Origin of the sequence: Chitinophaga costaii, assembly GCF_900094705.1 — a bacterium.
GTDB classification, from domain to species: Bacteria; Bacteroidota; Bacteroidia; order Chitinophagales; family Chitinophagaceae; genus Chitinophaga; species Chitinophaga costaii.
Window position 1 is genome coordinate 1 of record NZ_FMAR01000004.1, and the last position, 57,671, is coordinate 57,671.

Consider the following 57,671-nt stretch of genomic DNA (forward strand, 5'->3'; position numbering starts at 1 on the left):
AATTCATAATTCATAATTCATAATTCATAATTCATAATTCATAATTCATAATTCATAATTCATAATTCATAATTCATAATTCATAATTCATAATTAGATAAGCCCACGTTATGCAACTACATCGTTCCACAATAGCTGATCATAATGAATCATTGCTGAAAGATCATCAGCGCCGTATACAATATCTGCGCAGTGAAGTACCGCGCGTAGACGAAGTACTGCCCTTACTCACAGATTTGCAGGTAGCTATTCCCAGTTGGGCGCTGGGTACAGGAGGCACCAGGTTTGGCCGCTTTTCGGGTGGCGGAGAACCCCGCAGCCTGGAAGAAAAAATAGAGGACGTAGGACTCCTACATGCGCTGAACCAAAGCAGTGGCAGCATTTCCCTGCACATCCCCTGGGACGTGCCGCAGCACCATGCGGCCATCCGTACCCTGGCGGCTCAACACGGACTGCTGTTTGATGCCATGAATTCCAACACCTTCCAGGATCATCCCGGACAGGCCTATAGCTATAAATTTGGTTCCCTGCACCATGTAGACAAAGCCGTGCGTAAACAGGCGGTGGAGCACAACATCGAAGTAATTCGACAGGGGGTGGAGCTAGGCTCCAAGGCCCTGTCTATATGGCTTTCCGACGGGTCTAACTTCCCGGGCCAGCTCAATTTTCGTAAGGCCTTCCAAAATACACTGGAAAGCTTGCAGGAAATATATGCCGCACTGCCCGCTGATTGGAAACTGTGGTTGGAGTACAAGGCATTTGAACCCAACTTTTATTCCGGCACGGTGGCCGATTGGGGACAATCCTTATTGTTCGTAAACAAGCTTGGCCCCAAAGCCTTTACCCTGGTAGATTTGGGTCATCATCTGCCGAATGCCAATATTGAGCAAATAGTGTCCCTCCTGCTCATGGAAGGCCGGTTGGGTGGCTTTCATTTCAACGATTCCAAATATGGCGACGACGACCTCACCACCGGTAGCATACGGCCCTACCAGCTGTTCCTGATCTTCAACGAACTGGTGGAAGGAATGGACGCCCGGCATATGTCGCATAGCCGCGATATGGGTTGGATGATCGATGCTTCGCACAATGTGAAAGACCCGCTGGAAGACCTGTTGCAAAGCGTGGAAGCCATTAAGCTGGCCTACGCTCAGGCCCTCCTGGTAGACCGCAAAGCATTGCAGGAAGCCCAGGCACAGAACGATGTGGCCCGCGCCCAGGAAATCCTGCAAGCCTCCTTCCGTACCGACCTGCGTCCACTGCTGGCAGAAGCCCGCTTGCAGGCTGGCGCTGCGCTGGATCCGCTGCAATTGTTCCGCCAGCTTCACGTAAGAAACTCCCTCATTAAAGAACGCGGTAACACTGCCGTAGCAACCGGACTATAAACCATGCAACGTACACCCGTAATCGCGATCTTTGATATCGGGAAGACGAATAAAAAATGTTTTCTTTTCGATGCACACTACCGGCTACTGAAAGAGCAGTCGGTAAAATTTACCGAACTGCCCGACGAAGACGGCCACGGTGCGGAAGACCTGGGGGCGCTAAGCGCCTGGGTAACAAATACCTTCCACGTGTTGCAGCAGCTGGGCGAGTATGACATCCGTGCCGTTAATTTCTCCGGCTATGGGGCCAGCTTCGTATGGCTGGATCAAAATGGCCAGCCAATAGCCCCGTTATACAGCTACCTGAAACCTTACCCGGCTGCCTTGCAACAGCAGTTTTACGACCAATACGGCCCTGCACACCAGGTAGCCAGGGATACGGCATCGCCGGCACTGGGCAGCCTTAATTCCGGCATGCAATTGTACCGCCTCAAGTATGAGCAACCTGCTACGTTTGCCCGTACCCGTTATTGCCTGCACTTGCCGCAGTACCTGAGCTTTTTGCTGACCGGGCAGGCATATGCCGACATTACCAGCATTGGTTGTCATACACAGTTGTGGGATTTTACTAAAAATGCCTACCACGATTGGGTAGCGGCAGAAGGCATCCTGCCAAAGCTGCCGCCCTTGCACCCGGCGGAAAACGCTGTTGCAGCCGTGGTGAATGGCCGGCCATTACAAGCCGGCATTGGCCTGCACGACAGCTCTGCGGCCCTCATTCCTTATCTCTCCGGTTTTCAGGAGCCTTTTGTATTACTCAGTACCGGCACCTGGTGTATTAGCCTTAATCCTTTTAATCACAGCCCGCTTACCAACGAAGAGTTGCAAAACGATTGCCTTTGTTACCTCGACTACAAAGGCCGGCCCGTGAAGGCCAGTCGTGTGTTTGCAGGTTATGCGCATGAACAGTTGGTGAAAAAGTTGGCATCCCATTTTAACAAGCCCCTGCATTATTACCGGGAAGTATGGTACGATCCCGCAATGGCCGCCACTTTAAGACCCGAGCCTTTGCAAGACCTGGGCTTGCCCTCCTTAGATCCATTTTCCGGGTATGAATCAGCCTATCACCAGTGGATGGTATCTATCCTGGAAGTGCAGCGCAAGGCATTGGAAAGAGTGCTGCATGGTACGCCGGTAAAACGCATTTTTGTAGATGGCGGTTTTAGCGGCAACCCAGTATTTATGCACCTGCTGGCTGCCGCCTTCCCGCAGGTAGAAGTGTACGCCGCTGCCATGGCTCAGGCATCGGCCCTGGGCGCCGCCCTGGCTATTCATCATGCCTGGAATGCCGCACCCATGCCCACAGACCTCATTGATCTGAAATACTATGCCGCTCCGCAAACCGTGTAAGCCCTGCCGGAAAAGCCGTAACTTAAATTTATGAAAGCTTCCAAGTTGTTCGATATGATACAGGTAGATGAGTTTTCCTCTACACCTAAATACCTGCAATTAACGAACGCCATCCTCAATGCCATCAGCGCCGGGAAATTACAGAAAGACGATCCCCTGCCAAGTATTAATGAGCTGAGCTACCAGTTGGAAATATCCCGGGATACCGCCGAAAAAGGATATCGCTACCTGAAGAAAATAGGCGTGCTGGCTTCTGTGCCCGGCAAAGGATATTTTATCCGCAACACCGCTTTCCGGCAAACCCTGAAAATATGCCTGCTATTCAACAAACTCAGCGCACACAAAAAAATTATATACGACGCCTTTGTTGAGGCGCTGGGAGAACAGGTGGCCATCGATTTTTATATCTATAACAACGACTTCTCTTTGTTCAAAAAAATACTGCTCAACAAAAAAGGAGAATACTCTCATTATGTGATCATCCCGCATTTCCTGGAAGGTGGGGAGCATGCTTTTGAGATCATCAACACCATCCCACCGGAGAAATTATTGCTGCTGGACAAAATACTGCCCGATGTAAAAGGGGAGTACGCGGCCGTATACGAAAACTTTGCGGACGATATTTACAACGCCCTCGAAAAAGCACTGGAGCCACTCAGCAAGTACCGTACGATCAAGATTATTTTTCCCCGCAACAGTTATTACCCCGTAGAAATACAACGGGGCGTAAACCGCTTTTGCCAGGACTATGCCTTTAATTATAAAGTAGTACACCGCCTGGCAGACGAATCCATAGAGGAAGGAGAGGTGTACATTATCCTCATGGAAGACGACCTGGTAATGCTGATTGAGCGGCTCATTTCCCTGCAACTAAAGGTAGGTGAACAGGTAGGTGTAATCTCTTACAACGAAACGCCGCTTAAAAAAATTATTCTCAACGGCATTACCACCGTAAGCACAGATTTTCGTCAAATGGGTGCCAGCGCAGCCCGCATGATACTGGATAACGAGCGCCGCCACCTGGAAATACCTTTTCATCTCACGCTGCGGTCTTCCTTGTGAAAATAGATTAGATCATAACTGAATGCCTGCTATACAATAGGAAATACCATCCTTTTCCCCAAAAAGCCCCGAAAAAAGAAATACCCTATTTTGCAAATAGCTTTACAATATTTGCAAAATTGATTCGTCAATATACCCATAGCAGGTAAGCATCCGCTTTACTTGGTCCTGGTTAAATTTACCATATAACCTGTAAAAGACGTATTAGAACTGTATAATGTGAAGGGCTGGCGGGTATTTTTGTACCTTCGCGCGGCATATCTCCTGAATAATTAATTCATATGGCCAAAGAAAAGAAAGTAAGCAAACCGCAAGGCCCCAGCGTGTTTGGTTTATTGAAACCCTACCGTAACATGGTAATACTGCTATTGGTATTTTCTACCGCTACCAACGGACTTACCCTGTCGCTGCCTATGCTTATCCGCAAAAGTGTAAACCAATTTCAAACCCGGCCGGAGGCCATGAGCACCCTGTATTGGACATTTTTGGGCGTAAGTATATTGGTGTGCCTGTTTGCCTTCGCACAAGGATACCTCCAAACCTACACCTCTGAAATAGTGGCGCGCAACCTGCGTACCCAGCTTTCCAACAAAATATCACGGCAAAGTTATGCCTACATTCAGCAGGCTAATCCTTCCCGCCTGCTCACCAACCTCACTTCCGACATTGACTCCATAAAAATGTTTGTTGCGCAGGCGGTGTCTTCTATTGTGGCATCGCTGGTTACCATCATTGGCGCTAGTGTTTTGCTGATTACGATCAATTGGCAGCTGGGCCTGTGTGTGATTGGAATTATTCCCATTATTGCCATTACTTTTTTCATAATACTGGGCAAGGTAAAAGCCTTGTTCCGTAAGAGCCGTGAGATCATCGATTGGTTAAATAAAGTGATCAATGAAAGCATACTCGGCGCAGCCCTGGTGCGGGTATTGAACTCCTGGCAACTAGAGTACGATAAATTTACGACGCCCAATATCAAGGCCCGCGACCTGGGCCTGGCCATCCTGCGACTGTTTTCCTTACTCATTCCCATCGTAACCCTTACGGCCAACCTGGCCGTACTTACCATCCTGCTGGAAGGCGGGCGTTCCGTTATCCTAGGTAGCATGGACCTGGGTACATTCGTAGCCTTCAATAGTTACCTGGCCATGCTCATTTTCCCCATTTTCGTGATTGGTATCATGAGTAACATCATCTCCCAGTCTACCGTCGCCTACGCCCGGGTAAGCGGGGTGCTGGGGGCGCCGGAAACAGCGCCCACCGGTACTTACACAGCTACCCTGCAAGGTAACATGGCCCTGGAAAATGTAACCGTGCATTACGGGGAAAAGCGGGTGCTGAAAAATGTATCCATGCAAATCAAAGGCGGCAGCCGTACGGCGGTGATAGGGCCTACGGCGGCAGGTAAAACACAGTTGCTACACGTACTCACCGCCCTGGTAAAAGCCGATGAGGGACAGGTGTTCTACGATGGAAAAGATATCAACGAATATGCGCAGGACGAGCTGCTGCGGCAGATAGGCCTGGTGTTTCAGGATAGCATTATCTTCAACATGAGCCTGCGGGAAAACATAGCCTTCAGCGATACCGTGACCGATGAATCGCTGGAAAAAGCTATCCGTACCGCCGAGCTGTATGATTATATCCAGGAACTGCCGGATGGTCTCAGCACCATTGTGTCCGAACGGGGCAACAGTCTTTCCGGTGGGCAGAAGCAGCGCATTATGCTAGCCAGGGCGTTAGCAATAAATCCTACAATACTTTTGCTCGACGACTTCACCGCACGCGTAGACACCCAGACGGAGCAAAAGATATTACAAAATGTGCGTACCTATTACCCCGGCATTACTTTACTGTCTGTTACCCAGAAAATAGCTTCCGTGGCAGATTACGACCAGATCATCCTACTCATGGAAGGAGAGGTGCTGGCCACCGGCACCCATGAAACGCTTTTGCAAACCAGCCATGAATACGTACAGATATTCAATTCACAACGCAGCACCAGTAACTATGAATTACAATCTTAACGAGCTTTTGGCCAACCGCGATCGGCCATCCAGCGGCAAAACGGCGTTGCGTGATTTCATGCGGCTCATGGGTGGGGAAAAACGCAACCTGCTGGAAGCGCAAATATACATCCTGCTCAATACAGGCCTGAACCTTACCGGCCCGCTGCTGGTGGGCTATTCCATAGACCAGTACGTTCAGCACAAACGGCTGGATGGCTTGCTTCATATGGGCGGTATTTTGATCGGTGTATACCTGCTGGCGTTTGTAATGGCCTACCTGCAAACCAACAAAATGGGCGGTGTAGGACAGCGCATGTTGTTTACGCTGCGCAATGCAGTGTTTATTAAACTACAGGAATTGCCCGTGGCGTTCTTTAACCAGAACAAGGCCGGCGACCTGATATCGCGGATCAACAACGATACTGATAAGGTAAACCAGTTCTTCTCCCAATCCCTCATGCAATTTGTGGGCAGCGTTTTTACCATGTTGGGTGCCGGCATTTTCCTGTTGTCTATCAACTGGAAACTGGGTGTGGCCAGCCTGGCGCCTGCCGCCTTCCTGCTGCTCTTCACCCGGGTAATTTCCCCCTGGGTGCGGCAGCGTAATGCCCGCAACCTGAAAAGTGCAGGTAGCTTGAGCGGGGAAATTCAGGAAAGCCTCCAGAACTTTAAGGTAATCATCGCCTTTAACCGCCGCGATTATTTCCGCAAGCGTTTCCAGGAAGCCAATGACGATAATTATAAAACTTCTATACAGGCCGGGGTGGCCAATAACCTGTTTTTGCCGGTATCTACCTTCCTCTCTGCCATAGCCCAGCTACTAGTGGTAGCTTATGGCATTTATATGATCATGCACCACGCGTTTACCATTGGGCTGTTAGTGAGTTACCTGGCTTATGTGATGAACTTTTACAACCCGGTGCGGCAAATGGCGGCGCTGTGGGCCAATTTACAGGTGGCACAGGCAGGGTGGGACCGCATTGCACAGATACTGAGCTTGCATTCCGACCTGGAGATCAGGGAAGAGGATGTAACTAACGCAAATGGATATACGAAAAGTGCCTTGCTGGAATTTAAAGACGTGTCCTTCCGATATCCAGACGGTAAGCTCGTGTTGCATAGCATCAGTTTCCGGCTGGAGCCAGGTAAAACTTATGCGCTGGTAGGCCCTACCGGTGGTGGGAAAACCACTATGGCCAGCCTCATTGCCCGCCTTTACGATCCTACGCAGGGCGAGGTATGGCTGGATGGCAGGGACATCCGCACGTATACCCCGGCGGTGCGTTCCCAAAAGGTGGGATTCATCTTGCAGGAGCCTTTCCTGTTTAGTGGCACCGTGCGCGACAACCTGCTGTATGGTAATGAACAATACAGCCACTACACGCCGGAAGAACTGGATGCAAGTATACGGGAAGCCAACCTGGAAAGCCTGCTGGGCCGTTTCGAAAATGGCATTGAAACGGAGATACTGCCCAATGGCGAAGGCGTGAGCCTGGGGCAAAAACAGCTCATTGCTTTTATGCGCGCAGTGCTGAGAAACCCCGCCCTGCTCATTCTGGACGAGGCTACGGCCAATATTGATACGGTAACCGAACAATTGCTGGACGATATTTTACGCAAACTGCCCGCCACTACCACCCGCGTGATCATTGCACACCGGCTCAATACGATTGAGAGCGCCGATGAAATATTCTTTGTGAACAGTGGTTCCGTAACCCGTGCCGGTTCTATGCAAGACGCAGTAAACATGCTGCTGCACGATAAGCGCAGCAGCTAATGCACAACCCTTGCCACCACCGCCCTAAAGGTAGCGGGGAGGGGGGCAGGCTGTAAATACAACTGCATAATCCACTGTTATTATAGCAAGCAGAAGGCAGTGCAGGCTACCCATAAAATTGCTACATTTGACGGGAAGGCACAAATCATATGGCATTCAATAGCAGCGTTTATTCCACGGTATTGCATGCGATCTGCATGTATAAAAGAGGTGTTTGATTAATTTTTAATTTCCACGTTATGTCGATTACCAATGAAGATGAATTTTCCGGCATTCAAGCCGTGAGCGAACTGGTAGGCCTGGTGCTTCGGGAGATGCGCGCCTACGCCCGCCCCGGCATGTCTGCCCAAACGCTCGATGAATATGGGGGCAGCATTTTATCTGATTACGGTGCCCGCTCTGCACCCCGTGCAGCGTATAACTTTCCCGGCTGGACCTGCATTAGTGTCAACAACGAAGTGGCCCACGGCATTCCTTCCGCCCACAAGATATTCCGGGACGGAGACCTGATTAATGTAGACGTATCTGCGGAACTGAACGGCTTTTGGTCAGACAATGGCGGCTCGTTCGTAATGGGGGAGGATAAGTACCATCACCAGCAGTTGGTAGATGCGTCTAAAGCTATTTTATGGCAGGCCATTGCCGCTATACACACCGGTGTGAAGATTGCAGAAGTAGGCCGCATCGTAGAATCGGAGGCACGCTACCGGGGGTACAGGGTCATTAAAAACCTAACCGGTCATGGTGTGGGACGCAGCCTGCACGAAGAGCCACACGACATTGCTAATTGCTACAATCGCTTCAACGGAAGACGCTTTTCCAGCAATGCCGTTGTGGCCATTGAAACGTTCATTGCCACCAGTTCTACCATGGCCTACACCACCAAAGACGGCTGGACACTGGTGGGCAATAAAGGTGGTTATGTAGCCCAGCATGAGCATACCATCATGGTAACCGACCAAATGCCGGTGATCCTTACGGAAAACAATGGCATTTGGGAAAGTTGATTTTCATGGGCCATTGCAGGCATATCTTACAATAAAGAACAGCCGGTACGCATGCGCACCGGCTGTTCTATTCCTGTTAAAAACATATTTAGTTATTTACCTAACAGCGCCTTTGCTTTCTTGATCACATTATCTACCGTAAATCCAAATTCGGCAAATACCTGCTCTGCCGGGGCAGATTCTCCAAAGCGGTTGATAGTAATAGTATCGCCTTCATCGGTTACCCATTTGTGCCAGCCTTGTGCAATGCCGGCTTCTACAGCCAGACGTTTGCGTACGGTCTTAGGTAATACCGATTCCTGGTAAGCGGCATCCTGTTTTTCGAACAGCTCCCAGGAAGGGAAACTTACTACGCGGGCGGCTATGCCCTGTGCCTGCAATTGCTCTTGTGCTTTCACGATCAGCTCTACCTCAGAGCCGGTGGCCAGGAGGATGATGTCGGGAGTTTTACCGGTGTCGGAGAGGATGTAAGCGCCTTTTTCGAGGTTGCTGGCTTTTGCATATTTATTTTGATCCAGGACCAGCAAATTCTGACGGGTGAATACCAATACCACCGGGCCATCCTTATGTTCCAGTCCTACCCGCCATGCCTGTGCAGTTTCATTAGCATCTGCCGGACGGATAACGGTAAGATTGGGAATGGCGCGCAGCGCGGCCAGTTGTTCAATGGGCTGATGGGTGGTGCCATCTTCTCCCAATCCTATACTGTCGTGCGTATACACAAACAGGGGGCGTATTTTCATAATGGCCGCCAAACGGATGGGGGGGCGCATATATTCAGAAAACATGAGGAAGGTAGCGCCATAAGGTAAAATGCCCTTGGTCAGTGCCATTCCATTCAAAATTGCTCCCATGGCGTGTTCGCGAATGCCGAAGTGGAAGTTGCGGCCGCCGTGGTTATCGAAATTGAAGGAAGGATATTTTTTCAGATTGGTATCGGTAGAAGGTGCCAGATCTGCGGAGCCGCCGATCAGGGTGGGAAGTGCATCGGCAATGGCATTCAGCGTATCGCCGGAGGCTTTACGGGTAGCTACGCCTTTGGGATTATCTTCCGTTTTGTATACCGGCAGTTTTTCCTGCCAGCCACCCGGCAATTGTCCGCTGGATAGAGTTTCATATTCTGCGGCCAGTTCCGGATATTTTTCCTTGTAATTTTTGTAAAGGGTATTCCAGGCTTCTTCTTCCTTGGCACCACGGGAGCCTGCGGCGTGGTAATAACTCAGCACCTCGTCAGGCACATAGAAAGATACTTCCGGATCAAAGCCGAAGCCTTTTTTTACCAGCTTCACTTCTTCCACGCCCAGGGGGGCGCCATGTGCGCCGGCGGTATCCACTTTATTAGGACTACCGTAGGCAATGTGGGTACGTACTTTAATGAGGGAAGGGCGTTGGGTTTCGGCCTTCGCGCGTTCTATAGCGGCCTGTATGGCAGCTACATCGTTGCCGTCTGGCAGTACTTGTACATGCCAGTCATAAGCCTCAAAACGTTTGGCCACATCTTCATTAAAAGCAATCGCAGTGTCGCCTTCAATGGAAATGTGGTTGTCGTCGTAGAGATAAATAATATTGCCCAGCTTCAAGTGACCGGCCAGGGAGGCAGCTTCTGCGCTCACACCTTCCATCAGGTCGCCGTCGCTGCAAATAGCGTAGATGTGGTAGTTAAAAAGATCGAAGCCCGGCTTGTTGTAGCGGGAGGCCAGGTATTGCTGACCAATGGCCATGCCTATGCCGTGTGCAAAGCCCTGGCCCAGCGGGCCGGTAGTAACTTCAATCCCGGCCAGCAATCCGTATTCCGGGTGGCCGGCGGTTTTACTGTGCAGTTGGCGAAATTGCTTCAGGTCTTCCAGGGAAATGTCTTCATAACCGGTAAGGTATAGGTAAGCATATTGTAACATACAGGCGTGGCCTGCAGAGAGAATAAAACGGTCGCGGTTCGCCCAATGTGGGGATTTGGCATTGTAGCGCAAGGCGGAGGTCCACAAAACATGTCCCATCGGCGCAAGGCTCATGGGGGTGCCGGGATGCCCTGAATTAGCTTTCTGTACTGCATCGGCGGCTAATACCCGCACGGTATTAATGCCCGCCTGAACGATTCCCTGAGTCATAATGTCCATGATAAAAAAGATTGGATTTTTAATGCGGAGCATCGCCCAATAAATGTGCCGGGAAACCAGCTTATCCCTCGGGCTGCCTGCCATTGAAACGATTCCTTATTGCACGTATTCCGTTGGTGGAAATTAAGCTAATAATCCAAGTACGCCAAAAGCCATTCCAAGGGCCATCGTTGTACATAGGATAGTGCCGGCTCACCATTTATGCAACCCATCCTGTAAGGCTTGCTGGTACTGCTTTTCATCAAAGCTATAAAGGTAAGGCGACTTATGGGCCACGCCCGTACGCCGCACTTCCCGCCGCTTTAAAATATGATATCCCAGTATTTTCCGCTGAAAATTACGACGGTCCAGCGTTACACCCAGTATGGTCTCATATAATTTCTGTAGTTCCGGCATGGTAAACTGCTCCGGCATGAGCGACATGCCAATGGGCTGGTAGTTCAGTTGAATGCGCAGCGTTTCCAGTGCTTTGTCCAGGATATGCCGGTGGTCCATCATCAGCGGAGGTATATTTTCGAGATCGTACCACTGGCAAGTGTCCGTTAGTTCATCGGCCTGGGGCGTTACCCGGGTAAAATCCACCAGGGCGTAAAAACCCACGGAAATAAAACGCTGGGCCAGCCAATGGGATGAATCGATGGATAGATCGGCAAAAGAAAAATGGTGGATAGCCTTCGAGGTATCGGAACGGGTCGGGTCGCTGAAGATGTGGAACTGCTGGAGAAAAATGTTGTCCAGGCCAGTCCGTTCCTTCAATATTCGGCTGGCGGCTACCTCCAAAGCCTCCTGCCGGTATATAAAACCGCCCGGCAATGCCCATTCTTGCAGGTTACGCATTTTTAAAAGCAACACCTTGAGCTGTCCTTCATGGAATCCAAATATCACACAGTCCAGCGAAAGCTGTGGCATATACAGCGTCGCGCCTTGCAGTACCAGTTGCTTAAATTTTTCGTAATCCTTCATGCAGCATAAAAAAGTGGAGGCTAAAACTAAGAATTCATTTCGTTGTTCGGGATAAAAATAATACATTGTGTCATACAAACACATTGAACCGTTATGAACATTATTCCACGTTGGGCCTGGCAGCCCGTGGCCATAGGTGTGGCCATCATCGCTATTTGTGGTGCTACGCGCCTATCTCCATCCTTGCCTGTTACGCTACTACGCCACAGCCATGTATTAAAAAACAGTAACGGCACAGGTTTCCGCGATCTAAACAAGAATCAGCGACTGGATGTATATGAAGACGTACACCAGCCCATAGAAAAACGCATTCAAGACCTGTTGCGGCAAATGACGCTGGAAGAAAAGGCTGGTATGCTGTTTATTAACGGAGCCCGCATTAATGAAGACGGATCTATTGAAGATAAGCCCGGCAAGGGCATCTTCGCCTTTGCCCCCAATGCGGCCAAGCTACTCACGGAAAAGAAGATGAACCACTTTAATCTTTGGGCTATCCCAGCCAACCCGCATACACTGGCGGTGTGGTACAATAAGATGCAACAACTGGCAGAAGCCAGCCGCCTGGGTATTCCCATCACCATTGCTTCTGATCCGCGCAGTCATTTTTCCAATAACATTTTTGCCATGCAGGCCAGCGGGTTTTCACAATGGTGCGAACCGCTGGGGCTGGCCGCCATTGGCGATCCCCAACTTACGCGGCAGTTTGCCGATATGGTACGCCAGGAATACCTTGCAGTAGGCATCCGCGAAGCGTTGCATCCGCAGGTAGATCTGGCCACGGAGCCGCGCTGGCCCCGCATTAGCGGTACTTTTGGAGAAGACGCCCAATTGTCTGCCAGGATGGCCACAGCCTACATCCTGGGCTTCCAGGGCGCTACGCTCAATGCCCAGGGCGTAGCCACCATGACCAAACATTTCTCCGGCGGCGGCCCGCAACGCGAAGGCCTGGACCCACACTTTCCTTTCCAGCGGGGGCAGATATATCCCGGTCATAATTTTAAATATCACCTTATTCCCTTTGAAGCCGCCTTTGCTGCCCATACGGCAGGAATTATGCCTTATTACGGCGTACCCATGGGGCAAACGAAGGAAGACGTAGGCTTTTCCTATAACAAAGCCATCATCACTGATCTGCTGCGGCATCATTACCGTTACGATGGGGTAGTATGTACCGATTGGGGTTTGGTAACAGATGCCCACTTAGACACCATTGTATGGCCGGCCCGTGCATGGGGTGTGGAAAAGCTGAGCATTCCTGAACGTATGCAGAAGATTATCGATGCCGGGGTAGATCAGTTCGGGGGAGAGAATAACCCTGAGGTGGTTATTCAATTGGTGCGGGAAGGTAAGGTAAGCGAACGCCGCATAGATAGTTCCGTGGTGCGGCTGCTGCGGCAGAAATTCCAACTGGGCCTGTTCGACAATCCTTATGTAGCCGAAGATAAGGCCGCGACCACCGTGGGCCGTGCAGACTTTGTAGCGGCTGGTGAGGCCTCGCAGCGTCGAGCCATTACGCTCCTGAAAAATGATCAAAAGATATTGCCGCTTAAACAATCCCTGAAACTTTATCTTCAAAATATTGACCCGGCAGTAGCCGCCCGGTATGGTACGGTGGTAAACCGTCCCGAAGATGCTGACCTGGCCATTATACGGCTGCAAACACCTTTCTATCCCGTTGAGTCCAATATTCCACTGGCAAAGATGTTCCACCACGGCGACCTCGATTTTAAAGGCACACAGTTAGACAGCATTTTGCAATTGCTACATAAAGTGCCCACGATCGTAGACATTTACCTGGATCGCCCTGCGGTTATTCCGGAGATCAGCCAGGCGGCCAAGGGACTGCTGGCAGATTTTGGCGCCAGCGATGCTGCCGTGCTGGATGTGATCTTCGGTAAGTTTAAACCCGGCGGGCATTTACCCATAGAACTACCTTCTTCCATGGATGCCGTGCGCGCCCAAAAAGAAGATGTACCCTACGATTCTAAAGACCCCTTGTACAAATTTGGTTTCGGGCTGCGTTACGAATAACAATTGTGTGTATTATAAATGGGGCGCCTTATCATGAAAATGGTAAGGCGCTTTTTTTATGAGATCAGGTGGAGTAGGGCTGTGGGTTTGGTATTACAAAACAGCCGTCTTCATGCAGTGAAAACGGCTGTTGAATTTGATTGCAGGAATAAAAATAGTATTAGAATGAGGTAGGCCGGCTGGAGGCTGCCTGGCCAAAAGTTTGGTTGGGCGTGCCACCCATCTTAATTTTCAGCAAGCCCCCCTTCAGCAGATCCTGGTGACGGATGAAACTCTTGTTGTAAGGTTGTCCGTTCAGGGTAATGCTTTGGATGTAAATATTAGATGGGCTGTTGTTTTCTGTTTGTACGGTAAATGTTTTGCCGTTGCCTACACTTACGGTGGCTTTATCGAAGAGGGGACTGCCCAATACATAAACGCCGTTGGCAGGGTTCACCGGGTAAAAGCCCAGGGCAGACCACACATACCAGCTACTCATGGCGCCGCAGTCTTCATTGCCTGCCAGGCCATCTATTTTGTTGGTATAAAATTCATGGACCACCTGGCGTACTTTTTCGGCCGTTTTCCAAGGCTTGCCTGCAAAAGCATAGAGGTAGGTTACATGGTGGCTGGGTTCATTGCCATGGGCATACATGCCGATCAGGCCGGAAATGTCGTTGGAAGCCTGGGCGCCCATATCGCCCTTGGCGTGGAAAAGGCTGTCTAGTTTTGAACTAAATGCTTCGTCGCCCCCCATCAGGTCAATCATACCTGCCGGATCCTGGGGTATCAGCCAGGTGTATTGCCAGCCATTGCCTTCGGTGAAGTCACCTTTTTCATGGATAGAATTAAAGGGGTCGTAAGGCGATTTAAACTGGCCGTTGTCCAGTTTGGGCCGTACAAAGCGGATGCTGGGATCGAAATAGTTTTTGTAATAAGTAGCACGTTTGGCATAATAAGCGGCATCGTCGGTTTTGCCTAGTTGCCGGGCCAGTTGTGCAATACACCAATCGTCGATGGCATATTCCATTCCCTTGGATACAGATTCGTATTCTTTATCGGCAGGGATATAACCTTTTGAAACTACATAATTCAATCCAAATTCTCCATTGTTGGCCGTTTTTTTCATGGCCTCCAAAGCTTCCTCTCCGCTGAAACCCCGGAACCCTTTTGCATAGGCATCGGCCAGCAGGGGTACGGCATGATAGCCTACCATACAATTGGTTTCATTGCCCATCAGGTGCCATACGGGCAGCTTGCCCTGCTGCTCGTAGATGGCCAGCAGGCTGCGGGCAAAATCGTTCACCTTTTCGGGGTGAAGCAGGGTGGCCAGGGGGGCGCAGGAGCGGTAAATGTCCCACAGGGAGAATACAGAGTAGTTATTGAACCCCGGGTTATGATATACTTTTTTATCGGTGCCACGGTAGTCGCCATTGTGGTCATTAAACAGGGCGGGGTCTATCATGGTATGGTACAAGGCGGTGTAGAACACGCTGCGCTGAACGGTGTCTTTGGTCGTAATGTTGATCCTGGACAGTTCTTTATTCCATTTGGCATTGGCGGCAGCCACCGTCTTTTCAAAATTCCAGTCCGGTATTTCCGCATTGATATTGGCCAGTGCATTTTCGCTGCTTACCGGCGATATGCCGATCTTCAATAGCACGTTGCCGGCGTTGGCAAAAGACAATATGCCTTTTACAGCGATGGCTTTAAGCGATTTGCCGCTGGCAATGGTGCGGTCATTATACAATGCCAGTTGCTGTACAGGTACTGAGCTTTTAATGGCAAACCACAGGCGCTGATCGGGAGCCCAGCCTTTAGAAAAGCGGTAGCCTACGAGCGTGTAAGCATCTTTTTGTTCCAGATAGGTTTCAGTAGGAGCATCCCAGCCTATACCCTGTTGAAGATCGATCAGTACATGAGCAGGCTGGCCTTGAGGGAATTTATAACGGTGCAAGGCCACGCGCTCACTGGCGGTAATCTCTACTTTGGTATTATAATCGAGCAGTTGTACACTGTAATAACCGGGTCGGGCGGTTTCTTGTTCATGGGAGTAGCGAGAACCAGTATGCAATGCGCCATGATCGTCGGCATCGTTATTGCCATAAGTCTTGGGAGTGCCGGTGTAAGGCATGATCATTACATCGCCCAGGTCGCCAATGCCGGTACCGCTCAGGTGGGTTTGCGGGAAGCCTATTACCACACTGTCTGAATAATGATAGCCGGAACACCAGTCCCAGCCTTTTACGATATTAGTAGGTCCTGCCTGTACCGCACCATAGGGCACACTGGCACCTACAAATACATGTCCATGGCCGCCGGAGCCAATGTAGGGATCTACAAACAACAAGGGAGCGGGTTCCTTCATTGGTGCATGTTGCTGCGCCTGCGCGGGCAGTGTGATGCCACCCGCTAATGTACCCGCCAGCAGCAGGGTACGGGACTTAAATCCTATAATCATGGTTCAAAAGTATACATAGTTGAAGTTGCAAGGTAGAGTAACCCGGCATTATTTACAAGCCATGCGGCTTCAGTTTACCGGGTAGCCCATCCGGGCCATTTCCTTACGCTCTCTTTTATTAAACAGGTGAGGGGGGTGTTTTTCTTTGGGCAAGCCTTTGTCGAACTTCGTTTCCGCGCCCATGGCGGGGGCATGATATACTTTAGGGGCGCAGCCGGCATTCATGCACCAGCAGGTTATGCAGCCTATTACAAAAAGCAGATTGGCTCTCATACACAAATACTTTTAAAACACCCGAATATAACGGGCTAGTAGTACAGATATTGTACCAGTAATCGGGGCATAATATCTGATAAATAGGATCGTAAACATCCGGCCCCTTGTGCCGGAGTGCTGCGCATATCCCGCTGAAGGGTCATGCGAATAGAAATTTTTTACTAAGCGTGAAAATATTATGGCAATGGTTTGGCGGGCAACCCCGCGCAGCAAAAGTATCCTGATGGCGGGCTATGACGCCCGGCGGCGGGTAATGACAGTGGTGTACACTGGTGGCACTGCTTACGATTATCAGGATGTACCCTCTTCGCTGTGGGAGCAATATGAAAACGAGATCGATAACGGGGGATCTGCGGGAGCATTTATTAATAATGAGGTGAAACCCTATTTCCGGTTTGATAAAGAAGAATAGTTAATATCACCAGATAAATACACAACAGGCGGCCACATCGGGATCCATGTTAATTATCAATGCATGCTTTGTTTTACTTGTTGCTCTGTAATGCGCAAAAAGAGATGTACCGGATTTGCAATTCTTAACTTTAAGCGTATATTGTACCTTTAAATAAATCCACGAAATAATGTATATGAACAGATGTTATATTCCACTATTATGCGCCTTACTGATCGCAGGCGTTTCTATTTCCCATGCACAAAATAAAGCTGCCGCCGTTTGGCCGGCAGCAAAGGCTAATTCCTGGTATAAATCTCATCCATGGCTTACCGGGGCAGACTATATTCCCCACACGGCCATTAACCAGTTGGAAATGTGGCAGGCAGATACTTTTGATCCAAAGACCATAGACCAGGAATTTGGCTATGCCGAAGGTATTGGCTTTAATACCATGCGCGTGTTCCTGCACAGTGTGGCCTGGAGCCAGGACCCTAAAGGATTTAAAAGCCGGTTAAACCAGTTCCTGGACATTGCCGCCAAGCATCACATCACCCCGATGCTTGTATTTTTCGATGACTGCTGGAACAAAACGCCCAAGCAAGGCTTGCAACCCGCACCCAAACCCGGCGTTCACAACTCCGGCTGGATGCAGGATCCCGGGCAGCCGGCTTCGGAAGACGCGGCCATTTTTCCTGCGCTCGAAAAATATGTGAAAGATATACTTACTTCGTTTGCCCACGATAAACGTATTCTGCTCTGGGACCTGTATAACGAACCAGGCAACGGTGGTAAGAAAGATAAATCCTTGCCCTTACTCACGAAAATATTCCAATGGGCAAAGGAAGTAGATCCCGATCAGCCTATCAGCGCAGGTCTCTGGTCCTGGGAGCTGGAAACCCTCAACACTTTCCAGGTTACGCATTCCGACGTAATCACCTATCATGATTATGAAGAATTGCCCTGGCACCTCCGCGTAGTGCAAATACTGAAAAGCTATGGCCGCCCGCTGATCTGCACGGAGTACATGGCCCGCCCCCGCAACAGTCTTTTTTCAACTATCCTGCCCATGCTGAAAAAAGAAAATGTAGGCGCCATCAACTGGGGCTTTGTATCAGGCAAAACCAATACCATCTATGCCTGGGATACGCCTATCCCGGATGGTAGTGAGCCTGCTGTATGGTTCCATGATATTTTCCGCGCCGATGGTACGCCGTATAAACAGGAAGAAGTGAATTTGATTAAGCAACTGAATGAGAAGAAGTAAAAAAGTATGTAAGCGGAATAGCAAAAAGGCTGTCTTTTATGTTTTCAAAAACTGGAAGACAGCCTTTATCTTTTAGGATTTTTCTATTTTGCGCTCGTTACAGATAGCCGCAGCAGGCCTATGCTTTAATTTGCTTGTGCTAACTTATTTTAAAACAAAGCTGCACATGTTGGGAATAAAAAAAGGTCGCCGGTGAAGATACCAGCGACCTGCATGCGATTACTTGCTGTTGCCTGCAATTTAAATGTTGCTATCATGCCTAGTTAGGAAAACGGCCCATTTAATATGTTCTGGCAATTGCGCAGGTTTAAAAATTAACGCCTGCCTTCAGCCCCCAGAAGCCACTGGAGCCATCTTTGTGCCATAATTCATATTTAGCCTCCACATCAATCATCAGGATGCGAATGCCAATACCGGGTGCAAAGATGGCAGCGGCCCCGTCACGGTATTTGGTATTCGTAAAATTGGCCACTCCACCTTCTACCTTTACATACAGCAGCGGGAAGAAATGATACTTCACACCCACGCGGATAGGAATGGCGCTCACATTGGGGTAAGTATATTTGCCGGGGCTGGAATCTGGATTGGTAATGGTAGTGGTTTTACCTCCAAAGTGCATATACCCGACGGAGCCGGTAATACCCAGACCAGCAATGAGTTTAATGTCTGCATTAACGCCGCCTCCCCATCCTACGTCATGGGTGTCATGAAAATCGCCGGCGGGTGCGCCGGTCTCAATGTAAGGGCCGATACTGAATCGTTTCAGTTGGGCTAAAGCCGCCGTACTGCCCAGGCATAGCAATGCTACAGCCAGGGAAAGGGTGCGAAATGTTTGTTGCATAGTGTATTGATTTTCGGTTTTCAGGTCTGGAATAAAATAGGACAGCCGCGGGTACGTTATAAAACCTATGCCACGCGATGGGAGTTATTACAAAATGCTTACCACAAACATAATTGTTTTTTACTTCACTCATAAAGTCACAAAAAAGAGGAGGGGTAAATACTTGGGATTACAGTATTTTTTTGCAATTTTTACAAAGCTTGTAACTAAAAAAATTCCACGAATGTTGAAGAAACTTTTATGCTTATTGTTCCTGGCACCCGCCATTAGCGCCACTGCCGCCATTCGCCTGCCCGCCATCCTGGGTAGTAATATGGTACTCCAGCAACATGCTTCCGTAAAATTAAAAGGCTGGGCAAATCCCGGTGAAAAAATATATGTAACAACTTCCTGGGACCACCGTACCGACTCTACCACCGGAACCAGTGACGCCGAATTTGCGCTGTCCGTGAAAACGCCTGCTGCCGGAGGCCCCTTCACGATCACTTTCAAAGGAGCAACAACCCTTACGCTGGAAAATGTGCTGATCGGTGAAGTATGGGTTGGCTCCGGCCAGTCTAATATGGAAATGCACATGGGATATGGGCATTTGCAGCAGATCATCGACGAGCTGCCCATCGCTAGCCATCCAGACATCCGACTGTTTACCGTTGAGCATCATAGCAGCAGTTATCCCCAGGAAGATGTGCGGGGCCATTGGGAAGTATGCGACAGCAACTCCTTAAAAACCTTCAGTGCGGTTGCTTATTTCTTCGGGAAGCGACTGCAAAAGAATTTGCAGGTACCCATAGGCCTCATTAGCAGCAACTGGGGCGGTACTCCCGCCGAAACGTGGACCCCGGAAAGTACGTTACTAAAAGATCCGGTGCTGGTAGCGGATATAGCAAAAACCAGCGCCACACCACGGTTTCCCTACACTGCTGGTCGTCTTTACAACGCGATGATTGTTCCGCTGCTGGATATGCCCATTGCCGGCGTTATCTGGTACCAGGGCGAAAGCAATGTAACCCGCAGCGATGCCTACCAGCGCCTGTTTACCACCATGATAGCGGCCTGGCGGGCGGCCTGGTCACAACCGGAATTACCTTTTTATTTTGTGCAGATAGCCCCTTTCCACTACGGCGTTAGCAACCAGGCAGCCCTGCTCCGGGAAGCGCAGGCGCAAAGCCTCAGCGTCCCTAAAACCGGCATGGTTATCACCACCGATATTGCCGGAGATACAAACGATATTCACCCCAAGCAAAAACGCGAAGTGGGTAACCGGCTGGCCACGCTGGCACTCACGGAAGTATATGGCAAACGCCCGGCTGGCGCGGTGTATAGCCCCCTCTATAAGCAAATGCGGGTGGAGGGAAACAAGGTGGTTATCACCTTTGATCATGCGGAGGAAGGGTTGCAAATAAAAGGTAAAACAGCACTACAGCTAGTGGTGGCCGGTGAAGACCAGGTGTTCTATCCCGCCACAGCGAAGGTGGTGGGTAATGAATTGGAGGTTTACAGCAAGGCCGTGAAAACGCCGGTAGCTGTGCGTTACGACTTTAGCAATACCGCCGTGGGCAATATTTTCAGTAAAGGCGAGCTTCCGGTAGGACCCTTCCGTACCGACCACTGGCCGGTAGAACAAGTGGAGATAAAGTAGGCCGAAATTGCGCCCATACCGCCATGCCGCCTTTTTCACCTGCCCCTGTTGCGGCACGTTGGATAGTAGCATCAGGCTAACAGGCCTTCTTTTTAACGTATGCAGTTGAAATTTTAAATATACCGGTTGATCAGGTTTTCGAGGTATTCCTGTTTGCCGCTTATTACCGATGGTTCGCCGCTGGCGGCTGCAATGTTGCGAAGGTCTTCCAGATTTAATTTACCCGCTTCAAATTCCTGGCCTTTGCCGCTGTTGTAAGAGGCATAGCGGTCGGCGCGGATCTTTTTGTAATCGGAGTGTTGCAGGATATTATCTGCTACCAACAGGCTGCGGGCAAACGTATCTGCTCCGCCAATATGCGCATGGAATAAGTCTGCAGGATCTGTAGAATTGCGGCGTATCTTGGCGTCGAAATTAATGCCGCCGCCTTTAAAGCCACCACCTTCCAGGATAATAAGCATGGCCTCCGTAATCTCATTAATATTGTTTGGGAACTGGTCGGTATCCCAACCGTTCTGGTAATCGCCACGGTTGGCATCCATAGAACCTAGTAAACCTTCGTCTATGGCCACTTGCAGCTCGTGCTGGAAAGTATGCCCCGCCAGGGTGGCGTGATTGACTTCCAGGTTCAATTTAAAATCTTGGAGCAGGTCGTACTTGCGAAGGAAGCCAATAACGGTAGCGGCATCGTAATCGTACTGGTGTTTGGTGGGCTCGCAGGGCTTTGGTTCAATAAAGAAGTTGCCCTTGAAACCCTGCTGGCGCGCATAGTCCTTGGCGGTATGGAGGAAGCGGGCCAGGTGTTCCTGCTCACGTTTCATGTTGGTATTGAGCAAGGTCATATAACCTTCGCGGCCACCCCAAAACACATAGTTTTCTCCACCTAATGCAATCGTGGCATCCAGGGCGGCTTTTACTTGTGCACCGGCATGGGCCAGCACGCTGAAATCCGGGTTGGTGGCAGCGCCATTCATGTAGCGGCGATGGCTGAAAAGATTGGCGGTACCCCAAAGTAGTTTTACGCCGCTGGCCGCCTGTTTTTCTTTCGCGTAAGCGGTAAGTGCCTGTAGGCGTTTTTCATTCTCCGCCACATCGCTGGTATGGTCTACCACGTCTACATCGTGGAAGCAGTAGAAAGGAAAGTTTACTTTGGTAATGAATTCAAAAGCTGCGTCCATCTTGTCTTTGGCACGTGCTACGGCATCGCTCTTTTCATCCCAGGGAAAAATATGGGTGGCGCCGCCAAAAGGATCTCCACCATTGCCGCAGAAGGAGTGCCAGTAAGCCACCGCAAAGCACAAATGTGCTTTCATGGTTTTACCCGCCACTACGCGTTGTTCGTCGTACCAGCGATATGCCAGCGGATTATCGGTTTGCGGTCCTTCGTATTTAATTTGACCAATACCTTTAAAAAATTCTTTGTTGCCAAGCACCATGTTTGCCATATGATGAAATTTATAAAGTGGAATAAGATTATTTTCCCGCTGTATTTTCTGTGCAAGCATTTGCTCACCTTTTAAGGAGGAAGGGGAATGGCTATGTTCAATTACGCTTATCTATTAGTTAAAATCAGTTGCATGATTTGCTTTGCAGGGATTAGCATTACGCCAGGAACTTTTCCAGCAATTGTTTCCAATCCTGGTAATCCGCTTCCAGCGATCCTTTTGTATGGGGTGAAATAAGCTGCGCCGGTTTTATATTTTCAAATGCATTTTCCGTTGTAAAGGCCTTCACCCCAATACCCGCACCCAGGGCGGCACCTACACTACCGTCGTTTTGATACAATTCTACCGGCACACCGGTGATGTTCACAAACGTTGTGGTAAACACGTCACTTAAAAATAAATTGGCCATTCCGGCGCGGATCACCGAGGGCGATATGCCATTTTCGCGCATGATATCCAGTCCATACCGGAAGGCAAAGGCAATACCTTCCTGCGCGGCACGCACTACGTGTGCGCGGGTGTGCAGGTTCAGGTTTATTTGCTGTAGCTGCGTGCCTACGATCTTGTTTTGCAACATGCGCTCTGCACCATTGCCAAAAGGCAGTATGCGCAGGCCTTCGCTGCCGGCGGGCGCGGTGGCTGCCTCCGCATTCAGCTGCGGATAAGTAAGCTGGCCCCCGCACACGTCGTGTACCCAGCGATAAAGAATGCCCGTGCCGTTAATGCATAATAGCACCCCCAATCTTGGTGCAGCGCTGTTATGGTTCACATGCGCAAAGGTGTTAATGCGGGAAGCGTGGTCGTATACCAATTGATCGCTTACGCCGTAGATCACACCGGAGGTGCCTGCGGTGGCGGCTACTTCTCCGGGTTGCAGCACGTTGAGCGACAGCGCATTGTTAGGCTGGTCGCCGGCTTTGTAGGTAACGGGTGTGCCGGGCTTTAGCTGTAAGGCCTTTGCCACGGCGGCTGTAACCCCACCATGTTCAGAAAATACCGGCTGCACGGGTGGTATCAACGCGCTGTCGAATCCAAAATATTGCATTACATCTGAAGAAATCTCCTGGTTTTCAAAATCCCAAAAAATACCTTCCGACAATGCCGCGATAGTAGTAGTGGCATGGCCGGTGAGGCGCAGGGCAATGAAGTCGCCAGGCAGCATGATCTGGTGAGTTGCCGCATAGGTTTGCGGCTCGTGGGCCTTTACCCAGGCTAGTTTGGCGGCTGTAAAATTACCAGGTGAATTGAGCAGCTTACGAAGGCATGGCTCCGTACCAATGGCGGCAAAGGCCTGCTCACCGATCTTCACGGCGCGGCTGTCGCACCATATGATAGCGGGGCGCAATACTTCCTGCGCCTTGTTCACCATCACCAGGCCATGCATTTGGTAAGCAATGCCAATGGCCCCAATGTCTTCCGGGTGATAAGCGCCGCTGGCATGGGCGCGTAAAATAGCCTGTTGTACGTGATCCCACCACAGGTCTGGCGCCTGTTCAGCCCAGTCAGGATGGGGTACTACTATGGGTGTTTCAGTGTCGGGATATTGTGCCGTGGCCAAGGTGCGGCGGGTGGCGGCATCGGTCACCGATACCTTGATCGAAGAAGTGCCTACGTCTATACCTAAAAGCAACATAACGGGAATAGAATGGCTTTATGCCAACGTTGGCATGAAAGTAGGATTTATTGTTCAAATCTCAAAATGCCGGGAATGTTTTGTTATTTAGCAGCCTATTATACCACCGGTGGAGGAAGGGTTAGTCCGGCGCTCCCATTACCACCTCGTTTTTCCACGGAAAAATTTACATGAAAAGAGTCACTATCGAAGATATCGCGGCAAAATTAAATATTTCTTTCTCCACGGTAGCCCGGGCCCTGAACGATCATCCTGCTATTAGCGAGGCTACTAAAAATGCGGTAAAGGAAACTGCTACGCGACTAGGATACCGCCAAAACAAGGTGGCAGCTTCCCTACGTTCCGGCCGCACGCATATCATTGGGGTTATTGTGCCAAATCTCCAACTGAGTTTCTTTAGTGCTGTGGTGCATGGCATTGAGCGTATCATGAATGAAAACGATTACAATATTTTACTGTATCAAAGTAATGAAGCACTGGTGCAGGAAGCCCGTGGCATAGACACTTTCTTGCAATCCCGCGTGGATGGCATCATTGCGTCGGTAACCCAGGAAACCAGGGAGATGCCGCACTATGCAGAGATCCGTAAACGTGGCATTCCCCTGCTTTTCTTTGACCGCGCCATCGCCAACCTGGAAGTACCCAGCGTAGTAATAGACGATTTCAAAGGTGGCTACCTGGCCACCCAACACCTGGTAGACCAGGGCTACCGCCGTATTGTTCACATCAATACGGAACAAAACCTGGCCATATTTTCCGCCCGCGAGGAAGGTTACAAAGCCGCCCTTATTGCCAATGGACTGGCAGTAGATGCGTCGCTTATCGTGCGCGGCCCTTTGTCGCTGGCATTGGGCGAAGCCACGGTAGATCGTTTTGTAGCACAGCAAATACCTTTCGACGCTATCTTCGCGGTGGAAGATTTTACCGCCATGGGTGCTTTACAGGCCCTGAAGAAACATAAGATTAAAGTACCTTCAGCCGTAGGCGTGATCGGCTTTGCCAACGAAGCCTTTGGTAGTTTGGTAACACCCACGCTGTCTTCTGTTGATCAACAAACGGTGCGCATGGGAGAGGAGTCGGCCAAGTTATTTCTAAAATTGCTACAGCAGAAAGGGAAGGTGATGCCCCCGGAAAAGATTGTACTGGAGCCAATGCTGGTACCACGGGCGTCTTCCGGTAATTTTTGAGTGATATCTAAAATACGAATGGGTCCTTACTAAAAAAGTAAGGGCCGACCTTTTGGGTCAGCCCTTTTTAAAGTGATTTTACCTTATCCCTATTCGATAGGTTTTAAATACTGTGCGTATGCATAGCCTTCTGCACCACTACTGGTACGTATCAACCACCACTGATCATTGGACTTACTGATCAGGGTTACAGTATCATTATGGGCAGCTTTGCCTACTATAGGTTGATCTGTTCCAGGGCCTTTACGAATATTTAGGTTGGAAGACTCAGTAATAACTTTCAGCTTGGCACCTTCAACTGCGGTTGCTACATTAATATTGAGCACCACATCGCCAGTGAGGAAGTTAGGATCAATCTTTCCATAGATATCCCATAACTGATCCTTTACAGCTCCGGTGGGGGCTTCCCCATCTATATGGAGTACGCCATCTTGCTCATTTACCTGTAGATTGTTGGTGCCACTTGTTTTAGCTGCATCAATGAGTTCTTTGTATTTATCCTGTAATGCCATAAATATTGTATTTAACAGTAAAGATTATTTTGTAATAGTTAAACCGGAAGCATCTACTTTTTTAGGCTTCAGTGCATCCAGCGCGATTTTCAGTCTTTTCCAGCGATCAGCTTTTGATTCACCGGTGATGATCACCACACCATCTTTAACATCTGCTTTAATACCAGAAAAATCTTTCACAATAGCATCTACTGAAGTTTTTAACGCCACATCCGCAGGGGCAGTCATGGAAGCTGCCGTGGTATCAGGCGCAGGAGCAGGTGCTGGCGGGGTTACGCTAATGTTGTTAACAACACTTGTTACACCCTGGCTCAATTTGGCAGCACTTTCTGCAGCGTCTTTGTCGGCCTGACTACTAACTGTACCAGAAAGTGTAACCACTCCTTCTTTTACATCCGCGCTAACGCCGGGAGTAGTTTGCAATGCAGTGGTAACAGCCGCTTGAACATCGGAGTCCTTGGGTTTTCCCTTACAGGAAATCATAAACATTAATCCTGCTGCGAGAAACGCTGTAGTCAATTGTTTCAGTTTCATAGTCATACTGAGGTTTTATTGATTAAAAATACGACTTAAGTTAAGTATCTTTTTTCGACTGGCAATAGGTCACCTGTTTTTTATGAACGTATAGTGTTATTTGTGCAAGAATGCAAGCAAAATTCTGCGCACTCAACCGTTAGCTGAATGCTTTGGTTATGTTATGGTCGGTGTATGTTATAACACTATAGATATACAATTTAAAAAGAAAGGGGCTACCTTTTTGGTAAGCCCCTTTTGCTTTTATTAATTATATTTTCATGATCAATTTGGCACCGCCAGCTTATTCTGGTTTAATTCGTCGGCAGACATGGGCCAGATATAATTAGGTGAAGTAGGCGCTGTGCTGGAGGCGGCTCCCTTAGCCGGGAAAGCAATGCCCTGGCGGGTAATATCAGGTCCTCTCAGGCCTTCACCCAGAAACTCTATTCTTCTTTCCAGTAAGATGGCGTCCAGCAAGGCAGTAGCACTGGCAAAGCTGGCGGTGGTGTAGGTAACGCTGGGATCTGAGCGGTGACGTACCGCGCTTAACAAAGCTACGGCCTGCGCATTTACAGTATTGTTTTTCCGCACCAGCGCTTCGGCGAGGTTCAATAATACTTCTGAATACCGGATAATCGGCGCCCAGTCGGTATAAGGACTAGGCGTGGAAAACTTAATCAGGTAGGGAGATCCACCGCTGATGGTAACAAAGTCCCGGCGTGCGTCCGAAGCGCCCCAGGTAGCTTCTGCTACGATACCGCTTGCATTCAGCGAGTATTCGGCCTTACCTCCGAGGCTGCTGGGCAGGAAGTATTCGGCAAAGGAGTTTTGCGTTCCGGGTGCATCTACGTCGGCCGAGGTAAATGGAAGGGAAAATATATTCTCCGTGGTATTGATGCTGGCAAATGCATCCTTGATATTAGCTACCAGTGCAAGGCCGGCAGACGACTGGAATGGGGCGGCGGGAGAAACAATTTTGTTGGCTTCTGCAATTACCTGGTCGTAATTGCCCATACTCAGGTACACCCTTGTTTTAATTGCAATGGCGGCACCTTTAGTAGCCCGGGTAGTGTTCTGGCCTTTTGAATTGTCTTCGTAACTTTCAGGCAGCAGGTTTTCTGCAGAGTCCAAATCCGAAAGCGCCTGCTTGTAGCTATCGGCCACGGTGCTTCTTGCTTTCTGATAAGATGCCGGGTTCTTGTTACCTTCCAGGTAGATTACCAGCCCCGGATTAGTAGTGGGATTGTCCCAGTATGGGCGCGCGTATAATTGCAGCAGGCTATAAAAGCTCAACCCACGGATAAATTTTGCTTCCCCCGTATAGTTATCTGCAGTGGCTGCGTCTACAATGGTATTGCCCTTAGCCGTCATGCCATCCAGGAATACATTGGTAGCATTGATCGTCTTATAAGCGGAAGACCATAAATTTTCTACTTCCTGCGCATTACTATTTACCGAGAAATTCCAGGTCTGTAGCGCCGTAAAAGCATTCCCCTTCAAGTTAATGAATTCCTCCCCACGTACTTCATTATAGATCTGGTAACGCTCTCCGAAAAAGTTACCGTCTTTCAGCTGACCATACAGCCCATACACCTGGCCGAAGATACGCTCCGGGGTATCAAATGCCGATATATCGGATATTTGAGTGGTAGGAGTAGGGTAGAGCAGGCTTTTCTGGCAGGAACTAATCATTGCCATGGCCGCTACCAGTGAATATATTTTTAATCTTCTCATTGTTTACTATTTAAAATTTAACTGCTTATTTAGAAGCCTACATTTAAACCAAAAGTAAGCGTGCGGCCATTGGCCAGGGTATTACGGTCTATACCTTGCAGGCCAGGATTATTGCCATTAGAAGATACTTCCGGATCAGGACCAGGGTATTTAGTCCATATGCCCAGGTTGTTGCTGCTCACGTACAGTTTTACACTGCTTAGATGCGTGCTTGTCAATACGTTGCCCGGCAGGTAATAAGCCAGCGTTACACTGCGCAGTTTAATGAAGTCGCCTTTAAATACATTCACATCCAGCGGGAAGGAAGAGCCGTTGGATATGTTATCGCCATACACCACTCTAGGTACATCTGTTTTCTGGTTGGGAGTATTCCAGGCATGGAGTACGTCGGTAGAGTTATTCCAGTAACGCTGGTCTTTCAAACCTGCATTAGTACCGTAATATACATAGTTGCCTGCCTGGAACGTGGCGAGTATACCGAGTTCAAAAGATTTGTAACGGAACGTATTATCCCAGCCGCCAAAAAAAGTAGGATTTGTTTTCTTGTAGGCAACGGCGTCTGCGCCAGAAACGCTGCGGGTAGTGGTTTTGCCATCGGTAGTCATCCATTTGTTGGCTAAGCCATCCCCGCCGCCGTATAAGGAAAACTCAAATTTCTGGCCGTCAGCAGCAACAAAAATTCTTTTACCATTGGCAGGATCTACGCCAGCAGTGCGGGTTACGAATATCATCCCGATCGGATCTCCAACTTTTTGAACGCTCACGCTTTCCAGACCAGAGGTCTGGGAAATGATCTGGGTGGCGCCATCATACAGATTGGTGATCTTATTACGGTTAAAGGAAATATTAAAATCAGAATTCCATGTAAAATTTTTATGGTTAATAATAGTGGCACCCAATGCAATTTCTTCGCCGGTATTGTACATGCTGCCAATGTTCTTAGGAATGGTTGTTGGCACACCTGCGGATGGTGGCATAGGTACAAAAAGGATCAAACCATCCACATTGTTACGGTACCAGTTAAATTCACCATGGAGGCGGCTGTCGAATAAGCCAAAGGAAAGCCCAATGTTTAACTGCTTGCTGGTTTCCCAGGTCAGGTAATCATTACCAGCCTGGCTGTAGTACAGGGTAGGATCTCCATTGTACAATTTACTGCCATAGAATGAAAAGGATTTAAAGTCACTAATGCTGGCATTACCTACCTTACCATAACTGGCCTTCAGTTTCAGGTCGTTCAGCGTTTTGCCCAGGGAACTATGCGACCAGAAGTTTTCGTTGCTAACCGTCCATCCGGCAGATAGGCCATAAAAATTACCATACTTGGCATTCTTACCCAGGTTAGAGTTACCATCCCGGCGTAGGTTAGCGGAGATGAAATATTTCTCTGCGTAATTATAGTTCAAACGTCCAAATTCGGATACAAGGTAATTATAGGTATTTACGGGTGATGAGATTGGATTGGTCGTCTGCCAGCCACCTTCTACGTTGTTAAATAAGGGGTCGTTCTGGCCTGTGCGGTCTATGCCAAACAGCTCCTTGGTAGATTTTTCTTCTTCGGTACCGCCCAGTAAACTAAAGCTATGTTTACCAAATGATTTATCGAACTGGATTGTATTATCCCATACCCAGCGGTTATAAATGCCAGTGGCATTAATCGCTTCTGCGGTGGGGGAGGCATCGCCGGAAATGGGGTTTTCGTAAAGCTCATTATCGATGTGGTTCTGGTCAATGCCATATTGCGTGCGCAGGGTTACCCAGGAAAATGGTCTTAACTGTGCATAGATGCTGGATTGAATATGGTTATTGATAGAGTTAGAGCGGTCCAGGTCCAGTATTACCTGAGGGTTATAGATACCGCTTTGCACCCCTACATTGCCCATCGTGCCTATCACGCCTCCGTCTACGTTATAAGAGCCGTCGTTCAGATAAGGCGATACGTTGGGGCCGGTAAGGAAGGCCAGGCGGGCCAGGCCGCCAGAGTTAAATGCTTCCCCTTCTAGTGAACCGGAAGAGTTGGCCGACAGGTTCTTTTCGTTGGCATAGGAAATTTTGCCGCCTATTGTAAGTATTGAACCTACTTTCTGGTCTATATTGAAGAGTATATTTTTTCTTACAAATTCATTTCTTCTGAGAATGCCTTGCTGATCAGTAAAGCCGGCAGACATGTAATAAGTAGTTTTGTCGTTCGCCCCGCTGATGCTGATGGCGTGGCTGTGCGAAACAGCTTTGCGGTATACTACATCCAGCCAGTTCGTATTGATTGGGTTGCCGTTTTTATCTTCGTTAATGGCGAAGCTGGTACCAAGATTTTTCCCATCGGCTGCTGCATGGGCAATGCCTAAATTCTTATTGTCTACATACTGTTGTGCATTCAGGAGTTTTGGTAAGCGTTGCGCCTGTGCTTCGCCTACCCAGCCGCTATAAGTTACTTTGGCTTTGCCTTGTTTACCTTTTTTGGTGGTCACGAATACCACGCCGTTGGCGCCGCGGCTGCCGTAAATGGAAGTCGCTGCAGCATCTTTCGCAATGTCTATACTTTCAATATCGTTCGGATTGATGCCGGCCAGGGGGTTAGTGGGGGCAGCCGTGGAACCGATATCGCCGGTAAAAGATACCACCCCATCAATCACGATCAGGGGGTAAGAGCTGAGCGAAATACTGTTGGTACCGCGGATGCGAAATACCGGTGGGTTGTTTACCACGCCGTTTGGCACGGTAATCTGCACGCCCGCCACGCGCCCGCCCAAAGCCCCGTCGAAACTTTGTACCGGCTGTTGTGCAATGGCGGTGCCTTTTACCGTACCAATGCTACCTGTTATTTCCACTCTTTTTTGCGTACCATACCCAACCACCACCACTTCAGAAAGCGATTTGTTATCCGGTTTAATTTTGATGGTAATGTCGGAAGCGTCGGTGAGGCTTACCGTTTGCGATTCATAGCCGATAAAGGATACTTTCACCGCCTTCGTGCCCTCCGGAATGTTCAGGGAAAACAGCCCGGTGGCATTGGTAACGGTGCCGGTTCTGGTGCCAGGGATAGCCACGGTTACCCCTGCCAGTGGAACGCCGGTTTCATCGATGATCTTTCCCGTAACAGTACGGTTGTTCTGTGCCAATACTTGCGAAGCAAGCGTTAGCACGAAGGCTACTAAAACTAGTAGTTTCTTCATGTGCATCTGGATTTTGGTTGTTAATAAAAAAGATATAGCTGCACTGTCATGATAGGGAAGGAGTCCTAATCATTATAAATGCCTGCAAAATTCTTGTTGATCGCAATTGCTATTTATGAGCATAATGACTTGGTACGCAGACAAGTTTTTTTGCGCCTACGGATTGCTCGAATAATAAGAGTTGAAGACCTGCATGTGGTCAGGTCGTTATTGCAACATTGGTGGTTAAAATGCTGATTTCGTTGTTTTTAAAAAATTAGACTTTGGTTTAAGTATGTTTATTGGCCGCTACAAGTGCCAGTAAGGTTAATTATTATAACATGTTGTCATGGTAAATAATATTTGGGGATCATACGATCCTAGAACAAATTTATAAAATCGTTGATTAGACTGTTATTGGGTGGTAATTAGATTTTGGATCAATAGCAATGTTGGCGTTAATCAAATTTAAATAGTTAATCACTTTCCATCAGGGTTGTTGCTGATTTTGATTGTGGCTAATGCTCGGAAGTGAAATTAACAAAACGTATTAGTATTTACAAATTTTTTTCAGCGGTAGGGCGCAGCGGCCTTTGTTTGGGGGAAAATGTGGAAAAAAACGAGATGTACGAATAGCTGTAGCTGAATATATGGGATTGTTAAGGATATTTATTAGCTTAGGTAGGTGTAACCGGCTTTGCGACCTGTCGGTTCAAAATTTGGCTGCGAATTTGATAAAGTATTCCCACACACGTAGTTCTATCAACATGAGATCCGTAAAACTTGCTTTCTACGCCAGGTTGGCTTTGATCCTACATGCACTGGCTCTTATTCTGTTATGCATGTACCTTGGTAAGACCATTCTTATTCCCTTATTTTTTGCCCTGCTCATTTCTTTTCTGCTTTATCCGCTGGCCCTGCTCATGGAAACTAAACTGAAGTTTCCAAGGCCCCTGGCCTCCATCCTGTCGGTGCTGACTTTTGTGATATCGGTGGGGTTGTTGATCTTTATCATCAGCCGGCAGATGGTGCACCTGTCTAAAGACCTGCCCCTGCTGCAAAGCCGCATTACCGGCACCCTGGCAGAGCTGAAAGACTGGGTGGGCGATCGCTATCACCTGAACGATGCACAGCAAATGGAATACATCAATAAATCGGTGAACGGGATGATGGGTGGCTTGGCAAATTCCATCGGCACTACTTTCGTGGGCGCCTTAGAATCGGTCGTATTGTTTTTGTTCTTCCTGATCTTTATTTATTTTATACTGGATCACCGCCGCTTGCTCATGAATTTTGTGATGGCGCTGGTGAACCGGGAACACCGGTTAAAGGTACAGGAAGTAGTGGTAAGCGTACGTTCGCTGATCAATAGATATATTATCGGGCTGCTATCGGAAATGCTTATCCTGTTTGTGCTGATACTGGTGGCGCTTTTGATCTTCGGTATTAAATACGCGGTGCTGATAGCCGTAGTGGCGGCAGTACTTAATATTATTCCTTACCTCGGCATTTACACGGCCATGGCTTTCAGTATGCTCATTACCTATGCAGGCGGCAGCGGCAGCCAGGCCATTACCATTGCCATTGTAATGATTGTAGCCCACTTCATTGATGCTAATATTATTCTTCCCCGCATTGTGGGCGGACAGGTGAAGATCAATCCATTGGTGACCATCGTGGCAGTACTTACCGGGCACCTGGTATGGGGCATTCCCGGTATGTTTTTGTTTATCCCGCTGACGGCCATCATCCGCATTATCAGTGAAAAAGTAGATGAACTAAAACCCTGGGCCATCCTCATTAGTACAGACGAGCAAGAATTATAGTTAACCCCGATAATACATTAAATTATATTATAAAATAATATAATATATCTATCTGTCGTTTTTTTGCTCATTTATCGCTGTGTGCTACGGAATACATGTAGAAAAAACCCTATCTTCAACGCTTGTATTCACGATTTTAAGCGCTTATGGGACGTTTTCAGGGATTAGTTGGCATTATCCTGATATTAGGATTAGCTTTTTTATTCTCTAATAATAAAAGGAAGATCAATTACCGGCTGGTAATTAGTGGAATTATCCTACAGGTGGTCATTGCTTTGCTGGTATTTAAGGTACCTCCGGTGATCTGGTTTTTCCAGCAGGTAGGCAAGGCCATGGGCAAGGTGGAAGCCTTTGCTCACCAGGGCGCGTCCTTTGTATATGGTGGTATTGGCGTGCAGGTGCCGGATGGCAGTATTCAGAATTATGGCACTGTGGCCAATGGTTTTGTATTTGCGTTTAATGTGACGGCTACTATTATTTTGGTATGTGCGCTGGTAGCTGTATTTTATCATTTCGGCATTATGCAGCGCATTGTAGCCCTTATTGCCCGCGCCATGAATTGGGTGATGCGCGTAAGTGGGGCAGAAGCCCTGAGTAATGTGGCATCTGCCTTTGTAGGCCAGGTAGAAGCCCAAGTAATGATACGCCCTTACCTTAAAGGGATGACAAACAGTGAACTGCTGGCTTCTATGAGTGGTAGCCTGGCTTGTATTGCAGGCGGCATCCTGGTAGTGTATGCCAATATGGGGGCACAAGCAGGACTAGACCTGGCCCCTAAGCTCATCACGGCCAGCCTCATGGCTGCGCCAGGTGCGCTGGTGATCTCCAAGATCGTATTTCCAGAAACAGCGGATAGTCAAACCATGGGTACCGTAAAACTGGAAGTGAAAAGCAATTATACCAATGTGATAGATGCTATCTCTCACGGGGCAGGCGACGGTTTTAAAATAGCGATGAATGTAATTGCTATGCTGATAGGGTTTATCGCCGTAATAGCGCTGCTTAACTACTCGTTGCTGAAAATAGGCCACCTTTTTAGCCCGCATTTCGATCTTACCCTGGATTATATTTTTGGTAATCTCTTTTACCCTATGGCCTGGTCTATGGGCGTGCCGGATAGCGATGTACATAGTGTTGCTACCTTGCTGGGGCAAAAACTTACGGTGAATGAGTTTGTAGCCTTTAAAAGCCTTACCAGCAAAACTGTACCCATTCTAACAGACAAGGGCCTGCTGATTGTAAGCATTGCTATCTGCGGGTTTGCAAATTTCAGCAGCGTGGGTATGCAGATTGGCGGTATAGGAGAGATTGCACCAGAACGCCGCGCCGATCTTGCCAAGCTGGGATTAAAAGCGCTTTTTTGCGGCACACTGGCCTCTTATCTTTCGGCCACCATTGCGGGTATTCTTATGTAAAGGCATGATAACGCTTTTATACACTTCGTAATAATACCTTTGCTGAATTGCTCCCTTTCATACACCTTGAAAAAAATACCTGTACATCATTCACCACGAATGAGCCTACTACGGGTCTAATGGGTCCATCGGATCTGGCTGGAGATTGTTCAGCAAGGGAAGGAATATCGTTTCTTCCCTGCCAGCTTTGTGCAATTCTTTGTATGGAGCATAGCCTAGTTCTTCCTTACAGCGTCTTGCCATCCCAGAGGCTCCAATATAAAGCGATTGCAAAGCATCGCTCACGATGAGCAATGGTTGCTGAGAGGGCATGCCAAAGCGGTACCACATACGGGCGGCATTGCGCAGGTTTGTGGTAGTGTGGCGGGCGTAAGGCTCTATAAAAACCGCCTGGTCGGGAAGGCCAAGTTGCTGTACAAGGTATTTTTTCATCTCCACGGCTTCGGCGTAAGGCGTTTTGAATGGATGTACATGCCCGCCGGATACAATGATAAAAGGTGCCTCGTGCTTTTGGTAGTGTTCAGCCGCCAGGGCGCAGCGTTTGATGCCATTAGCGTCCAGGGGAGTGGTCAGCGTTTCCGGACCCTGGCCAGGTACCAGGATGGCGCTGTAAGGGTAATTGTTCCATTGGATGTTGGCCAGCGCTTCATAAGGGGGGCGGTTGCTGCCACCGCGCAGGGGTTCGTAACGGGTTGCTTCGTCGCGCCCATTCAGTTCCAGGGCGGCGATGGCGCTTTGCAAGGCCAGTGTGTAAAAGTCTCCTTTGTCCTTTCGCAATACAGTTTTCACTAGCTGCCGTACCTGCTGCACAGCACCCGGGTCACGGAAACGGAAACTAATACTGTCTATCCTCGCATACCGGGGCGGCTTGCCCTGCAAATACACCGCCAATACCTGGTTAGTGCCTCGTACCACGTCCAGCCAGGATTTACGAAGGTATTCGCTGTCTGCCAGATCTTCATAGAGGGGATAGGCATGCTGCTGGCGCAGGCGGGCAATAGTGCCTTGGAGGGCCGTGTCAGTACCCAGCAGGTGGATTAGCGCTGAGGCAGTATGGTCTGCATCAGGCACGGTCCACAGCAGCGGAGTTACCAGGCCGTTCAGGTCGTGACAGTCATTGGCTGCAGCAGTGGCCGCAGCGGCCCTTTGCCGGGCCAGCAGGTGTAGCGTAGGATCGTTGCGCAAACTCTTTCGCAGTGTTGCCTGCGACTGGATAGCGGCTATTAGCGGGAAAATTTTTTGGGTCCATTGTGTTCCAAAATTTTTAACAGGTGGTACTGCCGGCGCAGCGGCAGAAAGGGTATTGGCCAGCAGCAGACCCAACAAAACCTGCCATAGATAACGTTTATTCATAAGCCTATTTCAATGATAATCACCTCGCCACAAGGAGCGAAACCAAAATATATCACTTTTTTAGCACTTGACCCAAGAAGTAAAAGGGAAAAATCATGAAAATTCTTCGTAAAATCGCAGTATGGAAGTGAAGTGGAAAAATGGAACCAGTCGCCCGGTAGCATACGCCGCACAACATCCCTGGAAAGTTAACTGGCAAATACCTGCTTTTAAACGAAGAGTATTCATTGGCGTGGCCGGTCTCATTGCTATTTTGTCTTACCTGCCTGTATTTTTCCAGCATATTGAACAGCGTAATGGTTATGTGCTGCACGATTTTATACTGCGCTTGCTTCCCTCACACGATGTATCGGTCCCTATTTTTGTTTTGATATGGCTATCCGCAGGATATACCCTGTTCAGGGCCATGCAACAGCCGGAGGTTTTTATCTGTTTATTGTATGGATTCCTTTTTGTATGCCTGTCGCGCATTATTACCATCTACCTCGTGGCATTAGACCCACCCATGGATCTTATTCAATTAAAAGACCCGCTGGCTAACCGGTTCTACGGTAAGGCAGGCTTTATCACGAAAGATCTTTTTTACTCCGGGCATACCGCTAGCATGTGCCTGTTTGCCTATTGCCTGCGCGGCCCAAGGGAGAAGCTGCTGGCTGGGCTGGCGGCGGCAGCTGTAGGCATTTTACTGCTGGTGCAGCATGTGCATTACACCATAGACGTATTAACAGCGCCCATCCTTACCTATGCCTGTTACCGGGTAGCGGCCAGCCTGCCGGTGCTGCACCGTTCCTTACTGCGCAGGGTGGCTTAACAATATTCCAGTCGCAATCAGGTGATGGCTTTGGCCTTGCGGTCAGGCCATTTTTTATAGCCACCGCAACTGCCCGCCATTGCCCCCCCTCAAATAAATAGGCCCATAATGAATAGAATTATATAAATTGTAATTATTTTGCATATAAATTAGATTCTATGGGAAAGCATATCGTTTTTATGCTGGCCGTTGTAGGGGCAGTATTGGTCAGCGTTTGGGTATTGGCGGGTGCAGGCCGGGAGAAATTCAGGCAGGGTTATTACATAGATGCCAACAATAACCGGGTAGAGGGCTTCATTTATTTCAATGAAAATAATTATGATCACTTTTATTTCCGCCTGGGAACGGGTGGGCGGGCTGCGCGTATAGGCGTTGCCGTATCCAATGGTTTTGGATTTGATAACCGCAATTTCGTTGTACTGGAAGATGTACACTGGCAAACCAGTTTATGGCGCAATTATGCCCGCCGGGCTTTTGCCGAATTGTTGGTAGATGGACGCGTAAAATTATACCGCGTACTCAGCGAGGCAAACCAGCTTCACCCCATCACCGGAAAAGCCGGAGCCATACAGGTAGTTTCTAACTACCTGTTGCGCCGAGAGGGTGATTATACCTATTTGGCCCTATCGGAAAAGCGGCAACCATTCCGCCAGCAATTGTCGGAATACTTGAAAGACAACCCGGCGATATCGGAACAGATATTGAAATCGGATAGCAGCGTTTTTGACCTGACGGGGGTTATTACCGCTTACAATAAAGGGGGGCAGTAAAAAAATAATTTTTGATGGAAAGGCCTGGTTGCTGTAAAAAAGTATGTTGCTTTTTGAAGCAGCCAGGTCTATACTATGTAGGCACAGCAAGCCCCGCACTGGCCCTGGTTGCGCTCCAACAAATTCCCTGAAAAATTTCTACCCATAGTATTTCTCAAAAAATACCATAACTTAGCCCCTGTTTGGTAAAACGATTTAGCTGATCGGAGTAGGGGAAAAATTTCACTTTATGAAAAAGGTACGCCTCCCCCCGGCGGATGAATGGCCAATTAATCTGGACGTAAAATTTTCAGCATGAACAATGTAGTATTGGGCATCGACATCGGTGGCTCCCACATTACTGCTTCCATGGTAGACCTGGACACCCGCGACGTGGTGGCAGGTTCCTGGCGCAGAACGCGTGTCAATTCCGCGGGCACGGCAGAGTCAATTATTCGCGAATGGTGCGTGGTGATTACAGAACTTTTCGACATTTACAAACCTGCACAAAAGAAACTAGCCCTGGCCATGCCGGGTCCTTTCGATTACCAGGCGGGCATTTCGCTGATGAAAAACCAGCAGAAATACGACGCCCTTTTTGGACTCAATGTAAAGGAATTGCTTTCCGCAGCCTGTAAAGTGCCGGTAGAAAACATTCACATGATCAACGACGCTGCCTGCTTCCTGCAAGGAGAGGTGTTTGGCGGTGCCGCACATGGTTTTACCCGCGCCATAGGACTTACCTTGGGTACTGGCCTTGGGAGTTCCCGCGTACTGGATGGTGTGGCAGAAGACGCCGACCTTTGGAAAACACCCTTCAAAGACAGCATAGCGGAAGATTATATCTCCACCCGCTGGTTTGTAAAACATTACTTTGAACTGACTGGCAAAACTGTGAAAGATGTAAAGGAGCTGAGTGAATTGCTGCCCGATCCGAAGGCCCAAGACGTGTTCAATGAATTTGGCACTAACCTGGGCATCTTCCTGGCCTCTTTTATTCGCATGGATAAGCCGGATATCGTGATCCTGGGAGGAAATATCGCCAATGCGTTGCCGCTCTTCGAAAAATCACTGAAGGAAGAATTGTCCAGGAACAAGATAGCATTGCCAATCAAATGCGCTACCCTGGGCGAAAAGTCTGCCATCATTGGCGCCGCCAGCAGCTGGAGTAAATAAGCAATTATTTAGTATGCCGTATATTTACGTCGCCCGGGACATGCCGGGCGACGCTTTTAAGTGTAGGAGAGGGTGGTACACACAGGTTTAAACTACCGGAAATAGGTCACTGCTTGCCGCTCTCCACAATGATTTTGCATATTCATCCGAGAATGTTTATTTTGCTAAATCGATTAAGTAAACCATTCAATAATTCCCGTTTGTAGCAAACCAGCCAGGTTGCCCGTGTTTTTGCTGCCTACGCCATTAAAAAATCAGTATGAAGAAAATGTTCTTATCCCTCCTGGGTATGGTAGCCCTAGCCGCTTCCGCCCAGACGGTGAACCAGGTGAATGATCCGGTGGAATGGATTAATCCACTGATGGGCACCCAGTCCGATTATGCACTCTCTACCGGCAACACTTATCCTGCAGTAGCACTGCCCTGGGGGATGAATTTCTGGGCACCGCAAACGGGCAAAATGGGTGATGGCTGGTTTTATACTTATAACGCCACGAAAATCCGGGGCTTTAAAGAAACCCATCAGCCCAGCCCCTGGATCAACGACTATGGCCAGTTTGTACTGATGCCGGTAACCGGTTCCCTGAAGTTCAGGCAAGACGATCGCGCTAGCTGGTTCTCTCACAAAGCTGAAGTGTCCAAACCATACTACTATAGCGTATACCTCGCAGAACACGACGTGGTAACCGAAATAACTCCCACCGAACGCGCCGCAGGCTTCCGCTTTACCTTCCCGGAAACCGATAGCTCTTTCATCGTGATAGACGCACTGGACAAGGGGTCTTATATTAAAGTAATTCCCGAAGAAAATAAGATCATTGGTTACAGCACCAAAAACAGTGGTGGTGTACCCAGTAATTTCAAGGACTATTTTGTGATCGTGTTCGACAAACCTTTCACCAGTACCTCTACCTTCAGCGATACAGTACTTACCCGTGGCGGTAAGGAAGTAAACGCTCCGCATGCCGGCGCCGTCATTGGGTTTAAAACTCATAAAGGTGAACAGGTCTATGCCCGCGTAGCCTCTTCTTTTATCAGCCCCGACCAGGCGCTGCTAAACCTGAAAGAAATTGGCAACGATAATTTCGATACGGTAAAATCAAAGGCCAAAGCAGCGTGGAATAAGGAACTGCTGCGCGTAAAAGCAGAAGGCGGTACAGCCGACCAAACCGCTACTTTTTATTCTTGCCTGTACCGCGCCATGTTGTTTCCCCGCAAGTTCTACGAGATAGACGCCGCCGGCAAAGTAGTGCATTATAGCCCTTACAATGGCAAGGTATTGCCCGGTTATATGTTTACCGATAATGGTTTCTGGGACACCTTCCGCGCAGTATTCCCACTGCTGAATCTCCTGAACCCTACGTTAAACGGACATATCATGGAAGGCCTGGCCAATGCCTATAAAGAAAGCGGCTTCCTGCCAGAATGGGCCAGCCCCGGTCATCGCGACTGTATGGTAGGTTCTAACTCGGCTTCCCTGATTGCGGATGCTTACTTATTGGGTGGCCGGAATTTTGATATCAACACCCTCTGGGACGCCGTGGTACACAGCTCCGAAAATGAAGGACCCTTGAGTTCCGTAGGCCGCCTGGGTTGCAAATATTACAATACCCTGGGTTATGTACCTTACGACGCAGGTATCAATGAAAACGCTGCCCGTACGTTAGAATATGCATACGACGACTGGACCATTTACAAACTGGCCGTGGCGCTAAAACGCCCACAGGCCTATATAGACCTGTATAAAAAACGTTCGCAGAACTACCGCAATCTTTTCGATCCCGAAACAAAGCTCATGCGCGGTAAGAACCGGGATGGTAAGTTTCAAACACCTTTCAACCCCTTCAAGTGGGGCGATGCTTTCACCGAAGGTAATAGCTGGCATTACACCTGGAGCGTGTTTCACGACATAAAAGGTCTCATGGGCCTCATGGGTGGCCGCACACAGTTTGTAGGCATGCTAGACTCCGTATTTAAAATGCCACCTGTATACGACGACAGCTACTACGGTGGGGTTATCCATGAAATCCGGGAAATGCAGATCATGAACATGGGCCAATATGCACACGGCAACCAGCCTATTCAGCACATGATCTATCTGTATAACTACGCTGGCGAACCATGGAAAACGCAGTACTGGAGTCGCGAAGTAATGAACCGCCTCTACGCCGCCCATCCCGATGGATATTGTGGGGACGAAGACAATGGCCAAACTTCCGCCTGGTATGTTTTCTCCGCCATGGGCTTTTATCCCGTATGCCCCGGAAGCGGCCAATATGTGTTGGGAGCACCCTTGTTTAAAAGAATGACGATTACCCTGGAAAATGGTAAAAAAGTAATAGTAAACGCACCGGAAAATAACGAAGCAAATCGCTACATATCCGATCTGAAATATAACGGTGCCGCCTATACGAAAAACTACCTTACCCACGACGCCCTGCAAAGCGGCGCGGTGATTGATGTGAAGATGTCGGCTACGCCTAATAAACAGCGCGGCAATAAGGTGACGGATTACCCGTATTCCTTCTCCGACGAACTTAAATAATATTCAGATGATATTTTACAAAGAGAGGGCGGCTAGGTGTCGCCCTTTTTTTATAGGTAAAAAAGGGGGAATGATTATTCGATGGTGGGAAACTGGTAAGTGCCTTCGCAAAAATTATAAAACCTTCTCGCAGTATCAATACATTCATCAAACGTTACTGGTTTTATAACATAAGAATTGGCACCCAGGTGCATGCATTCCTGCATTTCCAATTCATTGAGAGAAGTAGAAAAAATGATGACGGGGATATTATTATACCGCTGGTCTTCCTTTAGCAGTTTCAGCGTTTGCGTGCCGTTTAGTTTAGGCATATTGAGGTCCAATATTACAAGATTGGGCAAGGGAACGGGTTCGCCAATGGTATCCAGGTAGGAGAGTACTTTTTCTCCATCCTCTACAAATTGGATGCAGTCTGCCAGCCCGATGGTGTCGAACGCATCGCTGATGATGAAGCGGTCTTCCACGTCGTCGTCTGCCAGCAGGATATTAATATTTCGTATCATAAACGATGATTGCAATTAATTTACAGGTAATGTAATAATAAAGGTGCTGCCTATACCGGGCGTACTGGTAGCGGTAATATTTCCTTTGTGCAATTCTACGATCTTCTTGCAGATTGTAAGGCCTATGCCGGTTCCTTCATACTTGTCCCGCGTATGTAAACGTTGGAATAAGCTAAACATTTTTTCCAGGTATTTTTCTTCGAAGCCAATGCCATTATCGCGAATATACAGCATCACGTGGCCATTACCACCATTATTGGCATGTACCGCTATAACGGGCTGGGTATCGGGAGCGCAGTATTTGATAGCGTTGGAGATAATATTTCCGAAAAGCTGCCGCATCTGCACGGGGTTGGCGCTGATTACCGGCAGGGAACTCATGCTCACCTGCGCGCCTTTTTCCCGTATAGTCATTTCCAGGTCTTGCAACGCTTCCTGGAAAATTTGGTTCAAGTCGGTAGCTGTTGTGAAATTATCTTCCTTGCGGATGCGGGAAAGCGATAACAGGTCATGGATGAGTTGTTTCATGCGCTGAGCCGCAGAGAACATGTTGCTAAAGGCACGGGTGCCTTGCTCATCGATAAGTCCCACATATTTTTGTTGTAAAAAATTGCTGTAATATATAATCTTACGCAACGGCTCCTGCAAATCGTGGGAAGCCACGTAAGCAAATTGCGACAGCTCAAAATTACTTCTGTTCAATTCTTCAATCTTTTGCTCTAGTTCCAGTTGATAACGTTCCAGTTCCTGCTTGGTTTCCCGCAGTTCTCGGTTGTCGCTCAGGGCTTGTTCCATACGTTTGTGGGCCTCAATCTCTACGCAAAAACCAACACGGGAAAAATGTTGAGTATCGTCCAGTGGTACACTAACTAACTGGTGCCAGATAAGTGCGCCCTGTTTGTTGCGCAGGCGAAACTCGCCTTGGTTGGGTTGAAGTTTTACCACGTTATTGAACCAGATGGTTGGTGTATCGGGAGCAACGTCTTCGGGGTGAATGTGATAAGTCCAAAGCGATTCATTAAGTTGATCCAGCGTTGTGCCGAAATACTCTTTGGCATATTTGTTATAATAAGTAATCTTGCCTGCCGGATCTGTGGTAAAGATCATGAGTGGCAGTGTATCGGTTAATAATTTGTAACGGCTTTCACTTTCCCGTAGTTTTTCTGCGAGTTCCTTGAGCTGCTCGTCTTTACTACTGTTTTCCTGGTAGGGTGAAAGCGGTATTTCCTGATCCAAATAATTTTTCCATTCCGCTATTCTGGCTTTGCTGAACTGGAGATGGGTAGGTATTTTTAACAGTAAACGAGTTATTTTCCCCTGGTCACTGTACTGAATATCCAGTTCATCTACCAGGCGGCGGGCGCAGGCTACGCCGGCGCTCGCATTTATGAAACTTGGATTGCGGTCGTGTATGGCAGCAGAGAGATATTTTTCCTTATTGCGTATTTGTACACCCAGGTTCATATAAGCCCCCTGGCCAGTGGTTATGCAATCTCTAGCAATCTCAGATACTGCGGAGGCAAAGGAAGTTTGCACCGCGAGCGACATGCCGGAAAGCTGCACCAGTTGCATACTTTTTTTGTGCGCCAATATCAGGCCCCTTTCATTCTCCAGTGTAACTTTCACTATGGGCTGCATGTTCTGGAATTTAGTTTACTGCTATGCAATGGCCTTTTTCGCCTCCCTGAGATGGGAGCAGACGGGCCTTAAATAAAGATATAATGTATGTGAGGTTAAATAGAAATAATTACAATTTATATTCACAAGCATTGTGGTGTTTTGATGCTTAGTTGCAAACATTCATACAGTAAAGGAGTTAAAAGATCTGCACATAAAAATTAAACTATGGCACTTTCGCGATAGAGATAATCCGAGCATTTATCATGCCAGACCAGGAAGGGTCCTGGGTGGGGAATGAGGACGCAAAATCCAATCTCCCGGCTCTTGTTATAAGTGGTGAAAATGTCAGCGAAGTAATTATTATATTTGAATTTATTCAACCAAAATAAGACCTGCTTCAGTGCCACCCCGTGCAGGTAATCATCTCCAGCTTTTTTAAAACACCGTTACATGACAAAAAACGTTCCCGCCCTGTTGGCAGGCCTGCTTATTTGCCTGCCGTCTGTACTGGCTCAGCAACATCCCCTGCTTGGTTTTCCCGATTCGGCTGCTGCCATCCAAACCCGCTGGGAAGCACAGTTTGACCAGCAACTAAGCGCTGCTCACATTGGCGCCAATATTAAAGAATTATCGGCCTATCCTCATCACCTGGGTGCTGCACGCGACAAAGCTGTGGCAGAAAACATTGCACAACAATTTAAAAGCTATGGTTGGGAGGTACAGACGGAAACCTACCAGGTGCTTTTTTCGACCCCCCGTACCCGTACACTGGAGCTGGTGGGGGTACCAGGCTACCATGCATCCCTGAAAGAGCCTGCCCTGCCGGAAGACGCCACCAGCGGGCAGGAGGGCCAATTGCCTACGTATAATTGCTGGAGCGCCGACGGCGATGTGACCGGACCACTGGTATATGTAAATTATGGATTACCAGAAGATTATGAATGGCTAGACCGGATAGGCGTGAGCGTTAAAGGCAAAATCGTAATAGCCCGGTATGGCCGCGCTTGGCGTGGCATAAAACCCAAGGTGGCCCAGGAGCATGGTGCCATTGGCTGCCTCATTTATTCTGATCCCCACGACGATGGGTATTTTCAGGGCGATGTGTACCCGAAAGGCCCATATAAAAATGAATACGGCGTACAGCGTGGTTCTGTCATGGATTTCGTGGTATACCCTGGCGATCCCCTCACGCCTGGCATAGGTGCTACCGCTGATGCAAAGCGACTGGATCGCAGCAAAGCGCCCAACTTGCTGAAAATGCCCGTGCTTCCCATCAGTTATCATGATGCACAGCCATTGCTGGCTGCCCTGCAAGGCCCGGTGGCGCCCGCTACCTGGCGGGGAGGCCTGCCCATTACTTATCACATTGGCGGCCAGGGTGCCAGCGTACATCTCACCCTGGCGTTCGACTGGGGCCTAAAACCGGCCTACGATGTGATTGCCACTTTCAAAGGAGCCCGCTATCCCGATGAGTGGGTGGTACGCGGTAATCACCACGACGCCTGGATAAATGGTGCCTCCGATCCCGTTACTGGCCTGTCGGCCATGCTGGAAGAAGCCCAGGCCATCGGCGCACTGGCCAGGCAAGGTTACCGCCCGGCCCGCACCCTCGTATACTGCGCCTGGGATGGGGAGGAGCAGGGGCTGTTGGGTTCTACAGAATGGGTAGAAACTCATGCAGCAGCCCTACAGAAAAAGGCAGTGGCTTATATCAATACTGATAACAACGGACGCGGCTTTTTAGAGGCTGCCGGATCGCACGCATTGCAACCATTAGTGAATGAAGTAAGCCGCGGAGTAACCGATCCTGAGACCCATGTATCGCTCTGGGAGCGGGCCCGTGCCGCCAAGCTCGTTCATGCAGACAATACCAAAGCCAAAAAAGAACTGCTGGACGCCAGCACCCTTACTATAGACGCCCTGGGTTCTGGATCCGACTATTCTCCGTTTTTGCAGCACACCGGCGTACCTTCGCTAAATCTGGGTTTTGGCGGCGAAGATGGCGGCGGAGAATATCATTCCATCTACGATTCGTACGATGATTTTATGCGCTTTAAAGATCCCACCTTTGCCTACCAGCGCGCGCTGGCCCAGGTAGCGGGCCGCATCGTACTACGTTTAGCCGGTGCCGTTACCCTGCCCTTTGATTTTCGCACCCTGCATAAAACCATCAGCAACTACCTGGACGACTTGGTGGCTGCCACCGAAGCGCAGCGTACCAACACGGCGATAGAAAATAAACTAATCCGCTCCGGCCAGTACGACCTGGCTTCCGATCCCCAAAACGCTACCAAGGCGCCACTACTGCGGGCGGAAGTGCCTTTTGTAGATTTCTCTCCTTTGCAGAACGCCCTGGTAGCCTTGCAACTAGCCGCCGATACCATCGCAGCGCGGCAGGCCGCTGGTGCTGCTTCCCCTGCTTTCAATGAGGGCCTTTACCGCGCAGAGCAGCAATTGCTTACCAGCGAAGGGCTACCCAAACGGACTTGGTATAAGCACACTATTTATGCTCCAGGTTATTACACTGGTTATGGGGTAAAAACCTTACCTGGCGTACGTGAAGCCATAGAGCAGCGTCAATGGAAAGAAGCTGCAGACCAGGTAGTGGTGGCTGCTACGGCGGTCAATAAATTGGCAACCTACCTGCGGGAAGTGGCAAATAAATGAGCCTTCTAAAAAACGCAGTCATCTTCCCGGAAAATGAGCGCACTTTTTTGTTTATATGCCTACTCTTTTATTCGCCCACGACCAATACCCTGAATGTGCCGGGCAAGGCTTGGGGATGGCCAGTGGCCACCGGTTTTACCACTGCGGCAGGAAGATATAAGTAGTGTGTTTCAGGATCCAGCGCAATGGTGCGGGCGCTGTGCTGTGTGGGTATTGTGAAGGCTATATGATATTTAGCTGGGTTCAACTCTTCCACTGCCGTGATATTGCCTTCACCATTGGCACTGAAGGCGGTGTTGCGGGCGGGGTCAAATACCACGCCGTCGCATTCGTCGCCAATAGGGAGTTGAATAATGTTGCGGCCATTGGTGGCATCAACCACACACAATAACTTATTGCCACAACCGGCAAACAGTCTTTTTGTTTTGAGGTCGATGGCCAGGCCAGAGGGTTCATGCCCACGGGTGAGCGGCCAGGTTGCACTGCGTTGCAGGGTTTTGGTATCGATCACCACGATGCTGTTTTTATCTTCTATATTAACGTACAGTTTGCCTGTATCTGCCACCATAGATTCAGGCTTGCCCGGTAAGGCTATGGTGGCCACCACCATTTCTTTGTCCGGATCTATTACAGTGAGGCTATTGCTGTGTCCATTGCCCACGAATACCCGCTGGGAAAACGGATCATAATAAATAGCGTCAGGATGCTGGCCGGCAGGAATGCTGGCCCCCGCTTTGAGGTTGATAGTATGGAATACCAGGATGCTATTATTCTTGCCATTACTGATAAAGCCCTTCTGCAGCGCTGGTACCAAGGCTATGCCGTGTACGCCGGATAAGCCAGTCAGTACCCCAATGGAGTCGCCATTGCGGCTGTCGCGCACCTCCACCTGGTTGCCGTGCGAAATATATAACCGATGGGCGGATGCATCCACGCTGAGATAGTCCCAGCCGCCGCTACCGCCAATAGCAAATTCTTGCATCACATGATAACGGGCAAGGGAAGATTGAGACAAAACTACTGTTGGCCATAGCAGGCACAGGCAAGGAAACCAAAGATGCAGCCGCATAAATCAATTTTTTTTTGAATTAGCCGTAAGATTATGCGATAGATTTGGTTTAATTCTGAACCCTGCGTAACTTCAAAGTACTAATAACCCCTTTTTTTTAGACCTTCCAGTTATATAATTTTTTATTTTATATGTCCTGTGTGGCACATGCTTTGAAATATATTTCCCTGAGGAATAAACATAAAAAATCAATGACTATGGGTGCATTTACAATCAATATCCGGCGTAACAGGTTTGACGTACTCCCTTTTATTGCCGGGAATAGTAAAAAATTTAAAGTCAATGTGAACGGCGAAGAAGTGTTTTTCGCGCATGACCTGGATGGTTACCTGCGCGCTGCCGGCGACCGCACCCGGGCTAGTTTGTCACTGCTGGCAGACATTGCAGCTAATATTGAGCATTACATGTTTCATGACAAGTGCCGGCATTAAAAATTTCCGTTGTTTCACCATTTGGAGAACTTCACTGCTGCACACAGCCGCACAAAATTTATAAAGCATATTCTGTACTAGGCAGGCTGCCTGTAATAGTTGTACCATTTATTTTTAGACAGATTTGCTCTCAGCAATAGGTTCCAGTTATTTTGTTATCAATCCATTTTTTTAACCTGTTCTTAGATTAACGTTATTTTACCTGCACATTCATAGGATGTAAAAGCTGCCTGGTTTTCCCGGCAGGCGTTGTCATGCCCCAGCATTTCCATGCATATTTATCAAGGCTCTCCAGGTTAATAGAAAAAGGCGGTGAGATCGCCGCCTAAGTGTTTAAAACCATATCCTATGAAATAAAAAAATGAGGTAATAAGGATAAATAATTGCCAAGTTTGGTAATAAGATGCGTGGAAGAGTCGGATTCCATATTCTCTGAAATAAAATTAGGCGGGCGCTGCTTCCTATAGGGGCATAAAAAAAGCGGTGAGATCACCGCCTTCAAAAATTTTAACCATATCCTATGAAAAACCTGATGCAAATATAGGATGGGTTGCCAACCTGTCAAGTAACATTTGGTGAAGGATATATTTTTGTTGGTGAATGTGTGAAAAAGCACCGTGATAACAAACGCTTAACAAATCGGCGGCAAAGCCCAACAGTAATGTATTGTATTGCCTTGTGGAAATAGGAACATTCATGGGTATTCTGTGTCAAGTACTTACATGGTAGTCGTTTACGCAGTAACCGGATGATTATTCCGTAATGGTTTTTGATGCTGGAAACGATCCTATATCTGGGAGTTTTATTTATTTAAATAAAAAAAAATTACTGCCGCCAAACGCTGTATCAGTAAGAAACATGCCCTTATCTGGCAGATTATCCGTATAAAAAAAATGAGCCTTTTATTTTTCTCTCATCACCCTTTTTTGTCTTCTTGCTGTTTTAGAAGTATACCGGCTATTGAACATTATGCACAGAAAAGCTTGCCAGTATATTTCAATTAGGAGTAAAGTCATAAGAGTATGTTAAGGGATAATGATATAAAAGGAAAAGTAGTATTGATTGCGGGGGGCGCTAAAAACTTGGGCGGGCTACTCAGCCGTAACTTCGCAAAACTGGGCGCAAAAGTGGCCATTCATTATAACAGCGATGCAACAAAGGCAGATGCGGCGCAAACGCTGGCAGACATTAGTAATGCAGGTGGAGAGGCCTTTTTGTTCCAGGCCGATCTTACGCAGGTAGATAATATTAGGCGTTTTTTTGCCGAAACCAAGGCGAAATATGGCGGTATAGATGTCGCCATTAATACTGTAGGTAAGGTATTAAAGAAGCCCTACAGCGATACTTCAGAATCTGAGTACGATAGTATGTTTGATATTAATTCAAAAGTAGCCTACTTTTTTATACAGGAAGCTGGCAAAGAATTAAATGATAATGGGAAGATCTGTACCATCGTTACTTCCTTGCTGGCTGCTTTTACTGGTTATTATTCCACTTATGCAGGTGCGAAGGCACCGGTAGAAGACTTTACCAGGGCAGCTGCTAAGGAGTTTGGCAGCAGGGGAATATCAGTAACATCGGTAGCGCCGGGTCCCATGGATACCCCTTTTTTTTATGGACAGGAATCAGAAGATGCCGTTGCTTATCATAAATCTGCATCCGCTTTAGGCGGATTAACAGATATCAAAGACATTGCACCCCTGGTAGAATTTTTGGTGACCAAAGGCTGGTGGATAACGGGTCAGACTATCTTTGCAAATGGGGGATATACAACCCGGTAATACTTCAAAGATAAAGACAAGATAGGTGAAAATAAATAGATGAAGCGGCGGTGGAAACATCGCCGCTTTTATGTTTATATTTCCTATCAAAATACCCGCTGCAAAACAGGTTATTACATCGCTTCCTGCGGGTGAAGGGGGTGGAGGCGGAGCTCCCTGCCATAAGGGTGTTCAATAACGGAAGGGTTATGTACCGAAAGTGAACATTTGCTTTTGTGGATTTTAAATATCATCCTGAAAATCAATGCCGTCATTATCCGGCATTGTCTTGGTGTACCACCACGGAGGTCATAATGTTCCATAAATAATTCAGGCATATGATGCATAATTTCTTTAAGGTTGTTTTCCGGAACCTGTTGCGTAATAAAGGGTTTTCTATCATCAATATTACAGGCCTTGCCATAGGGATGGCGGCTGCAATACTTATTTTGCTGTGGGTACAAAATGAAAGAAGTTACGATGCATTCCACCAAAATAAAGACCGGATATACGAGGTTTGGAATCGCGTGTCAATGGGTGGTGAAATTTCTTGCTGGAATTCTGTACCTGCCCCGCTGGCGCCTGCGCTGGTAAAAGACCTGCCGGAAGTAGCACGCGTGGTTAGGTTCATTCTACATAAAGGACTGCTGTCTGTAGGAGATACAAAGCTACAGATGACGGGCAATATCGTAGATACCGGGTTTCTACAGATGTTTGATTTTCCCATGATGGAGGGTAATCCTACCACCGCACTGAATGATATGCATACCATTGTGCTGACGGAAAAAACGGCTAAGCGCCTATTTGGAAACAAGGATGCGATCGGAAAAATCATCAAGATCAATAATGAGGATCAAATGACGGTGTCAGGTATTTTAAAAGATCTCCCTAACAATACCCGGTTTGACTTTGATTATTTATTACCCCGGTCTTATTTAAAATACCGGGAAGGAACGGATTTGGGTTGGAGCGATAACAGTACCCTTACATTTGTGATGCTGAAGCCCCATACCAATTATGCTACTGTGGCGGCCAAACTAAAAGTGCTGAAGCAACGTTACAGTGAGGAGGCCAAAACCATGAAGTGGGAACTGTTCATTTATCCGATGCAACGGTGGCGTTTGTACTCCAGTTTTACCAATGGGGTGGAAGACAATGGTGGCCGTATTACGTTTGTAAAACTCTTTACTATAATAGCCGGTTTTATATTATTAATTGCCTGCATTAATTTTATGAACCTAAGCACTGCACGCAGTGAAAAACGGGCCAAGGAAGTTGGAATACGAAAAGTAGTAGGCGCGCAGAAAAGTGCACTGATTGCCCAGTTCATCGGCGAATCTGTTTTCCTGGCCCTGCTGGCCGGCATAGTAGCCCTGCTGTTGGTACAGGTAAGCCTGCCTGCCTATAACCAACTTACAGATAAAAGATTGTTCATTAACTTTGGAAGTGCCATTACCTGGGTAGCCATTGGTGGCTTTATCCTGTTTACGGGATTACTGGCCGGTAGTTATCCGGCCTTCTTTCTCTCCGCTTTTCAGCCCATACAGGTATTAAAAGGCACCTTTAAAAAAGCACATGCATTGGTAACACCTAGGAAGGCGCTGGTGGTGTTGCAGTTTTCCTTTGCCATTGTGTTAATCATTTGCACCATCGTGATAAAGCAGCAAATAGATTATGCCCGTAACCGGAAAACAGGGTATATCAAGGATAACCTTATCTATCTTTTCATGACGGGTGATATTCCCCGTCATTATGCGCTCATAAAAAATGAATTGCTCTCTGCGGGTGTTGCCACCTCCATGACCAAAACAAACTCCCCGCTCACCGAAAGATGGAGCAATGGATGGGGGCAGGGATGGGAAGGAAAAGACCCAAACAACCACACCTCTTTCGACCGGTATTTATCGGATGACGGCTTGGGGGCCACTGCAGGATTACAGTTTGTGCAGGGGCGTGACTTCGACCTTAAGAAATTCCCGACAGATTCGTTAGGGCTAATCATTAATGAATCGGCGTTGAAGGTTATGCAGTTCAAAGACCCTATCGGTAAAACGGTATCGGACCTTGGCGTGAATTGGCACATAGTAGGTGTAATTAAAGATTTTATATTCACCAGCCCTTATGAGCCTACCAGGCCCATATTAATTTGTGGGGCCAAGAGTAGCTTTTTAAATTTCCAGGTGATACTGATAAAATTAAATGGAAACAATAGCATGATTAAAAACCTGGAAAAAGTAGCCGCTATTTTTAAAAAATACAACCCGGATTATCCTTTCAACTATCAGTTCACAGACCAGGCCTATGCGAAGAAATTTGCTAACGAGCAGCGCCAGGGAACTTTAGCTGCATTATTTGCAGGGCTTACCATTTTTATTTCCTGCCTGGGATTATTTGGGCTGGCTACCTATATGGCGGAAAACAGGACAAAAGAAATTGGCGTGCGGAAAGTACTGGGTGCTTCGGTAGCGGGCATTACGGCTTTATTATCTATGGATTTTGTGAAGCTGGTCATTGTTTCGTTCTTACTGGCAACGCCCTTGGCCTATTGGGTCATGCACAAATGGCTACAAGGATACGAATACCGGGTTACTTTACAATGGTGGATATTTGCCATGACGTGTTTGCTATCGGTAGCCATTGCCCTGCTTACCGTTAGCTACCAGGCAATCAAAGCGGCTATGGTGAACCCGGTGCAAAGCCTGGGAAAAGAATAAAACCAGTCCAGTAAAAGTTATGCGGCATGGTGGGGCATATAAGAAGGCGGTGCGATCACCGCCTTCTTAATTAATCACCTCTATATGAAACCAGGCGTAAAAAAGAATGCTAGGTAAGTAATACGTGTTCATTATTCCTTAATTGGTGATTTTTGCTTGTGGACATAGCTATTCTTACTACCTTAAGCTTGTTAGCTTTTACTAGGCACTTATAATAATGGCCCAGATTAATATTAATACATTAATAATTAACTTGTTAGTAATATTTATAAAAATTAATTGAAATACTGAACAGTGTTCAGTATTTTTGCGTTGTCAATAAATTTTCATGGGTATTACAGAAAGGAAAGACCGGGAGCGGCAGGAAATGCGGGCCAAAATACTGGAGGCTGCGGCTGCCATGTTCATCCAGGATGGATATGAAAAAACTTCCCTGCGCGGTATTGCGGAAAAGATAGAGTACAGCGTGGGTACTATTTACCTGTACTTTAAAGACAAGACAGATTTGTTTCATGAATTGATGTCGCAGGGCTTTCAAAAACTGCTGGATAAATTAGCCCACATGCAAAACCTCCCGGACACTAACCCTGTTGGCGCGCTGCGGGAAGTGGCCCTGTTGTATATGAACTTTGCTGCGGAAAATCCCAGTTATTATGACCTGATGTTCATAATGCGCAAACCCATGGAAATGGTACACGACGAACACGACTTCCAGGCAGGAACTGATTCGCTGGAAGTCCTGCAATCTATCCTGGCAGCCTGCATTGCGCAAAAACGGGTACGTTATGAAAATGCAGAGATTGGCGCTATGTTATGCTGGAGTACCCTGCATGGGCTAATATCATTGTACCACCGTAAGCGCCTCATCATGATAGAATGTAAGGTGCTGACCCCTTTTACAATGGATAATTTTCTGAAGGATGCAGTAGACGCCTATTTAAAGGCAATCATTATTGAAGAAGGGTAATATTTGCTGCACTTTCCGCCAAAGAGTGGTATTTAGGGAATTGTCTAGGGGGTTTTGACAATATAAATTCGGATGAGCGCATCCGTTTTTTTTAGAATTTATAGCTTAACAATGTTCATTTTATAAACGAAAGGCAATAAGCCTTTTATTTTTTACTTATCTAGTGAACAATGTTCATTAAGTAAATAACATTCACTTTAAACTAATCATCATGAAAAATTTATTGCTCACTACTTGCCTGCTGCTTGTCGCCATGGGCAGCGTGTTGGCCCAGCTGCCCGTGCTGGAGCAGTACATCCGGCAGGGATTGCAAAGCAATCTTTCACTGCAGCGACAGCAGCAAAGTTTGGAAAAAGCCCAACTAGCCCTTCAAGAAGCCAAAGGCCTGTTTTATCCTTCGCTCTCTTTTTTATCAGACTATAACTACGCCAACGGGGGACGTAAAATAGACCTGCCCCTGGGCGATTTGTTTAATCCTATTTACCAGTCGTTGAATCAATTGCAACAGGGACAAAAATTTTCCAATATTCCTAATCAGCAAGTCTTGTTCCTGCCCAACAATTTTCAGGATACCCGCCTGCAGGCCAGCATGGCACTGATCAATACAGAAATCTGGTATAACTATAAAATACACCGGGAGATGATTACCCAGCAACAGGCAATGGTGAATGTATACAAACGCAACCTGGTGAAAGATCTGAAAGCTGCTTACTACAATTACCTGAACAGCCTGCGCCAGCAGGATATCTACAACAATGCGGCCACCTTGCTGAAAGAACAGTACCGCAGCACCTCATCGCTGGTAAATAACGGCAAAGCCCTGAGAGGCAACCTCCTGAAAGTGGATGCAGACATTCATCAAAACGATGCATTGCTGACCGCCGCCACCAATGATGTTCAAGTGGCTAAAGCTTACTTCAATTTCTTGCTAAACCAGCCCCTGGAAACGCCTATCCCCGCAGATACTTCGGTATATGCGGCCGCTTTGCCGGATACGGTGCCTGCGCTTTCCGCAGCAGCAGTAACCGGCAGGGATGAGCTGAAGGTGCTGCAAAGCGGTCTAACACAAACTAACCTGCAGGTGAAAATGAAACAAGCAGCTTACGTTCCCGAACTCTCCACTTTTATCAACGGGGGCTACCAGGGTACTGGATACACTTTTAGTTCCGACCAGCGCTACCTGTTTGGCGGAGTGTCTTTGAAATGGACTTTATTCAATGGTAACCAGCGCAGAGCGCAATTAAAGCAAGCGGAAGTAGACCGCAGTTCCCTGCAAAACCAACTAGCCGAAACCCAGCAGCAGCTTGCCCTGGAGCTTACCACGGCGCAAACGAACCTGCACAATGCACAGGCACGTCTGGGAAGTGCCCTCGCTAGTCAAAGCGCCACCAGGGAGTATTACCGGGAAACCAAAGTACGCTATGCCGAAGGCCTGGTACTGCTCCTGGAAGTGAGCGACGCCTTTACGCAATTTGTGAATAGCCAACTGGCTTACCAACTGGCCCTTACTGAAGTACTCACTCGGGAGGCGGAACTGGAGCAGGTAACCGCCGCTTATCCTTTATAAAAATTTATACAACACACAAAACATTATAGCATGAAACAGTTATTTTTTTATGGCCTTCCCGCCATCGTGTTGCTGGTATCTTGTGGCGGTGCAGCGCCCGCAAAGGAAGAAACCATCGTGCGCACGCCAGTAAAAACTGCCGCTGTGGAGCAACGCCAGTATGTAGCGCCCATTGTGAGCAGCGGCACCATTGGGTCTGATAAAGAGGCCAGGTTATCGTTTAAGACTGGCGGCGTCATTGCCCAGCTCCATGTGGATGAAGGCGATGCGGTACATGCTGGTCAACTATTGGGTACCTTGAATATCACCGAAATCCATGCACAGGCTATGCAGGCCCAGCAAAGTTTTGACAAGGCAATGCGCCGGCAAAAACGCACAGAAAATTTATATAACGATAGCACCGCTACGCGGGAAGAACTGGAGAATAGCCAGACCGATGTAGACATAGCCCAACAGGCACTTCACATCGCCCGGTTCAATGAACAATACGCCGCCATTTACGCCAACCAGTCTGGCCGCGTACTTCATAAAATGATGAACACCGGCGAAGTGGCCGCCCCCGGCCAAACGGTATATGTGATTAACAGCACCAATGCCAGCGATTGGGTGATCCGCAGCGGCGTGGCAGACCGCGATTGGGCCCGCCTGGCCGTGGGCGACACCGCTACACTGCAACTGGATGCTTATCCCGGTAAAACATGGAAGGCCATTCTCACAGAAAGGGGAGAGGAGGCCGATCCGGCTACTGGCACCTTTCCCATTAAATTAAAAGTATTGCCCGGTGATTTTACCCTAGCCAATGGACTCACGGCCAAAATCAGTATTTATCCCTCGCATGCCGTACCCCTGTTTTTTATTCCGGTAGCAGCCATTACCGAAGTAAACCATACTACCGCTTACGTATATACGATTAATGCAGATGGTAAATCGGTAACACGGCACGCAGTAAATATCTCCTGCCAGTTGAAAGACGCAGTGGGTGTGGATAAAGGCCTAGAAAATATTTCGCGCGTGGTGACAGACGGCGCTTCCTTTCTCCGGGAAAATTCATTTGTAACAGAAATGCATTAATACTTACGCACTTTAAAATTACCGTTATGCGTATTACCGAATTTTCCGTAAAAAATTACCAGTTTACCATCGTCATTTTCCTGATGGTACTGGCCCTGGGACTTACCTCCCTGCTCAATATGCCGAGGGGGGAAGATCCACCGTTTAAGGTGGCCCGCTTCACCATCATCGCCGTATATCCTGGCACTAGTCCTAATGATATGGAGAAGCTGGTTGCTAAGCCCATTGAAGATAAACTGCACGAACTATCTGATATAAAACGTATTCGTTCCGATATCAACGACGGTCTTTCGGTTACCGACCTGGAATTTGATTACAAGACCAATGCCGATGATAAATACAACGAGGTGGTGCGGGAGTTGAACAGTATTCGTAGTGCTTTGCCGGAAGCGCTGCTAAGCCTGGACGTGAAAAAATCAGCGTCGTCTAACGTAAATACATACCAACTGGCCCTTACCAGTGAAAGCGCCACCTACAAACAATTGTGGGATGTGGCCGATGCGTTGAAGACCCAATTGGAAAAGGTGGAGGATCTGAAAAAAGTGGAAATTCACGGGTATCCGCAGCAACAGATCCGGGTATCTATAGACCTGGAGAAGATGGCCCAGCAACGCATTCCGCTAAACCGTATCATTGCCGCAGTGCAGGCTGGTGCGCTAAACATTCCCGGCGGTAACATAGACGCAGGTGGCAAGCGGTTCAATATTAAAACCAATGGCGATTATGCCAGCTTAGCCGAGATCAGCAATACAGTGATCACCGCCGCCGGCGATAAAATGGTATTCCTGCACGACCTGGCAGACGTGCGCATGGATGACGAGGAGCCTAGTTATATTACCCGATATAATGGCAAACGCGGTGTGTTTATTTCAGCCAATGAAAAGGAACGTACCAATATCCTGCAGATCAATAAAGCCGTAGAACCCATCATTGCTGATTTTAAAAAGAACTTGCCAGGCAGTATGCAACTGGAAGAAGGTTTTGTACAAGCCAGGGATGTAGAGAAACGGCTCTCTCACTTTGGGCGCGACTTCCTTATTGCCATCCTCCTGGTGGCCATAACCCTTATTCCTCTGGGCTGGCGCGCTTCTTCGGTGGTAATGATATCCATCCCACTCTCTATAGCCATTGGTTTGTTCCTTTTGCAAATGCTGGGTTTCACCATTAACCAGTTAAGCATTGTAGGGATGGTTGTGGCACTAGGATTACTGGTAGACGATAGCATTGTAGTTATAGAAAACATAGAACGTTATCTGCGCCAGGGTGCCACGCCCATACGCGCCGCCATAGACGCCACAAAGCAGATCAGCGTAGCTGTGCTGGGATGTACGGCCATCCTCATCGTATCCTTCCTGCCCATCCTCTTCTTGCCGGAAGGTGCCGGCGATTTTATCCGCAGCCTGCCCATGGCGGTGGTGACGACGGTACTGGCATCGTTATTTGTATCCCTCACGATCGTACCCTTCCTATCCCGCCTTATTTTACGCTCGCATGCACATGCAGACGGCAATATCGTGCTGCGTAAATTGCAAAAGGCCATCAATGGTTCCTATCGCCCCCTGCTGCACCTGGCATTAGGCAAACCCTATTGGACGCTTGCATTTGCGGCAGCTTTGTTTATGGTAAGCTGCCTGTTGTTTAAAGTAGTGGGCTTTGGATTGTTTCCGCGTTCGGAAAAACCCATGTTCCTTATTAATATAGAAACACCGCTGGGTACCAGCTTGGATAAAACAGACAGCGTGTCCCGCTTCGTGGAAAGAGAATTGCTGCTGCACCAGGATATCCAGACCGTGTTTAGCAATACCGGCAAAGGCAATCCGGCGGTATATTACAACCAGGCGCAGCATAACGAAGCGGCCAACTTTGCGCAGTTTTTCATTCGCCTGCATCCAATAGAGGTACCGGAAATGGAAAGGTTGGTAGATACGCTGCGACTTCGTTTTGATCATTATCCTGATGCTAAAATTGAAGTGAAACAGTTTGAACAAGGCCCTGCGCAGGAAGCGCCCATCGCCATCCGTTTGTTTGGCGATAACCTGGACACCTTGCGCAATCTGAGCGCCCGCGTAGAAGAGCTGATGCACCGCACACCCGGCACCATCTACGTGAACAACCCCTTGCAAACTTACAAAACAGACATTCACCTTCTGATAAATAAAGACAAGGCAGCCTTGCTGGGTATAGCCACCAGCGATATAGACCGCATGGTGCGCATGGGCATTGCAGGCCTTAACGTGGCCCAGTATAAAGATGAAAAGGGGGATAACTATTTTATTAACCTTTCGCTGCCCCGCGATCAGCACCAAACGCTGGAGGCATTTAATAAAATTTATATTCCCACACCAGGCGGCGCTATGGTACCACTTCAGCAACTGGCCTCCCTGGAATTTGAAACCTCTGTGCCACAGATTAAGCATTACAACAAAAACCGTTATGCACTGGTGACCAGCTTCGTGAAAAACGGCTACAACACCGCTGTAACCACCCAACAGATAGAAGCAGGCTTGCAACAATTACAGTTTCCTAGCGGCTACAACTATATGATGGCGGGCGAAGTAGAAAGCAGCCAAGAAAGTTTTGGTAACCTGGGTACTATTATCGTGATCACCGTCTTTGCATTCCTAGGCATTTTGCTGCTGGAGTTTAAGACCTTTAAAAGCACGCTCATTGTGCTGTCTGTCATTCCATTGGGCATC

The 57,671-nt window shown here is 48.2% G+C and carries 40 protein-coding genes (1 of these 40 running past the window's edge); 25 read left to right on the forward strand and 15 right to left on the reverse strand.

The window, feature by feature from the left end; translation table 11 throughout:
• The first annotated feature begins 110 nt into the window (after positions 1 to 110).
• The 6 genes from GA0116948_RS07080 (at position 111) to map (ending at position 8,590) form a co-directional block, all read left to right on the forward strand.
• Positions 111 to 1,385 (forward strand): TIM barrel protein, encoded by a 1,275-nt coding sequence (locus GA0116948_RS07080; protein ID WP_089710546.1) that lies wholly within the window; start codon positions 111 to 113, stop codon positions 1,383 to 1,385.
• Positions 1,386 to 1,388: 3 nt separating this feature from the next.
• Positions 1,389 to 2,735, forward strand: coding sequence for an FGGY-family carbohydrate kinase (locus GA0116948_RS07085; protein ID WP_089710548.1), 1,347 nt, complete (start codon positions 1,389 to 1,391; stop codon positions 2,733 to 2,735).
• A 30-nt stretch (positions 2,736 to 2,765) separates the two neighbouring features.
• A complete protein-coding gene (locus GA0116948_RS07090; RefSeq protein ID WP_089710550.1) occupies positions 2,766 to 3,797 on the forward strand; it encodes a GntR family transcriptional regulator in 1,032 nt (343 codons plus the stop codon).
• Positions 3,798 to 4,078: 281 nt separating this feature from the next.
• A complete protein-coding gene (locus GA0116948_RS07095) occupies positions 4,079 to 5,824 on the forward strand; it encodes an ABC transporter ATP-binding protein (RefSeq protein WP_089710551.1) in 1,746 nt (581 codons plus the stop codon).
• Positions 5,808 to 7,583 carry an ABC transporter ATP-binding protein gene (locus tag GA0116948_RS07100; RefSeq protein WP_089710553.1) on the forward strand — a complete coding sequence of 592 codons (1,776 nt, stop codon included), beginning with the start codon at positions 5,808 to 5,810 and terminating at the stop codon, positions 7,581 to 7,583. The genes GA0116948_RS07095 and GA0116948_RS07100 overlap by 17 nt, the downstream gene beginning before the upstream one ends.
• A gap of 239 nt (positions 7,584 to 7,822) precedes the next feature.
• Positions 7,823 to 8,590: a type I methionyl aminopeptidase gene (gene map / locus GA0116948_RS07105; RefSeq protein WP_089710554.1), complete on the forward strand. Its 768-nt coding sequence runs from the start codon at positions 7,823 to 7,825 to the stop codon at positions 8,588 to 8,590.
• A gap of 92 nt (positions 8,591 to 8,682) precedes the next feature.
• Here the strand turns inward: map and tkt are convergent, their stop codons facing one another.
• Together tkt and GA0116948_RS07115 are read right to left on the reverse strand one after the other, a co-directional pair.
• Positions 8,683 to 10,704: a transketolase gene (gene tkt / locus GA0116948_RS07110; protein ID WP_089711126.1), complete on the reverse strand. Its 2,022-nt coding sequence runs from the start codon at positions 10,702 to 10,704 to the stop codon at positions 8,683 to 8,685.
• Between the two features lie 192 nt (positions 10,705 to 10,896).
• The gene (locus GA0116948_RS07115; protein WP_089710556.1) at positions 10,897 to 11,667 is read right to left on the reverse strand and encodes an NUDIX hydrolase; all 771 of its coding nucleotides are present in this window, start codon (positions 11,665 to 11,667) and stop codon (positions 10,897 to 10,899) included.
• 93 nt (positions 11,668 to 11,760) lie between these two features.
• Between GA0116948_RS07115 and GA0116948_RS07120 the strand changes: the two genes are divergently transcribed.
• Positions 11,761 to 13,698, forward strand: coding sequence for a glycoside hydrolase family 3 protein (locus tag GA0116948_RS07120; RefSeq protein WP_089710558.1), 1,938 nt, complete (start codon positions 11,761 to 11,763; stop codon positions 13,696 to 13,698).
• 160 nt (positions 13,699 to 13,858) lie between these two features.
• On the opposite strand, the gene GA0116948_RS07125 is transcribed toward GA0116948_RS07120, so the two are convergent.
• Together GA0116948_RS07125 and GA0116948_RS21015 are read right to left on the reverse strand one after the other, a co-directional pair.
• Positions 13,859 to 16,138 carry a GH92 family glycosyl hydrolase gene (locus GA0116948_RS07125; protein ID WP_089710560.1) on the reverse strand — a complete coding sequence of 760 codons (2,280 nt, stop codon included), beginning with the start codon at positions 16,136 to 16,138 and terminating at the stop codon, positions 13,859 to 13,861.
• A 69-nt stretch (positions 16,139 to 16,207) separates the two neighbouring features.
• Complete coding sequence (locus GA0116948_RS21015; RefSeq protein ID WP_123891730.1) at positions 16,208 to 16,411, reverse strand: hypothetical protein; 204 nt, start codon at positions 16,409 to 16,411, stop codon at positions 16,208 to 16,210.
• Between the two features lie 187 nt (positions 16,412 to 16,598).
• Here GA0116948_RS21015 and GA0116948_RS07130 point away from each other — a divergent pair, with 187 nt between their 5' ends.
• On the forward strand, positions 16,599 to 16,826 hold the full coding sequence (locus GA0116948_RS07130; protein ID WP_165798378.1) for a KTSC domain-containing protein: 228 nt from the start codon (positions 16,599 to 16,601) through the stop codon (positions 16,824 to 16,826).
• 175 nt (positions 16,827 to 17,001) lie between these two features.
• The gene (locus GA0116948_RS07135; RefSeq protein WP_089711128.1) at positions 17,002 to 18,072 is read left to right on the forward strand and encodes a glycoside hydrolase 5 family protein; all 1,071 of its coding nucleotides are present in this window, start codon (positions 17,002 to 17,004) and stop codon (positions 18,070 to 18,072) included.
• Between the two features lie 307 nt (positions 18,073 to 18,379).
• Here GA0116948_RS07135 and GA0116948_RS07140 read toward each other — a convergent pair whose 3' ends face one another.
• Entirely contained in the window at positions 18,380 to 18,913 is a 534-nt protein-coding gene (locus GA0116948_RS07140) for an outer membrane beta-barrel protein (protein WP_240619165.1), read from the reverse strand.
• A gap of 223 nt (positions 18,914 to 19,136) precedes the next feature.
• Between GA0116948_RS07140 and GA0116948_RS07145 the strand changes: the two genes are divergently transcribed.
• Positions 19,137 to 20,552 carry a sialate O-acetylesterase gene (locus GA0116948_RS07145; RefSeq protein ID WP_089710565.1) on the forward strand — a complete coding sequence of 472 codons (1,416 nt, stop codon included), beginning with the start codon at positions 19,137 to 19,139 and terminating at the stop codon, positions 20,550 to 20,552.
• Positions 20,553 to 20,665: 113 nt separating this feature from the next.
• Here the strand turns inward: GA0116948_RS07145 and xylA are convergent, their stop codons facing one another.
• Positions 20,666 to 21,997: a xylose isomerase gene (gene xylA / locus GA0116948_RS07150; protein ID WP_089710567.1), complete on the reverse strand. Its 1,332-nt coding sequence runs from the start codon at positions 21,995 to 21,997 to the stop codon at positions 20,666 to 20,668.
• Positions 21,998 to 22,154: 157 nt separating this feature from the next.
• Complete coding sequence (locus GA0116948_RS07155; protein ID WP_089710569.1) at positions 22,155 to 23,630, reverse strand: xylulokinase; 1,476 nt, start codon at positions 23,628 to 23,630, stop codon at positions 22,155 to 22,157.
• Positions 23,631 to 23,800: 170 nt separating this feature from the next.
• On the opposite strand from GA0116948_RS07155, the gene GA0116948_RS07160 reads away from it, so the two are divergent.
• Positions 23,801 to 24,817 carry a LacI family DNA-binding transcriptional regulator gene (locus GA0116948_RS07160; RefSeq protein WP_089710570.1) on the forward strand — a complete coding sequence of 339 codons (1,017 nt, stop codon included), beginning with the start codon at positions 23,801 to 23,803 and terminating at the stop codon, positions 24,815 to 24,817.
• Between the two features lie 89 nt (positions 24,818 to 24,906).
• Here GA0116948_RS07160 and GA0116948_RS07165 read toward each other — a convergent pair whose 3' ends face one another.
• From GA0116948_RS07165 to GA0116948_RS07180, 4 genes are all read right to left on the reverse strand, one after another.
• Entirely contained in the window at positions 24,907 to 25,329 is a 423-nt protein-coding gene (locus GA0116948_RS07165; protein WP_089710572.1) for an SH3 domain-containing protein, read from the reverse strand.
• 24 nt (positions 25,330 to 25,353) lie between these two features.
• A complete protein-coding gene (locus GA0116948_RS07170; protein WP_089710574.1) occupies positions 25,354 to 25,863 on the reverse strand; it encodes a BON domain-containing protein in 510 nt (169 codons plus the stop codon).
• Positions 25,864 to 26,127: 264 nt separating this feature from the next.
• Positions 26,128 to 27,579 (reverse strand): RagB/SusD family nutrient uptake outer membrane protein, encoded by a 1,452-nt coding sequence (locus GA0116948_RS07175; protein ID WP_089710576.1) that lies wholly within the window; start codon positions 27,577 to 27,579, stop codon positions 26,128 to 26,130.
• A 29-nt stretch (positions 27,580 to 27,608) separates the two neighbouring features.
• Positions 27,609 to 30,752 (reverse strand): SusC/RagA family TonB-linked outer membrane protein, encoded by a 3,144-nt coding sequence (locus GA0116948_RS07180; protein ID WP_089710578.1) that lies wholly within the window; start codon positions 30,750 to 30,752, stop codon positions 27,609 to 27,611.
• 746 nt (positions 30,753 to 31,498) lie between these two features.
• Between GA0116948_RS07180 and GA0116948_RS07185 the strand changes: the two genes are divergently transcribed.
• Both GA0116948_RS07185 and GA0116948_RS07190 read left to right on the forward strand, forming a co-directional pair.
• Positions 31,499 to 32,557, forward strand: coding sequence for an AI-2E family transporter (locus GA0116948_RS07185; RefSeq protein ID WP_262487056.1), 1,059 nt, complete (start codon positions 31,499 to 31,501; stop codon positions 32,555 to 32,557).
• Positions 32,558 to 32,703: 146 nt separating this feature from the next.
• Positions 32,704 to 33,972, forward strand: a complete 1,269-nt coding sequence (locus GA0116948_RS07190; RefSeq protein WP_089710582.1) for a NupC/NupG family nucleoside CNT transporter — start codon at positions 32,704 to 32,706, stop codon at positions 33,970 to 33,972.
• Positions 33,973 to 34,080: 108 nt separating this feature from the next.
• Here the strand turns inward: GA0116948_RS07190 and GA0116948_RS07195 are convergent, their stop codons facing one another.
• Positions 34,081 to 35,325, reverse strand: a complete 1,245-nt coding sequence (locus GA0116948_RS07195; RefSeq protein WP_089710584.1) for a YdcF family protein — start codon at positions 35,323 to 35,325, stop codon at positions 34,081 to 34,083.
• Positions 35,326 to 35,446: 121 nt separating this feature from the next.
• On the opposite strand from GA0116948_RS07195, the gene GA0116948_RS07200 reads away from it, so the two are divergent.
• The 4 genes from GA0116948_RS07200 (at position 35,447) to GA0116948_RS07215 (ending at position 40,606) form a co-directional block, all read left to right on the forward strand.
• The gene (locus GA0116948_RS07200; RefSeq protein ID WP_089710586.1) at positions 35,447 to 36,136 is read left to right on the forward strand and encodes a phosphatase PAP2-related protein; all 690 of its coding nucleotides are present in this window, start codon (positions 35,447 to 35,449) and stop codon (positions 36,134 to 36,136) included.
• 158 nt (positions 36,137 to 36,294) lie between these two features.
• Positions 36,295 to 36,906 (forward strand): hypothetical protein, encoded by a 612-nt coding sequence (locus GA0116948_RS07205; protein ID WP_089710589.1) that lies wholly within the window; start codon positions 36,295 to 36,297, stop codon positions 36,904 to 36,906.
• A 294-nt stretch (positions 36,907 to 37,200) separates the two neighbouring features.
• Complete coding sequence (locus tag GA0116948_RS07210) at positions 37,201 to 38,061, forward strand: ROK family protein (RefSeq protein WP_089710591.1); 861 nt, start codon at positions 37,201 to 37,203, stop codon at positions 38,059 to 38,061.
• A 259-nt stretch (positions 38,062 to 38,320) separates the two neighbouring features.
• On the forward strand, positions 38,321 to 40,606 hold the full coding sequence (locus GA0116948_RS07215; RefSeq protein WP_089710593.1) for a GH92 family glycosyl hydrolase: 2,286 nt from the start codon (positions 38,321 to 38,323) through the stop codon (positions 40,604 to 40,606).
• A 74-nt stretch (positions 40,607 to 40,680) separates the two neighbouring features.
• Here the strand turns inward: GA0116948_RS07215 and GA0116948_RS07220 are convergent, their stop codons facing one another.
• Both GA0116948_RS07220 and GA0116948_RS07225 read right to left on the reverse strand, forming a co-directional pair.
• Positions 40,681 to 41,109 carry a response regulator gene (locus GA0116948_RS07220; protein WP_089710596.1) on the reverse strand — a complete coding sequence of 143 codons (429 nt, stop codon included), beginning with the start codon at positions 41,107 to 41,109 and terminating at the stop codon, positions 40,681 to 40,683.
• Positions 41,110 to 41,124: 15 nt separating this feature from the next.
• On the reverse strand, positions 41,125 to 42,747 hold the full coding sequence (locus GA0116948_RS07225; RefSeq protein WP_089710598.1) for a PAS domain-containing sensor histidine kinase: 1,623 nt from the start codon (positions 42,745 to 42,747) through the stop codon (positions 41,125 to 41,127).
• Positions 42,748 to 43,179: 432 nt separating this feature from the next.
• Here GA0116948_RS07225 and GA0116948_RS07230 point away from each other — a divergent pair, with 432 nt between their 5' ends.
• Entirely contained in the window at positions 43,180 to 45,396 is a 2,217-nt protein-coding gene (locus GA0116948_RS07230; protein ID WP_089710600.1) for a transferrin receptor-like dimerization domain-containing protein, read from the forward strand.
• A gap of 67 nt (positions 45,397 to 45,463) precedes the next feature.
• Here the strand turns inward: GA0116948_RS07230 and GA0116948_RS07235 are convergent, their stop codons facing one another.
• Positions 45,464 to 46,411, reverse strand: a complete 948-nt coding sequence (locus tag GA0116948_RS07235) for a YncE family protein (RefSeq protein ID WP_123891729.1) — start codon at positions 46,409 to 46,411, stop codon at positions 45,464 to 45,466.
• A gap of 251 nt (positions 46,412 to 46,662) precedes the next feature.
• On the opposite strand from GA0116948_RS07235, the gene GA0116948_RS07240 reads away from it, so the two are divergent.
• The 7 genes from GA0116948_RS07240 to GA0116948_RS07270 form a co-directional block, all read left to right on the forward strand.
• Positions 46,663 to 46,896 (forward strand): hypothetical protein, encoded by a 234-nt coding sequence (locus tag GA0116948_RS07240; RefSeq protein ID WP_123891728.1) that lies wholly within the window; start codon positions 46,663 to 46,665, stop codon positions 46,894 to 46,896.
• A 1,022-nt stretch (positions 46,897 to 47,918) separates the two neighbouring features.
• Positions 47,919 to 48,677: an SDR family oxidoreductase gene (locus GA0116948_RS07245; RefSeq protein WP_089710605.1), complete on the forward strand. Its 759-nt coding sequence runs from the start codon at positions 47,919 to 47,921 to the stop codon at positions 48,675 to 48,677.
• A 317-nt stretch (positions 48,678 to 48,994) separates the two neighbouring features.
• Positions 48,995 to 51,370: an ABC transporter permease gene (locus GA0116948_RS07250; protein ID WP_089710607.1), complete on the forward strand. Its 2,376-nt coding sequence runs from the start codon at positions 48,995 to 48,997 to the stop codon at positions 51,368 to 51,370.
• A gap of 328 nt (positions 51,371 to 51,698) precedes the next feature.
• Complete coding sequence (locus tag GA0116948_RS07255) at positions 51,699 to 52,337, forward strand: TetR/AcrR family transcriptional regulator (RefSeq protein WP_089710609.1); 639 nt, start codon at positions 51,699 to 51,701, stop codon at positions 52,335 to 52,337.
• Positions 52,338 to 52,548: 211 nt separating this feature from the next.
• Positions 52,549 to 53,904, forward strand: a complete 1,356-nt coding sequence (locus GA0116948_RS07260; protein ID WP_089710611.1) for a TolC family protein — start codon at positions 52,549 to 52,551, stop codon at positions 53,902 to 53,904.
• A gap of 30 nt (positions 53,905 to 53,934) precedes the next feature.
• Entirely contained in the window at positions 53,935 to 54,975 is a 1,041-nt protein-coding gene (locus GA0116948_RS07265; RefSeq protein ID WP_089710613.1) for an efflux RND transporter periplasmic adaptor subunit, read from the forward strand.
• A gap of 26 nt (positions 54,976 to 55,001) precedes the next feature.
• Positions 55,002 to 57,671, forward strand: partial view of an efflux RND transporter permease subunit gene (locus GA0116948_RS07270; RefSeq protein WP_089710615.1) — the 5' portion only. Its footprint extends 372 nt past the window's final position; only the first 2,670 of its 3,042 coding nucleotides appear in the window; its start codon is at positions 55,002 to 55,004; its stop codon lies beyond the right edge, outside the window.

Bases quoted from the DNA above. Each gene is read 5' to 3' on its own strand.
- GA0116948_RS07190 (WP_089710582.1), top strand. From the start codon at position 32,704: ATGGGACGTTTTCAGGGATTAGTTGGCATTATCCTGATATTAGGATTA.
- GA0116948_RS07145 (WP_089710565.1), top strand. From the start codon at position 19,137: ATGTTGAAGAAACTTTTATGCTTATTGTTCCTGGCACCCGCCATTAGC.
- map (WP_089710554.1), top strand. From the start codon at position 7,823: ATGTCGATTACCAATGAAGATGAATTTTCCGGCATTCAAGCCGTGAGC.
- GA0116948_RS07240 (WP_123891728.1), top strand. From the start codon at position 46,663: ATGGGTGCATTTACAATCAATATCCGGCGTAACAGGTTTGACGTACTC.
- GA0116948_RS07230 (WP_089710600.1), top strand. From the start codon at position 43,180: ATGACAAAAAACGTTCCCGCCCTGTTGGCAGGCCTGCTTATTTGCCTG.
- GA0116948_RS07200 (WP_089710586.1), top strand. From the start codon at position 35,447: ATGGAAGTGAAGTGGAAAAATGGAACCAGTCGCCCGGTAGCATACGCC.
- GA0116948_RS07090 (WP_089710550.1), top strand. From the start codon at position 2,766: ATGAAAGCTTCCAAGTTGTTCGATATGATACAGGTAGATGAGTTTTCC.
- GA0116948_RS07220 (WP_089710596.1), bottom strand. From the start codon at position 41,109: ATGATACGAAATATTAATATCCTGCTGGCAGACGACGACGTGGAAGAC.
- GA0116948_RS07160 (WP_089710570.1), top strand. From the start codon at position 23,801: ATGAAAAGAGTCACTATCGAAGATATCGCGGCAAAATTAAATATTTCT.
- GA0116948_RS07260 (WP_089710611.1), top strand. From the start codon at position 52,549: ATGAAAAATTTATTGCTCACTACTTGCCTGCTGCTTGTCGCCATGGGC.
- GA0116948_RS07180 (WP_089710578.1), bottom strand. From the start codon at position 30,752: ATGAAGAAACTACTAGTTTTAGTAGCCTTCGTGCTAACGCTTGCTTCG.
- GA0116948_RS07205 (WP_089710589.1), top strand. From the start codon at position 36,295: ATGGGAAAGCATATCGTTTTTATGCTGGCCGTTGTAGGGGCAGTATTG.
- GA0116948_RS07130 (WP_165798378.1), top strand. From the start codon at position 16,599: ATGGTTTGGCGGGCAACCCCGCGCAGCAAAAGTATCCTGATGGCGGGC.
- GA0116948_RS07085 (WP_089710548.1), top strand. From the start codon at position 1,389: ATGCAACGTACACCCGTAATCGCGATCTTTGATATCGGGAAGACGAAT.
- GA0116948_RS07250 (WP_089710607.1), top strand. From the start codon at position 48,995: ATGATGCATAATTTCTTTAAGGTTGTTTTCCGGAACCTGTTGCGTAAT.
- GA0116948_RS07120 (WP_089710558.1), top strand. From the start codon at position 11,761: ATGAACATTATTCCACGTTGGGCCTGGCAGCCCGTGGCCATAGGTGTG.
- GA0116948_RS07135 (WP_089711128.1), top strand. From the start codon at position 17,002: ATGAACAGATGTTATATTCCACTATTATGCGCCTTACTGATCGCAGGC.
- xylA (WP_089710567.1), bottom strand. From the start codon at position 21,997: ATGGCAAACATGGTGCTTGGCAACAAAGAATTTTTTAAAGGTATTGGT.
- GA0116948_RS07140 (WP_240619165.1), bottom strand. From the start codon at position 18,913: ATGCAACAAACATTTCGCACCCTTTCCCTGGCTGTAGCATTGCTATGC.
- GA0116948_RS07210 (WP_089710591.1), top strand. From the start codon at position 37,201: ATGAACAATGTAGTATTGGGCATCGACATCGGTGGCTCCCACATTACT.
- GA0116948_RS07195 (WP_089710584.1), bottom strand. From the start codon at position 35,325: ATGAATAAACGTTATCTATGGCAGGTTTTGTTGGGTCTGCTGCTGGCC.
- GA0116948_RS07255 (WP_089710609.1), top strand. From the start codon at position 51,699: ATGGGTATTACAGAAAGGAAAGACCGGGAGCGGCAGGAAATGCGGGCC.
- GA0116948_RS07265 (WP_089710613.1), top strand. From the start codon at position 53,935: ATGAAACAGTTATTTTTTTATGGCCTTCCCGCCATCGTGTTGCTGGTA.
- GA0116948_RS07170 (WP_089710574.1), bottom strand. From the start codon at position 25,863: ATGAAACTGAAACAATTGACTACAGCGTTTCTCGCAGCAGGATTAATG.
- GA0116948_RS07175 (WP_089710576.1), bottom strand. From the start codon at position 27,579: ATGAGAAGATTAAAAATATATTCACTGGTAGCGGCCATGGCAATGATT.
- GA0116948_RS07215 (WP_089710593.1), top strand. From the start codon at position 38,321: ATGAAGAAAATGTTCTTATCCCTCCTGGGTATGGTAGCCCTAGCCGCT.
- GA0116948_RS07100 (WP_089710553.1), top strand. From the start codon at position 5,808: ATGAATTACAATCTTAACGAGCTTTTGGCCAACCGCGATCGGCCATCC.
- GA0116948_RS21015 (WP_123891730.1), bottom strand. From the start codon at position 16,411: ATGAGAGCCAATCTGCTTTTTGTAATAGGCTGCATAACCTGCTGGTGC.
- GA0116948_RS07115 (WP_089710556.1), bottom strand. From the start codon at position 11,667: ATGAAGGATTACGAAAAATTTAAGCAACTGGTACTGCAAGGCGCGACG.
- tkt (WP_089711126.1), bottom strand. From the start codon at position 10,704: ATGGACATTATGACTCAGGGAATCGTTCAGGCGGGCATTAATACCGTG.
- GA0116948_RS07225 (WP_089710598.1), bottom strand. From the start codon at position 42,747: ATGCAGCCCATAGTGAAAGTTACACTGGAGAATGAAAGGGGCCTGATA.
- GA0116948_RS07155 (WP_089710569.1), bottom strand. From the start codon at position 23,630: ATGTTGCTTTTAGGTATAGACGTAGGCACTTCTTCGATCAAGGTATCG.
- GA0116948_RS07125 (WP_089710560.1), bottom strand. From the start codon at position 16,138: ATGATTATAGGATTTAAGTCCCGTACCCTGCTGCTGGCGGGTACATTA.
- GA0116948_RS07185 (WP_262487056.1), top strand. From the start codon at position 31,499: ATGAGATCCGTAAAACTTGCTTTCTACGCCAGGTTGGCTTTGATCCTA.
- GA0116948_RS07095 (WP_089710551.1), top strand. From the start codon at position 4,079: ATGGCCAAAGAAAAGAAAGTAAGCAAACCGCAAGGCCCCAGCGTGTTT.
- GA0116948_RS07080 (WP_089710546.1), top strand. From the start codon at position 111: ATGCAACTACATCGTTCCACAATAGCTGATCATAATGAATCATTGCTG.
- GA0116948_RS07165 (WP_089710572.1), bottom strand. From the start codon at position 25,329: ATGGCATTACAGGATAAATACAAAGAACTCATTGATGCAGCTAAAACA.
- GA0116948_RS07245 (WP_089710605.1), top strand. From the start codon at position 47,919: ATGTTAAGGGATAATGATATAAAAGGAAAAGTAGTATTGATTGCGGGG.